Raw genomic sequence first — 56027 nt, forward strand, 5'->3', positions numbered from 1 at the left:
TCAGCGCAACGGCGTAACATCACCCACCGAAGCCAGAAGCTCCGAAGGACCATTTACACCGGATTACGGACGCCACCTGGTACGAACGGTAGCGTAGGGATACTGCTCGTAGCGGGGGGTCGGTATGGGTGACTGTCGGGCCGGTGGAACACGATCACCGTCGAGAGCGGGTTGCCCGGGGCGGGCTCGCGGATCCGGCGCCGAGATGTCATGACCGCGGCGCAGCCTGCCGCTGACGCACCCCACGCGAGTGCGATCCTGGATGCGACCCTGCATGCGGCGACCCGCGGGGGCTATAGCGCGGTACAGATGCGTGCGGTGGCTGATGTCGCCGGCATTGGTGTGGGGACGCTGTACCGGTATTTCCCGTCCAAACCGCACCTGCTGGTCGCGGTGTTGCGTCGCGAATTCGACCGACTGGCCGCCGAGTGCGCGTGGCACCACCACGACATCACGCCTGCCCGGCGGGTCGCCGCCCTGACCTCACGACTGCACGCCGAATGGCAGCTCGACCCGAAACTGACCGAAGCCACCACCCGCGCCCTGGTGGTCGCTGATGCCACCGCAGCGCCCACCGTCACCCAAGCCGCCGACATCCTGCACCAGCTTTTCGCCCGCGCCCTGGGCGGCAACACCGTCACCGAGCGCCACCACGACCTCGCCGGACTGATCACCGATGTGTGGCTGGCCAACCTCACCGCGTTCAGTGGCCACCGGCTCTCGGCCGGCCAAGCACGTGAGCGCATCGACCGGGGCACCGGACTGCTGCTGCGCCACGCCTTCGGGCCAGTCGACCGCTGAGCGGCGCGTCCAATTGCCCGCTTAGGTGGCCGAGTCCCGTCGTTCCAGTTCGCCTTGCAGGACCGCGATGATCTGGTCGCGTTCACGCAGTTGGGTGCGCAGTCGCGCGATGTGGGTGTCTTTGGCGGTCAGTCGGTTGCGCAGTGCGGCGACGATGCTGGACTCGCCCGGCTCCGGTGCGGGCGGCGGGCCCTCGCCGACCGCCCTCAGCGTGCGGTGCGCCTCGATCTGGGCCAGCAGCTCGGGACGGTTGTGGATGCTTTTGCGGGTCACTCCGGCGCGGCGGGCGACGCTGCTGATGGTGATGTCGGCCTTCTCGCGGCGCAGGCTTTGCAGTGCTTTGCGGGCTCGGGTGTCGACGGAGTCCCGTCTTTTCTGGGTGTGGGCGGCCAGAGCGTTCAGCGATGCTTGTGTGGCGGTCACGGGCGTTGCCGCGGGTCGGCTTTGTGCAGGGCCGAGTCGTGGGCGCCGCGGGTGGCGATCGGCGTCAACGGCAGCCGCTTGTGGGTGCCGGCGCCGCTGATCCAGGCCGCGGTGTCGGACTGTTCGGCGGCCAGCCGGTCCAGGATGGCTTCCAGGGAGTGTAGCTCGCGCAGCCGGGCGGCGATCCAGACGTTGTCGTCGGTCAGTTCCCGGCCGGTGCGGGTGCGGTATTGATCACGGCGCAGCTCGATCAGCGCCAAGGTTCTGGCATGCTGATCAGCCAACTCGGCCCGGTGGGTGACATCAGTTGCGAAATGCCCACAACTCAAACACGCGTTCCCCCTGTCGCACGATTTCAACGGCGGCAGGAGACACACTCCGTTGGGCAGCACCCGGTCGGTGCGGGCCGACAGTTGAGTCATATCCAGGATGTCAGCGGGGCTGATCGCGATCTCGACGCCGTGGGCGCCGATCTTCTTGTGCTTGAGAAACTCTGCTTCCGCGGTGGCGGACAGGGTCGCGGCATAGCGCATCGTCATCTCCGGGCTCTTGTGCCCCAGATAGCGCTGCACGACATGGATGGGGACCCCGTCGTTGAGCAGCTCGGTGGCCCGGGTGTGGCGCAGCCGGTGGGTTTGACTGAACCGTAACGGATTTCCCGCCGCATCGGTCAGGCCGTGCAGGTCGTCGAGTTTGACCAGCGACTGGGAATAGGTGGCGTATGGGCGGGGCCGCTGGCCGTTGAGGTTGCTTTTGGTGCCGATGAACAAGTACTTGGGTGTCAGGTGCGGAAACCTCGCCTTCAGCCAGCGGTGTTGTTCGGCAATGACGTTGACCACCGCTTGCTCGACCAGGATGGTCGGCTCCACCCCGTCGACTTTGGTCTGCTGGTAACGCAGCTTGGCGACGAATGCATCAGGGTCAGCGTTGTCGACGTCGGGCGACGTTCCCGGGATGGGTTGCAGCGGCTGGTGGTCGAGCATCAGGATTTCAGAGGCCCGCCGCCCGGTGAGGGCCTGCAGCAGCCAGATCCGGGCGGCCTGGGGATCACCGAGGCCTTTGACCAGCGAGACGCTGCCATCGGGATGGGTCAGCCCGACCAGGGCGGTGCGGTCGGCGGCCAGCACGTCGAGGTAGGCCAGCATGCGTTGCAGTTCGGCGGTGGAGTACCAGGTCAGCTCGCGGGGCCGGTGGGCGCGGCGGGTGCGGAAAGCTGGGCCCCACAACCGTGTGTGTGCCGCACTCAGTTGCGCCCAGCGCGGTTCGCCGGTGGCCGCGGCCGCCTCGGGGCCGTGGTCGACCATGAACGTGTAGAACACCTGGGTCTGAGACTGGGTAGCGTCAATGGCGGCCTGGGACAGGGGTTTGTCCGGCTTGGCCCCTGCGGCAGGTGATTTGAGGTATTCGGTGAATTCGGTGAACATCAGCCGCAGCTGGGCGGGATCCTCGGTGAGTACGGGGTCGGTGGCGCCGCGGGCGGCCAGAAACGGTCCGAGGTGTCGCGCGGTGTCGCGGCAGCGTTCCACCGCTGAAGACCACCGCAGCAGCTCGGCGTCTAGACAGGTCCGTAGCCAGAACCGGACCCCTTCGCGCAGCCAGGCCGGGGTGATCGCGGCAAGGTTCAGGGTCAGGTCGTGTCGGGGCTCGTGTTCGCGTTGCGGAATGCGGGGATCGGCCTGCAGGTCCCAGATGTCGTGCGCCCACCAGGCGGTGTCGGTGCAGCGCACCGACAGATACAGGTGCAGATGCTCCACCAAGTGAGTGATGTTGCGTCGGGCACCGGCAGAGGGCAGCCGGGCGTTGCGTTTCTCGAAGACCAGCATCGCCGCCCGCACGATCGCGGCGGACTCCAGGTCGGTGATGCTGGCCGGTGGGCGGCGGCGTTGGCCGCGGTATTCGGTGGCCGCGGCGCTCAACGCCTGGCCGGCCCAGCGCAGCAGCGACGGTTCGATCTTGCGCAGGCCTTCGTGGTGACAACACCACACCCACCAGGCGATCTCGTCGGCGAACCGTGGCGGCACCGCGGCGGGGGTGAAGTCGTGCTCGGCGCGGCCGCGGTGTTCACGCAGGTAGTACCGGTTACGCAGGAACACGGTATCGGCGGGTGCGGCGTCGATCTGATAGACCGGGCGCCGCCAGGCCTCGGGCACGGCCGACCACTGCGCCTGCCACGACGGACTGGATTGGCGGGCAACAGGTGTGGGGTCGTCACGGCTGGGCATCGGTGAGCCCTTTCCAGCCGGCCACATAGTTGCGCCAGTGCGCCAGGCTGCGCATCTCGGCGTCCTCGGTGACCCACCCGTAGGTCGACAGGGTGGTCTGGACGTCGGCGTGCCCGAGGCGGCGCATCACCACGTGCGCGGGCACCCCGGCCAGCAACAGGGCGGTGGCGTGGGTGTGTCTCATCCAGTGCGGAGTCCACTCCGGCGGCAACTGCGGGTGAGCACCTTTGATGCCGCGGACCTTCTCATAGATCGTCTCCATCCGCATCGGTGAGAACTGCTCTCCCCGAGCAAGATTGACGAACACAAAATGGGTGCTCAGATCGGGGACCGTCACGTCGGCAGCCATCGCGACGAGCTGCCACACATACTCCGAATACAGCGCTTCCAGATCATCACCGATATAGAGCCGCCGCGTCCCGGTCTTGGCCCGCACCCCGTGCGGATGGTCCTGGCGGTCGACGACATCGAGGAACGGGGTCCCGCCGGCGCCGATGTGAAAGTCGTGATGGCGCAGACATAACGCCTCACCGGGACGCATCCCCGTCTCCGCGAGCACCGCGAAATACAAGCGGTTACGCACCGCGGCCGGCCCACCCGACCACCCGCCGTCGCCGGTCTGGACCGAGCAGCCATCCAGAATCGCGTTGACCTGCTCAGGCGTGAGAACCGGGGTGGCGCTGCGGCCGGGGCTGCGCAGGCCATAGATCGGGCGATCCCCCTGACGCTGCGGTCCGACCCCGTCGAGGAACCCCACGTAGCGGCGGTAGCGCCGCGCCGAGCCGCGGGAGGTGAACAACCGCTGGTAGGGCAGATCGGCGCCGTGTGCGTCGGCGTGATATCGATACATCGACAACACCGCCGCCGCCCGCGGCTGCAGTGATGACGCCGCCAGCTTCTGGGCCGGTGGTCCGATCCTGGCTGCGCCGGGCAGATCCCCGGTGCGCAGATACCGCAGGAACTGCCCGAACAGTCTGGTGGGAAAGTCATCCCAGGCATGCCCGGTGTGCTCGAGGACGGTGAACCACTCGGCGATCCCCGCCGCATACGCCCGCACCGTGTTCGGCGAACCGCCGCCATCGCGCAGGAACCGCAGATACTGCGCGGCCGCAGGGATCGGCAGATGGTCGGCACCGACCACGGTGTGGGTGTCGGGCTCGCCGTCGCTGAAACTCACCCGCTGAACTCGCGCCACTAGTCAGTCCCCGACCCAGACAGACCTTCAGCCCCGCCGCCGCCGGCCCACCGGAAACCTCACCACATTGGAGTGCGTGCCGGTCATCGCCACCACCGATGCCGGCTCCTCGACCACCCGCGCAGTGTTGGCCGGCGGCCCGGTGCGCTGACCAACGGCGAAGTCCTCCAACATGTCCTGCGGCCAGATCAGGCCGTACGGGGCCAACATCACCGGCGACGTCGCCGAGAACGCCATCTCCAACCACTTACTGAGCAGCCGCGGACGCTCCACCTCGCGGTCTTTCCAGCCCGGCTCGACCCGGCCCCACGTGGTGTCGGTCTCGGTGTTCGTGCGGGTGTAAAGCTGGCGCCGCAATGCCTCAAACCGCTCGTCGCTCAACAGCTTCGAGGTATGCAGATGCTTGAGCAACGCCCCCAGTGAAATCCCCCAGCGGGCCTTGACCGGCAACAACTCCGCCAACGACGGTGCACGCGAGACCTCATCGGCCAGCACCGCCGCCGGCGCCAAGAACTCCGAAGCGAACGCTGAGGCCTGCTCTTCCCGCTCCTCGTTGACCGATCCCGCGGCATGCAACACCAGATGCCCCACCTCATGCGACAGCGTCCACCGAGTCCGCTCCCACGAACTCGACTGCCGCACCACAATCAACGGCCTGGTGTTGAACTCACCGACCCGCACCGAATACCCCAGATGCTTATCGAGCTTGCCGGTGGAATCCTCATCGCCGAGGATGCGCCGCGACGACGACGTCAACAGCCGGCGCATCACAATCGCCACCCCGTTGCGTTCAATCTCATGCGTCAGATAACCGATCGGCGCATCCGGGTCCAACCCCCACGCCTTGCGGACCTCCGCAGCCGCCTGATCCACCGGTGTCTCACTGTCGAGCACCGGTACCCGCACCGGCGGCAACTTCACCCGAGTGTGCAACTCGTCGAGGAACTCACCTGCCAACGCCGCGAACTGCGCCAGATACTCCCGCTCGGTCGCCGTAATCGACCGCGGCGCCCGGAACAGCAGATCCCGGGGATGCACGCGCGAGGTCGGCACCGTGGTGAAGAACTTCGCCGGGAACCTCAACACCGCCACCAAGCGCTCAAAGTCCTCGGCCGACAATGTGGTCGTCGCCGAACGTTCCACCCGGTTGAGCCGAGAATGCTTCCAGCCCAACGATTCCATCACTGCGGTCACGGTCATCGCCCGGATCACCCGGGCCTGGTTGACCCGTAACCCGTACACATCCACGGTCGTGTTCATCGCAGCCCCGATTCAATAACGACCCCGCGACAAGTTGTGCGTCGCCCCCCACTGCGACGACCCGCTAGGCCGGTTCTGGCTGGTCGGGGTCGTCGGTACCCGAGGCCGCCGATGGTGGAGCCCATTCGCCGAAGTCGTCGGTGGGCACGATCGGAGCCGGGGGTGGGCCCAACAATAGCGGCGACTCGGTGACCGGTGGCAACGGTGTGGACGCCAAAATCTGTACCCGAGAAGCGTTGTCGATATCGATCACCGCCGCCAACTCCGCTTCTGCCAGGCCATACCCGTCCTTGGTCGGCCACCACAACGCGGCGATGTCCGGCTTGCCCATCGGGGTGGATGTCGGCGCCGGGAACAACCGCGTCTGCGCACCCTCGTCGAGGGTCATCTGCTCCCCAGGAGCCGCCGCCGTCGCCGCCATGGGATGCTGACCGCCGCCGGGGGTGATGACCATGCGGACCCGCTCGCCGTGCAGCACCCGCGACGGCCAGCGCCGCAGCCGGAAATCCATCCCGCGTGAATCGGACAGCTGAACCGAGAGCCCACTGCCGCACGAGCTCAGCAGCGTGTCGCCCGGCATCGGGCCGCGCAACTCGCGCTCCCGCAACACCAACAATCGCACGTTCGCGCAGAACGCCAACCCGTGGACATCCCGCGGATCCTCGAACCACGGCTTGTACATCGCGGCGACCTTCGGGATCACCCTCTCCAAGTCGTAGCGCAACGTCGCGCAGGACGGCCGATGATCGGCAACGATCCGATCCAGCCACCTTTGTAGGTTCATGAGGCGAATTTCGCACACTAAAGCAGTCTGCGCAAGTAACACGCCCAACTGTTACTCCGCCCATTAATGTGCAACTTCCCACCACCATAGGATACATGTATCTCACGATAAATAATCAGATCAACGCGCATATATTGCTAGCCATAGACCAGGTAATTACAGATAAGGCGTGCGGGTGCTGTTGCATGTCTCGCGCGACCGGTCCGGACGACGCCGGCTGGTCGAGATCGCCACGCTACGGCAGGCCGGGGACGGGCGGGTGCACGCGGTGCCGGCGTGGCACGCCGATCACGGGATGGCCGCTCCCGCAGCGGATCTGCTCGCGTTGTTGCCGGCCGGGGCGCGGCCATGACGGGTTGGCAGCTCGCCGCTCTGCTGTTGGCGATGGCGTTGCTGGTGGCGCCCGGCTCGCCGCGGCGTCGACTCCGGGTGGAGGGTGCCGGCCACCGTCGATTCGCGGTCACTGCCCGCGGTGTCGGTTGGTTGTGCGGCTGCGTGTTCATGCTGGCTGCGGCGGTTTTGCCGGTGACGGTAGCCGCCGCGCTGGCTGTGGTCGGGGCTACGACGGGGGTGCGGTACCGGCGTCGACGCAACGCCCGCAGTGCGATGGCAGAGGGCGCGGCGCTGGAAGCCGCCCTCGAGGTCCTGGTCGGCGAACTCCGGGTGGGTGCCCACCCGGTGCGGGCCTTCGAGGCCGCCGCCGGGGAAACCGGCGGCGCAGTGTCGGTCGCGCTGCGGGGCGTCGCGGCGCGGGCCAGGATGGGTGCCGACGTGCCGGCCGGCCTACGCGCGGCCGCGCACACGTCGGCAATGCCTGCCCATTGGGAACGCATCGCGGTGTGCTGGCAGCTGGCCAGTGAACACGGCCTGGCTATCGCCGGGCTGATGCGGGCCGCGCAACGCGATATCACTGAGCGGCAACGGTTTTCGGCAAAGGTGGGTGCGGGCCTGGCCGGTGCGCGCGCCACTGCGGTCATTCTGGCCGGGCTGCCGGTGCTCGGCGTGGCGCTCGGGCAACTGATCGGGGCGCGGCCGTTGACGTTTCTGTGCTCCGCGCCCGGGGGGTGGTTCCTGCTTGTCGGTACCACGCTGATCTGCACCGGGCTGTGGTGGTCGGATCGGATCACCGATCGGGTGACTCCGTCATGACTAGCGCCGCGCTCTTGCTGGCCGCCGCCCTGTGGTGCGGGGCGGGACCTGCGGCGGCACGTCACCGGGCCGGGTTGGCTGCCCACGCGGCGCAGTCGCCGCCCCGCGCGTCGGGCGGGCCGGATCCGCTGGGGGCGGCATCCACCTTGGACGTGCTTGCGGTATGCCTGACGGCCGGCATGGCGGTGTCGACGGCAGCGTCCGCCACCGCCGGATCCGCGCCGCCTCGCCTTGCTGCGGTGCTGCGGCGGGCCGCCGACCTGCTGGCGCTGGGCGCTGACGCCGGCGTCGCCTGGTCGGCTCCGGCTGGCCGGGTACCGGATACGCAGGTGGATGGCCTGCTGCGGTTGGCGCGGCGATCGGCGGCATCAGGTGCCGCGCTTGCCGACGGTCTGGCCGAACTGGCTGCCCAGACCCGCCACGATGCCGCGCATGCGGCCGGCGCGGCCGCCGAGCGGGCCGGGGTACTGATCGCCGGTCCGCTGGGCCTGTGTTTTCTGCCGGCCTTCGTGTGCCTGGGCATCATCCCGGTGGTGGCCGGGTTGGCCGGCGGTGTTCTGCAATCAGGTCTGCTGTGAGAAGGGAAATGGTTGATGTTCAATATATTTCGTCTGTTCAGGGCGCGCATGACGCTGTTGGTTGTGGACGAGTCCGGCATGTCCACCGTCGAGTATGCGATCGGCACCATCGCGGCGGCGGCGTTCGGCGCCATCCTCTACACCGTCGTCACCGGCGACTCGGTCGTGTCGGCGCTGAACCACATCATCGGTCGCGCGCTGAGCACCAACGTCTAGTCGCCAGTGCCGGTTCGAGCACCGTCGAGGCCGCGTTGGCGATCGCGGCCCTGGTGGTGGTTCTGGTGTTGTGCCTGGCCGCGATCACCGCGGTGTCGATGCAGGTGCGCTGCGTCGATGCGGCCCGCGAGGCTGCCCGGTTGGCGGCGCGCGGCGACCCGGGCGCTGTCGAGGTGGCCCGAAGCATCGCGCCGCCGGGGGCTCGGGTCGCGGTGCGCCGGGATGGCGATCTGCTGGTTGCCACCGTGGTCGCGCATTCAAAGCTGTTGCCGCACCTTGATATTGCGGCCCGGGCGGTGTCGGCGACTGAACCGGGGTGAGGACGGCGCCGCCACGGTGCTTGCGGTTGCAATCATCGCGGCGCTGCTCTGCGTGACTGCGGCGGGTGCCTGGCTGGGCTGTGTCGTGGTGGCCCGGCATCGCGCCCAGGCCGGCGCCGACCTGGCCGCCCTGGCGGGGGCTGCACAGGTGCCGCAGGGCGCATCCGCGGCCTGTGCCCGGGCCGCGGCGGTGGCCCGGGCGATGGGCGTTGCCACCGCCGGATGCCGGGTGGACGGTCTTGACGTGATCGTCGAGGTCCAGGTGCCGGTCGCGCACGCCGGCACCGCACGGGCCTCGGCGCGGGCCGGGCCGGTCGGTTGAGCCAGCCGGCCCGGATACCTTGCCGCTCCGGCGGCTACGCCGGCGGAAAGTCTGCGTCGGCGATCTCGCCGTCGGTCGGCAACCGCAGCGAGAGGAGCCCGGCGAAGGTGTCCGGCTCGATCTCGACCCGGTTGACGGTGACATGCACCGGCACCCAGTCGGTGTCGGTGCCGGGCAGTCGCAGCACCCGACTGGTCGCACCCTCGGCGAATTCCGTTGTCATGGCGGCCACCAGACCCTCGTCGTCCGGATGGACGCGGTGCCGGTCGTCCTCGTTGCCGCGCCAGTCGTAGAACGAAGCGGGGTCGTCCAGCCATTTGAGCAGGGTCCAGGTCTTGAGGTCGACGAGGGCGCGATGGACACCGGCCTGCGCGAGGCCCTTGAGGATCCGCTGCGCCAGGTCGTCGGTGGCCACCGCTGGACCTTTGCGCTCTGCCCGCCAGTTCATCGCCCGCGCCACCAGATGATCACGGCCGTCAGGTCCGGGTTCGATCGCACTGCGCGCGGTGAACCCGATCCTGATCGGATTGCCCTGCCAATCGGTGAGATCCCAAGTGCTGCAAAGTGTTTGACCCGGCTCAGCCCGGATCGCCATGGCCAGGACCTTGGTTTCGTTGGGGTTGAGCTCGCGAGACGGCAGATCCTCGGCGAATGCCCTGCCGTAGGTGACCTCGGCCTCGGGGTTCTTGCCGCTGTTGGCCAGTGATTCGGGAGTGTCGGTAGCCACGCCGCGGGTGAGGTCCCATTTCAGCGGCCCCGGCATTGGTCGCTCGGGCGGTTCCTCGTCGATCGGGCCGCTCCACACGTGCACCCCGTGAATTCGGCCGTCCGACATCACCACCGGTTCGGTGCGGATGACGCGGTCACTCTTGGGGGTGATGCTGCTGAGGGCCTGGCCGGTCTGCACCGACTCGGCGATCGCCGTCTTGATCGACGCGAGATACGGGCTGCGCCGCAGGAACGATGTGATCGGGACGAGGTTCTTGAGTTGACGCCCCTGCGCTACGACGGCGGGCTCGTCTCCCAGCGTCTCCACGAGCAACCAGTCGTGGCCCATAGGCGCAGTTTACTGATCCGGTGATCGGCCACGGACACCGCCGGGGGGTGGCGCCGGCCGGGAGCCATCGTTGCGTTTGCTGCGTAATAGTGTTGCAGCAAAAGCGGATACAGTGTGCGCCCGCGGGGCGTGGGTCTACCCGTACCGCGCTGCGCCCGTCATGCTGACGACGACGTCAAAACCGTTGTCCCGCAGCCCCGGCGCATCCCGGTCGTCACGCAACGGTCGTTCTATGACCGGCGGTCAGTTGAGTGCGCGGGTAGGTATTTCACGCCCCTGCAACATATCTCGGTTTATTGCCAACTTGTTTGTCATACCGTCCGACGGGTTTGTCTGAATGGACTTCGTAAAATGGGTGCTTGTCGTGTTGCAATTGAGGCTTCACGCCAGGTAGGTTTCTGCTGCGCTGGAGTTTCAGCAGAGTGGACGGATTTGTGTTGGCAGACCGTCGAATAGTGGATCCGTGGAGGTCGACCGTCGAGGGGTCGGTCGCCCGTCCAACGGATTAGTCACCGGGATTGCACAGCAATCCTTTTGATGATCCTCGGCCTAGGGCCGCTTGGTTGCCCTCGATTCCGGTGTCGGAACAGGCGGGCAATAGACCCCTCCGGCTCCACCGGAACCGCGACTGGCCATGCTCGTCCGGCAACCATGGGCCATGCCGCCGCTGCCGCCGCCGCGGGAGTTGAGGATCACCACAGTGGCGCCGCCACGGGGTCTGTCGGCGACCGGTCCGGCGAGTTGTCGTGCGGACAACCCGCTGGGTGACGACAGCGGAGAGCTGTCGGACTTTCGGGCGCTGAGCGCGGGGCCGGCGATCCTGGGGCGGCCCGCCTCGGCACCGGACAGCCACCGGGTGGCACGACCGCCCGACTCGCCGGTCGGAACCCCGACTCGGCCCGCTGCGCCGACACCGATCAGACCGGTCACCGCACTTCTCGACTCACCGCCGGGGGGCGCGCCCGATCCGCGGTTGCCCTCCATCGTGCTGCCGGCGACCTCCGGACGGTGGCCGGCGGCGTGGTTGTCGGAGCGGCCGACGGATTCGCGTTGCGTGGTGACGGCAGGCTCGGCAACGGTGCTGCCGGTGGCGGCGACGTTGTCGGACTCCGCGGCCGCATACGCGCCCGCACCGGATCGGAGCAACTGCACAAAGTCATGGTGGAACGCCTCCGCCTGAGCGCCGAGCGTCTGGTATCCCTGCGCGTGCCCGTTGAAGAACGCGGCAACCGCGGCCGATACCTGATCCCGGGCCGAGGCCACCAGACCCGTCGTCGGGGCCGCCGCCACGGCGTTGGCCCTGCTGATCGTGGCACCGATGCCGGCCAGGTTGGTGGCCGTGCTGCCTATGGTGCCGGGCGCCGCGTTGACATGAGACATGCGACACCTCCGACTCGATTGTCGACAGACTCGGCCAGTGTCTGATCGCCATCACCGTGCAATGGATAAATGCACTGTAAGGTCATTTCGCCGAATCGAAAAGCAATTCTTTCCGGCTGTGTCGCAAAGCGGCCCAGCGGCCGATTCACCCCACCGCCCGGGCGGCCCCACCGTCCAACGCCGCCAGCACCATTTGCAGCACCAGCACGGCGCCGGCCTTGTCCAACGGGTCGTTGCCGTTGCCGCATTTGGGCGACTGCACACACGACGGACATCCGCTGGGGCATTCGCAGGCTTCGATGGCCGCGGCGGTGGCACCCAGCCAGGTGGCCGCCCGGTGAAAGCCGCGTTCGGCGAAGCCCGCCCCGCCCGGATGGCCGTCGTAAACGAACACCGTCGGCAGCCCGTCGGGACCGACCGCGGTGGACAGCCCGCCGATGTCACCGCGGTCGCAACTGGCTACCAGGGGTAGCAGGCCGATCGCGGCGTGCTCGGCGGCGTGCAGCGCACCGGGTGTCCTGCTGAGGTCAATCCCGTTCGCCTCCAACGCTTCCGGCTCGACGGTGTACATCACCGAGACCGTCGGCAACGAACTCTGCGGCATGCTGAGTTCGACGAAGTCGATCACTTCGCCGTCGATCCGTCGACGTAGGTATCCGACCACCTGGTGGGTCACCGTCACCGGCACCAGACCGAGGGTGACCGCACCGAACGCGGACCGCTCGCCGTATCCGGTGACCGCGATATCGGTGATCTCCCGGGCGAACGTCGCATAGCCGGGGTCCTCTGCATGCACCAACGCGATGCCGTCCTCGAGGTCCAGCGAGTCGACGACGTAGCTCTCACCCTGATGCAGGTAGACCGCTCCGGGATGGATCGACGCCGGCGCCTGTCCCACACCGGTGCTGCCCAGCAGACGTCCGGTGTCGGCTTCGACGATCACGATCTGGCCGCCGATGGAACCGCGGATGTCCACGGCCCCATGGGGTTCGACGCCCGGTGCGGGAAAGTACCTGCCGCCCCGGCGTTTCAGCAGTCCGTCGTCGACCAGTCCGTCGGCCACCCGCACCGCGTCCATCGACCGGACCTCGGCTTCTTCGAGTGGCAGTTCCGTTGCAGCACAGAGTAGTTGAGGACCCAGAATGTAGGGATTGGTGGGGTCGATCACGACCCGTTCGACGGGCTTGCCCAGCAGCGCGGCCGGATGGTGGACGAGGTAGGTGTCCAGCGGATCGTCGCGGGCCACCAGCACCACCAGTGCGCCCTGACCGCGCCGTCCCGACCGGCCGGCCTGCTGCCAGAACGACGCGACGGTGCCCGGGAACCCGGCCAGCACCACCGCGTCCAGACCGGCGATGTCGACACCGAGTTCGAGAGCGTTGGTGGTGGCCAGTCCCCGCAGTCGACCGTCGGCCAGGGCCTGTTCCAGCGCGCTGCGGTCCTCGGCCAGATACCCGGCGCGGTAGGACGCCACCAGCGACGACAGCTCCGGGGCGACCTCCTCCAACCGGGCCCGGGCTCCCAACGCCGTCAGCTCGGCACCCCGGCGGGAACGCACGAAAGTCAGCGTCTGCGCTCCCTCCACGATCAGGTCGCCCATCACCCGCGCCGCCTCGGCGCCCGCCGACCGGCGCACCGGGGCGCCGTGCTCGCCGAGCAGGTCGGTGCGCAACGCCGGCTCCCACAACGCCACCGTGCGGCCGCCCTGGGGTGATCCGTCGTCGAGCACTTCGACGACGTGCTGACCGATCAGTTCGGTGGCCGTCGTGCCGGGAGAGTCGGTGGTCGCACTGGCGAAGATCACGGTCGGATACGACGAATAGCGCGCGCAGAGGCGGAGCAACCGGCGCAGCACCATCGCCACATTCGAGCCGAAAACACCGCGGTAGTAGTGGCATTCGTCGACGATCAGGAAGCGCAGACCGCGCAGCAGCACCGCCCACCGGGGGTGGTTGCGCAGGATCGACAGGTGGATCATGTCGGGATTGGAGAACAGCCACCGCGAGCGCTCCCGGGCGAAGCGGCGCACTTCGGCGGCGGTGTCGCCGTCATAGGCGGTGGGTGCGACATCGGCCAGAGCGGGCACGGCTGCCGTCAGGGCGTGCGCTACCCGCAGCTGGTCATGACCCAGCGCCTTGGTCGGCGACAGGTACAGCACCCGCGCGCGGGGGTCGGTTGCCAGCGCGCTGAGCACCGGCAGCTGGTAGGCCAGCGACTTGCCCGACGCGGTACCAGTGCTCACCACCACGTGACGACCCTCGTGGGCCAGTTCGGCGGCCTGCACCTGATGTGACCAGGGTGCGCGGATGCCGCGGTCGGTGAATGCACGCACCACGTCGGGCGGCGCCCACTGCGGCCAGGCCCCGGGACGCCCCGGTCGCGGTGGCAATTCGGCGACGTGACGCAGCGGATGTTCGCCGGATGCGGTGCCGGCGAGGGCGGCGGCAAGCAGTTCGCTGCCGAAGCTCGCCATCGCGTGCCTTTCTGGGTCGTAGTGGTGCGCTCCCGGGGTCCGCGGGTGACGCAGACGTAAATTGGGCGACCTGCGCTGACTTCAGGCTGTCGCCGACGCGACGAACGTGGTTGACTGGGTGCGGTCGCAGCTTCTGTGTTCGTGTAAAACTTTCGCAGGATCGACGTTGCGGTCGCGGTTCCTGCGAGGTTATCTGTCGGGTGAAATTCCGGCGACTCCGAGAAGGTATGGCGGTCGCAGCGGGCCCGGGGCACCCGAACAGCGGTGCCCTGCACCCAGAAGAGAAGGAAATATCGAGAAATGCCACAGGGAACTGTGAAGTGGTTCAACGCGGAGAAGGGGTTCGGCTTCATCGCCCCCGAAGATGGATCCGCTGACGTCTTTGTCCACTACACGGAAATCCAGGGGACGGGCTTCCGCACCCTCGAAGAGAACCAGAAGGTCGAATTTGAGATCGGCCATAGCCCTAAGGGCCCCCAGGCCACCGGAGTCCGCTCCGTTTAATCCGAGCAGATTCTGACGTAGCCCCCCGGCGCAGCCCCGCACTCGCGGAAACCGCCGGGGGGTTTTCGTTTCATCGGGGCCTTGCGTCCCACGTCCCCCCGCCGTCGTAGCGCGGTGCCGCCGCGCCGCGCGCGGAGCCGCCGCCGACTCCCCGGCTGGCCTACTGTCTGTGGCGTGAGCCAGCTTTCCTTCTTCGCCGCGGAATCGGTGCCGCCCGCGGTCGAAGATTTGTGCGGGCTGCTGGCTGCCCCCGGTCAGATCGTTATGGTCGGCACGGGTGCCAGGTTGTCAGTGGTGGTCGAGCAGTCGTGGCGGGCCGCCGCCCTGGCGGACATGATCACCGAGGCCGGATTGGTCCCCGAGATCACCCGGACCGACGAAGACCACCCGCTGGTCCGGACGGCGGTGGATGCCCGGCTGTGCAGTATCGCCACCGAGTGGACGCGCGGCGCGGTCAAGACCGTGCCACCGCGCTGGGTGCCCGGCCCGCGGGAGTTGCGGGCGTGGATCCTGGCGGCCGGCGCACCGGATGCCGACCGTTACCTGCTCGGGCTGGATCCGCACGCGCCGGACACACATTCGCCGCTGGCGTCGGCGCTGATGCGGGTCGGGATCGCACCAACCCTGATCGGCACCCGGGGAGCCCGCCCGGCGCTTCGGATCAGTGGCCGTCGCAGGCTATCGCGCCTGGTAGAGAACGTCGGAGAAGCTCCTGACGACCCCGAGGCGGCCGGCCAGTGGCCGCGCGTTTGACGGGTTGCCGGGGCACGGCGGAGAGCCGGTCGGTTTGCGCGGGCGCGCCTATTGGTGCGAAATTGGCAGTTGCCCGCGGGGGCGAACGGACGGCGGCGAGCCTCAACGGACCGGATTATCGGGAATTTCAGGGCGCCGACCTGTCATTCTTCCCCGCGAAGGCGGTTCCGCCAGGGAACCGACACAGGAGATGGAGCGTAGGCGCAGGTGGCTGACCGGAGGGCTAGCAGCGGCAGGAACGGGAGCACCCGGCGATTGGTGATCGTCGAGTCGCCCACCAAAGCGCGCAAACTCGCCGGTTACCTGGGATCCAACTACATCGTCGAATCCTCGCGGGGGCATATCCGCGACCTGCCGCGCGCCGCCGCTGACGTGCCGGCGAAGTTCAAGTCCGAGCCGTGGGCCCGTCTCGGGGTCAACGTCGATGCCGACTTCGAGCCGCTGTACATCATCAGTCCGGAGAAGAAGAGCACCGTCACCGAGCTGAAGGGCCTGCTCAAAGACGTCGATGAGCTCTACCTGGCCACGGATGGCGACCGCGAGGGCGAGGCCATCGCCTGGCATCTGATGGAGACCCTGAAGCCGCGCGTCCCGGTCAAACGGATGGTTTTCCACGAGATCACCGAGCCGGCCATTCTCGAGGCCGCTGCGAACCCGCGCGACCTGGACATCGACCTGGTCGACGCTCAGGAGACCCGCCGCATCCTGGACCGGCTGTACGGCTACGAGGTCAGCCCGGTGTTGTGGAAGAAAGTGGCGCCCAAACTCTCCGCCGGCCGCGTGCAATCGGTGGCCACCCGCATCATCGTCCAGCGCGAACGCGACCGGATGGCGTTCCGCAGCGCTTCCTACTGGGACATCCTGGCCAAGCTGGACGCCAGCGTGTCGGACCCCAAGGCGCAGCCGCCGACCTTCGCGGCGCGTCTGACCAGCGTCGACGGTCTGCGCGTGGCTACCGGTCGCGACTTCGACTCGCTGGGCCAACTCCGCAAGGCCGACGAGGTCACCGTCCTGGACGAAGCGGGCGCCACCGCGATCGCCACCGGACTGCAGGGCGCCCAGCTGGCCGTGGCGTCGGTGGAGGAAAAGCCCTACACCCGGCGGCCGTATCCCCCGTTCATGACCTCGACGCTGCAGCAGGAGGCGGGCCGCAAATTGCGGTTCTCCTCGGAGCGCACCATGAGCATTGCGCAGCGGCTCTACGAGAACGGCTACATCACTTATATGCGGACCGACTCCACGACGCTGTCGGAGTCGGCTATCGGCGCCGCGCGCAACCAGGCACGCCAGCTCTACGGCGAGGAATACGTGTCGCCGTCGCCGCGCCAGTACACCCGCAAGGTGAAGAACGCCCAGGAGGCACACGAGGCAATCCGGCCGGCCGGTGAGACATTCGCCACACCCGATGCGGTGCGCCGCGAACTCGACGGCGACGAATTCCGGCTGTACGAGCTGATCTGGCAGCGCACGGTGGCATCGCAGATGGCCGACGCGCGCGGCACCACGCTGAGCCTGCGCATCGAGGGCCGGTCCGGAGAACGGGACGTGATCTTCTCGGCCTCCGGGCGCACCCTGACGTTCCCGGGCTTCCTCAAGGCATACGTGGAGACCGTCGACGAATTGGCCGGTGGCGAGGCCGACGATGCCGAACGTCGGCTGCCGCAACTCACCCCGGGCCAGCGGTTGGACGCCGTCGAGCTGACCCCGGACGGGCACTCCACCAACCCGCCCGCGCGCTACACCGAGGCCTCGCTGGTCAAGGCGCTGGAGGAGCTGGGCATCGGCCGTCCGTCCACGTACTCCTCGATCATCAAGACCATCCAGGACCGCGGTTACGTGTACAAGAAGGGCAGCGCCCTGGTGCCGTCCTGGGTGGCGTTCGCCGTAATCGGGCTGTTGGAACAACATTTCGGTCGTCTGGTGGACTATGACTTCACCGCGGCGATGGAGGACGAACTCGACGCCATCGCCTCGGGCAGCGAGCGACGCACCAACTGGCTCAACAACTTCTACTTCGGCGGCGAACACGGCGTGCCCGACTCGGTGGCCCGCGCCGGCGGCCTGAAGAAACTGGTCGGTGTCAACCTGGAAGGCATCGACGCCCGAGAAGTCAACTCCATCAAGGTATTCGACGACGCGCAGGGGCGTCCGGTGTATGTCCGGGTCGGCAAGAACGGTCCGTACCTGGAACGCACGGTGACCGGTGACGACGGCGAACCGACGCCGCAACGGGCCAACTTGAACGACTCGCTGACTCCCGACGAGCTGACTCTGGATGTGGCAGAAGAACTTTTCGCCACACCGCAGGAGGGGCGGGTGCTGGGTGTGGACCCGCAGACGGGACACGAGATCGTGGCCAAGGACGGCCGCTACGGGCCTTACGTGACCGAGATCCTGCCGAAGTCGCCGGACGATGACGGCGACGCCGCGCCGGCCAAGAAGGGCAAGAAGCCGACGGGTCCCAAGCCGCGGACGGGTTCGCTGCTGCGCAGCATGGACCTGCAGACGGTGACGCTCGAGGACGCGCTGAAGTTGTTGTCGCTGCCGCGGGTGGTCGGGGTGGACCCGGCCTCCGGCGAGGAGATCACCGCGCAGAACGGGCGGTACGGCCCATACCTCAAGCGCGGCACCGACTCTCGATCGCTGACCACCGAGGACCAGATGTTCACCATCACCCTCGACGAGGCGCTGAAGATCTACTCCGAGCCGAAACGGTCCGGGCGCCAAGCTGCTTCGGCCCCGCCGCTGCGCGAGCTGGGCGCCGACCCGGCGTCGGGCAAGCCGATGGTGATCAAGGACGGCCGATTCGGCCCCTATGTCACCGACGGGGAGACCAACGCCAGCCTGCGCAAGGGTGACGACGTCATGTCCATCACCGACGAGCGCGCCGCTGAATTGCTGGCCGACCGGCGGGCCCGCGGTCCGGTGAAGCGGACCGCGAAGAAGACGGCACGCAAGGCGACGTCGGCCGCCAAGAAGGCACCGGCCAAGCGCGCCGCCAAGCGCACTTAGTCGCCGGCCGTTACGGGGTCGCCTGCGTGGCGACCTGCTCGGTTTGCGGCGAAACCTGATCCAGCCCGGCCAGATTCAGTGGACGCGCCAACTGCGTGGGGGCGATGCGGCCGCGCAGTTCGACCACCTCGCCCACGTCCCAGCACAGTGCCTCGGCATCCAGGGCGCCGCTCACCGCGATCGCCGATGCCAGCACGTGGCCTTCTTCCAGCTTGGCCAGTTCGGTTAGACGGGCGGCCTCGTTGACCGGGTCGCCGATGACGGTGTACTCGAAGCGGGCCTGGGCGCCGATGTGGCCGGCGATGGCCCGGCCGGCGGACACCCCGATGCCGAATTCGGCAGATCCCAGCACCGGGATGAGCTCGTCGTGCAGCGCGCGCGCCGCGGCCAGCGCTGCGCCGGCGCCGTCGGGGTGTTCGATCGGCGCACCGAAGATCGCCAGCGCGGCGTCGCCCTGGAACTTGTTGACGAACCCGCCGTACCGCCCGACGGTCTCGACCACAACCCGGAAGAACTCGTTGAGCAGGTGCACCACCTCGGCCGGCGGTCGCGTCGCGGCCAGCTGGGTGGAGCCGACCAGATCCACGAACAGGACCGCGACGTCGCGTTCCTGGCCGCCCAGCTCGGTGCCGCGCTCGAGTGCCCGGCGTGCCACGTCCTCACCCACGTAGCGACCGAACAGGTCGCGCAGCCGCTGCCGCTCGGACAGGTCGCGGACCATGTCGTTGAACCCGGCCTGCAGCAGCCCCAGTTCGCTGGCATCGTAGATCTGCATGTGCGCGTTGTAGTTGCCGCGCTGCACCTCCGACAGAGCCCAGCGCAGCTGGCGCAACGGGTCGGCGATCGACATCGAGACCAGCAGCGTGCTGGCGGCCCCGATGGCCAGCGCCGCCAGCGCCAGCAGCAGGATCGGATTGAACAGGCTCTCCGCCGACGCGTGCAGCAGCGATATCTTGTCCGACACCACGGCCAGGATGATCGCCAGCAGCGGCACCGCGGTGGAGAGCACCCAGGTGAGCATCAGGCGCAGGATGACGCCGGGGGCCCGGACGTTCTCCGGCACGCCGCTGCGCAGCGCGGCGACCGCCACCGGCCGCAACACCCGCTCGGACTGCAGGTAGCCGATGATTCCGGTGGCGGTGGCGCCCAGGGCGTTGGCGACCATCACCACCGGCGCGGCGTGGCGGGCCACCGACCAGCTCGCGATGACGAACACCACGCTGCCGACGGCCCAGGAGCCCGCGCTGATCAGGGTGCGGTAGAACGGCATCCGCAGGGCGCGGGTGCGGGCCAATTCGGAAGTGGACGGGTCGGCTTCGACGAGCAGGTTGTCGCGGCGCTGCCACCGGAAGACCGGCACCAGCAACTTGAGGTTCCAGGCGAATCCCGCGAGGAACAGGAACACCACCGAGCAGATGAAGATCGTGACGTTCGCCGGCGGCAGGTCCTGCAGCTGGATGCGGTCGCGGGGCGGCAGGCCGTAGCGCAGGAAGCCGAGCACGAACAGGCCGCCGATGATGTCGGCCTGCAGCATGCTCAGCGAGAACACCGGCCACGGCGTACGTATCACCCAGCGGGCGAATGCGCTGATTCGCCTGGGGAAGCTTGCGGCCGTGGTCACGCAACTACCGTATCGGTCAGCGGGGACAGGCCGGTAACCAAAAATTGCTTCGGCAAGTCGTCCGACGTGGGCAGATGATGGCCGAAGGTCACGAAACTGTCGCGAAACGGATGCTGATCGGTATCTGTCGGGGGTGCTCACTACTGTTGTCGATCATGACGGGCGTGTTTACGCGGCTGGTAGGCCAGCAAGTAGTGGAGGACGAGCTGCTGGCTGCTGCCCGGGCTGCCCGACGTACTGTCCAGGGTGATCAGGGTCACGCAGGCCAGCGGGCCGGGACTATGACACATGCCTGGCTGATCACCGGTCCGCCGGGTTCCGGCCGCTCAGTGGCCGCGTTGTGCTTCGCGGCGGCGCTGCAGTGCACCTCGTCGGCAGATCCGGGGTGCGGCGACTGCCGAGCCTGTACGACGACGATGGCGGGCACCCACGCCGACGTGCGGCGGGTGATTCCGGAAGGCCTGTCGATCGGTGTGGACGAGATGCGCGCGATCGTGCAGATCGCGTCGCGGCGCCCGACGACCGGGCACCACCAGATCGTGGTGATCGAAGACGCCGACCGGTTGACCGAGGGTGCCGCCAACGCGCTGCTCAAGGTCGTCGAAGAGCCGCCCCCGTCCACGGTATTCCTGCTGTGCGCCCCCTCGGTGGATCCGGAGGACATCGCGATCACGCTGCGCTCCCGGTGCCGGCACGTCGCGCTGGTGACCCCGTCGACCGAGGCCATCGCCCAGGTGCTGATCGGAGGCGACGGCCTCGATGCCGCGACCGCGAACTGGGCGGCGTCGGTCAGCGGCGGCCACGTGGGGCGGGCACGGCGGCTCGCCACCGACCCCGACGCCCGCACGCGGCGCGAGCAGGCGCTGGAGTTGGTTCGCGACGCCGCCCGACGGTCGGGGGCCTACGCCGCCGCCGAGGAGTTGGTGGCCGCCGCCGAAGCAGAAGCCGTCGCCCTGACCGCCGAGCGCGCCGAAGCCGAGACCGAGGAACTGCGTACGGCGCTGGGGGCGGGCGGGACCGGCAAAGGCGCCGCCGGCGCGATCCGTGGCTCCGCCGGGGCGATCAAGGACCTGGGGCGACGGCAGAAGTCTCGGCACACCCGCGCCTCACGCGATGCTCTGGACCGGGCCTTGATGGACCTGGCCTCGTATTTCCGGGATGCGGTGCTGGTCTCGGCCGGCGCCGGGTCGGTGCGGCCCAACCATCCCGACATGGCTGAGCGAGTGGGTTCGCTGGCCGCGCACGCCAGCCCCGAGCGGTTGCTGCGCTGTGCGGAGGCCGTGCTGGAATGCCGCGAGGCGCTGGCGATCAACGTCAAGCCCAAGTTCGCCGTCGACGCCATGGTGGCCACGATTGGGCAGGAGCTACGGTAGCCACGTAGACTCGTCCCGCCCGCGACAGGGCACCGCCGCCTTAGCTCAGTCGGTAGAGCGATTCACTCGTAATGAATAGGTCAGGAGTTCGATTCTCCTAGGCGGCTCCACACTTCACCAGATCGGCGACGCGCCGCGAAGTTTCCGGGCTGGGCGCTCACAGCGGCGCCAGAAACCCCACCGGCCCGGAGGCCAGACACAGCGCGAGTGCAGCGGTGTTGGCCCGCACCGTGATCGCATCGCCGGCACCCGGCAACCGGGCATAGACGCGGTTGAGTCCGGGATGCACCGGGACCTTCACCTCTGGCCCGTCGGACAGGGCCAGCATCATCGAGCCGTCGGTATTGGCCAGGTAGTGCAACTCGACAGTCCAGTCGGCCGGCAGCAGCGGACCGTCCAGGATCAGGCGCGTCGGGCGGTCCGGCTGGGCGAAGTAGCCGCACTGCGCGACCGGCCCCGGCCTGATGGTCCGCACCCAGGTCGCCCGGGCGTTGACCAGTTGCCCCTTGCTGTTGAACATCCGCAATTGTGTGGTGGCGGAACTGAATTCAGGTCGATTGCGAAGCAAAGCGAACAGCTGGCTGGCCAGGTTCTGCGGCCATGCCACCCGCTGCAAGACCATCGGGTCCACCTCCTGGTCCAGCAACGGCACCGTCGGGTCCGCCATCGCCAGGCCGGCCCGGGCGTTCTTCAGATAGGGCTCGGCCGGATTGTCGCGCCATACCTGCGCGAACGTCGACGTCGAGTACAGGCTGCTGGCCAAGAAGAGCAGCGCCACCACGGTTGTCGCAGCGGTCCGGAGCCGGGAGGTGTCCAGCCACGCCGCCGACGGCCGGTTGGGGGCGGTGAACGCGATCGCGGCCAGTAGCGCCAGCACCACCACCAGGTCGGGGAAATACCGCAAGGTCTGCGCCAGTTCGAGGGCGGTGAAACGCGACGACCGCATCAGGTAGATCGGAACCTGGCAGGCCACGGCGTAACCGGCGGCGATCAGCCACACCGGTCCGATCCGCTGCTTGCGGATCAGCGAAACCGCCAGCGCCGCAGCAACACTGAGCCATCCGAGCGCCATCACCACGGTCCCCGGGGTGGCCCACGGGGAGGCCGGCGCCCAACGCGCCCAGTGCCAGGGGCCGCCGGCCAGACCGGGCACGATGCCGTGCGTGACGGACCGGCGCAGCAGGGCCCAGGTCATCGCGACGTCCGAACTCCATCGCCGCTGATTCACCACGACCAGATACAGCACCACCCAGCCGGCGGTCACCGCCAGCGACGGCACCCACAGCCGGATGCCGGCCCGCCAGGCGGCCCGCAGCGGCGACGCATCCGCGCGCACATGACCGGCGAGGGCCACGACCGCGAAGGCGACGAACGGGATCACCGCGGCCTTCTCGAAGAACAGCAGGCCACCGAGATACACCGACACACCCGTCAGCGCGTAACGCTGCCTGCCGGTGCGAACCAGCAACACCGCGTCACCGCACACCCACGCCAGCGCCGCCAGCATCGGCAGCGAGTTCAGCGCCGCCGCCCACCACGCGAACCCCGGCACTCCCAGCGGGGTGAACAGCGCGAAGGTCAACGGGAGCAACAACACCGGCCGCCAGCCCAGAATCACCCGCAGCGCCCGCAGCAACGCCAGCGACGCCAGCAGTTGCAGCACCACCAGACTGACCGCCGCCCCGGCCCACTCCAGCGGTGCCAGCCGGATGATCGCACCGGCCAGCAGAAACGCACCGGGCATCACGTGCCCGTCGTGGTCGTCGAACAGATACGACGGGGACACCAGACTGTGGCTGCCCGCGCGGCCGATCAGAATCAGATCGTCCCAGTAGAAATAGCCGCTGAACGCCAGCGCCGCGCGGATTGCCAGCTGCACCGCGATCAGCACACCTGCGGCGACGATGACCGCCCGCGCCACTCGGTATGGTGGGCCGGTGCGCGCACTGGTCACCGGGGCTGCCGGTTTCATCGGCTCGACGCTAGTCGACCGTCTCCTGGCCGACGGTCACACGGTGGTGGGCCTGGACAACTTCGCGACCGGCCGGGCGACTAACCTCGAGCATCTTCTCGACGAACCGGCCCACACGTTCGTCGAGGCCGACATCGTGACCTCGGACCTGCAGCCCATCTTCGACGAACACCGCCCCGAGGTGGTGTTCCACCTGGCGGCCCAGATCGACGTGCGGCACTCGGTGGCCAACCCGCAGTTCGACGCCTCGGTCAACGTGATCGGCACCATCCGGCTGGCCGAGGCGGCGCGTCGCGCACAGGTACGCAAGGTCGTGCACACCTCCTCGGGGGGGTCGATTTACGGCATCCCGCCGCAGTACCCGACGCCCGAGACGGTGCCGACCGATCCTTTTTCGCCCTATGCCGCGGGCAAGGTGGCCGGGGAGATCTACCTGAACACCTTCCGGCACCTGTACGACCTGGACTGTTCGCACATCGCGCCGGCCAACGTGTACGGTCCGCGCCAGGACCCGCACGGCGAGGCCGGCGTGGTCGCGATCTTCGCCCAGGCGTTGCTCGAGGGCAGCAGCACCAAGGTGTTCGGTGACGGCTCCAACACCCGCGACTACGTCTTCGTCGATGACGTCGTCGACGCCTTCGTCAAGGCGTCCGGCGAGCAGGGCGGCGGGCAGCGGTTCAACGTGGGCACCGGAGTCGAAACCTCCGATCGCCAACTGCACACCGCGGTCGCCGCCGCCGTGGGCGGGCCCGACGACCCGGAGTTCCATCCGCCGCGGCTAGGTGACCTGAAGCGCTCCTGCCTCGACATCGGTTTGGCGGCAGAGATTTTGGGTTGGCGACCGCAGGTCGGGTTAGCCGACGGGGTGCGGCGCACGGTGGAATATTTCCGGCACAAGCACGGGAGTTGAGCCCGCCGGGGCGGGCGGCTGAATTCACTCTCGCGGCGGCGAACCCACGCTGGCATCGGGCGGTTGCGCGCCTTCCAGCGCGATCGCCCGCGCCAGGCGCGCGTAGCGCAGTTCCAGATCCTTGAACCGCATGTAGGTGCTCAGCGTGGTGAAACTGAACGCCATGATCAGCGCGTAGAGCATCAGGTCGGTGCCGCGGTTCACCCCGAACCAGTGCGCGACCACCGTCGTATCGTCCGGACGGAGCACCGCGTAGACACCGAGCAGCACGAACAGGACGTAGCCCACCTTCACCCACGCGCGCGCCCGGGCGCTGCGCCGCGACCGCAGCAGGAACACCAAAAGCGCGATGATGGCGCCGATCAGCAGCGGCTGAATCCAGTTCACCGTCGTATCCTCCCGCGCAGGAACCCGTCGAAAATGATGTTCACGCCGTTGAGCAGCGGCTGCCCCTTCGACTTGGAGTAGTCGGTGTAGAGCACCTCGACCGGTTCTTCGGCCACGCGCCAGCGGTTTTCGGCGATCAGCATGACGATCTCGGTGGCGTGGCTCATGCCGCTCATGGTGATGTTCATCCCGTCGGCGACGGTCTTGTTGAAGACCCGCAGGCCGTTATTGGTGTCGGTGAGCCCGAGCCGGCGGCCGCGCCGGCTCAGCCGCGCCGCGGTCTGCAACACGATCCGCTTCAGCAACGGCGGCCGGGTGGCCACCGCCTGGCCGAAACGGGTCCCGATCACGACGTCGACGTCGCCCCGCTTGATCCGCGCGACCATCGTGGCCACGTCTTTGACGCGGTGCTGACCGTCGGCGTCGAACGTCGCGAACACCGCGGCGCCGGGCTGCGCGCGGGCGTACTCGATGCCGGTCTGGATGGCCGCGCCCTGACCCAGGTTGATCGGATGACGCACCAGGTGAGCGCCGGCCCGCCGGGCGATTTCACCGCTGCCGTCGGAGCTGCCGTCGTCCACGCAGACGACGTTGTCGAAAACCGATCGCAGTTCGCTGATCACCGCACCGATGACAGCGCCTTCGTTGAAGTTGGGGACGACGATCCACACGTCATGCGTTTCAGAACCCATGTCAAGCCACAAAGTACACGCCGGGCAGGCCGCGATCAGGTGCCGACGCGTGCGCCGCGCCCGAGCGCAAGCAGGTGAACGGCGATCCCCACCAGGGGGCCACACAGCAGCGCGACCACGGTGCGGGTCTGCAATGCGGTCGGCAGCAGCAGCAACAGCCCCGAGGTCACCGTCGCGCCGACCCACCCCAGCGAATACGCCCTATGCAGGGCGGCCGCGACGGTGGCCGATCCGGTGAGCGTCAACAACCCGATCGCGACGGCGGCGGCGGTCAGCCAGGCCAGCAGTGCACTGCTGGTTGCGTATTGCGACCCGAACGCGAAACGCAGCAGCCACGGGCCCACCACGGCGGCGAGCAGCACCCCGATCCCGCCGATCCCGGCGACCAGCAGCGCCGGGGATACCAGCGCCCGCAGCCGGTGGCCGCGCTCGTCGACGAAGTGTGCGATCAGGTTGCCTTGCATGGCCATCAGCGGCACCAGCAACGGCGCCCGGGTCAACGTGACCGCCAGGATCACCACACCGCCTTCGGTGCCCAGTTCGGCGGAGGTCACTTTCAACAGCACCGGGAAGCCCATCACCAGGATCGCGCTGGCTCCGGCGGCGGTGATCGAGTGTGCGGCGCCGCGCAGGAAGGCGGCGGGGCTGCCCGGGGTCAGCAGCCGTGCCGTGCTGCGTGCCGCGGGCGAGGCGGCCAGAATGATCAACCACGCCACCGAACCAGCGACGGTCGCCCACAGGAACCCGGCCAGGCCCCAGCCGATCACGAAGGTGGCCGCGGCGACCGCCACCCGGATGACGGCGTCGGTCACCATCAGCGCCCCGTAGTGCCCCCATCGGTTGGTGCCGGCCAGCATGCCCTGCAGGGCCGAGTGCAGGCAGAATCCGGCCAGCCCGACGCTGAGCAGCGCCACCGACAACCAGCGGTCCGCGACGAACACCCGCCCGCTCCACAACGGTGAGCTGCCGGCGATCAGGACGGCCGAGACCAGCCCGACCAGGCCGGCCACCTGCAACGGGCGGGTGCGGGGCCGCTCGGGCAGCACGTCGAGGTACTGCATTGCGCGCACCTCGCGCGTCGTTTCCTGCAGCAGGCCGGAGGCGGCGCCGGTGACCAGGCCGAACGCTCCCCAGAAGACGGCGAAGACGGAGAAGCCGCTGGGCGCAAGATGGCGTGCGGCCAGGTAGACCACCGCGTAGCCGCAGCAGGCGGTGACCGCGGTGGCCGTGCCGACCCGGGCGACGCTGCCGCGGGTGACCGGTCCCGCCGACACTGCGGGGGTACCCGCGCCGTCCGTCACCGTCGCGACACTAGCGGTCGAGGATGTCGGTCAGTGCCCGCTGGTCATGAACCGCTCCACCGAACGCTGCACCTCGGCCTCGGCCTCGGCGCGGCCGACCCAGTCCGCGGCCTTGACGAACTTGCCGGGCTCCAGGTCCTTGTAGTGCACAAAAAAGTGCTTGATGGACTCGAGTTCCCACTCCGGAACGTCGCCGATGTCCTGGATGTGGTCCCAGCGCTTGTCGCCGGCCGGCACGCAGAGCACCTTGTCGTCGCCACCGGCTTCGTCGACCATCTGGAACATGCCCACCGGCCGCGCCTCCACCAGCACCCCGGGAAACAGCGGTTGCGGCAGCAACACCATGGCGTCGAGCGGGTCACCGTCTTCACCCAGGGTGTCCTCGATGAAGCCGTAGTCGGCCGGGTAGCCCATCGGGGTGTAGAGGTAGCGGTCCAGGCGCACGCGACCGGTCTCGTGGTCGACTTCGTATTTGTTGCGCTGGCCCTTGGGGATTTCGATGGTCACGTCGAATTGCACGGCTACACAGTAGTCGAGCAGGTGCGGCGGCACTGCTGTGTGGGCGGTTCGGCAGAATGGGACACGACAAGACAGGAGATCGCGCGATCTATGGCTCCCAGACGCTGGCGCAAGACCACCCGGGTGTTCGTCGGGTTGGCGGTGCTGGCGTGCGTGGCTGCGGTGGTGGCGGCGGCCGTGCTGTTCACCACCGGCGGGCACGGCAGCGGCGGGGCGCGTTCAACGGTGCCGCCGCCGCGACCCCCGACGGTCAAGGCAGGCGTGAGCGCGGTGGCCGACAACGCAGAGGCACCCAGCCCGACGGGGGTGGCCGCGGCGCTGGCGGCGGTGGCGGCGGATCCCAATCTGGGCAGACTGGGCGGCCGGATCACCGATGCCATGAGCAATAAGCAGCTCTGGCAACAGCTCGACGACGTACCGCTGGTGCCGGCGTCCACCAACAAGGTGCTGACTGCCGCCGCGGCGCTGCTCACGCTGGACCGCCAAGCCCGGATCAGCACCCGGGTGGTGGCCGCCCCGAATAGCGCGCAGGGTCCCGTCGTGCTGGTCGGTGCCGGGGACCCGACCCTGTCCGCGGCCCCGCCCGGCGTGGACACCTGGTATCGCGGTGCGGCACGGATCAACGACCTGGTCGAGCAGGTGCACCGCAGCGGTATGACGCCCACCTCGGTGCAGGTGGACATCTCGGCGTTCAGCGGTCCCACCCTGGCGCCGGGCTGGGACCCCGCCGACGTCGACAACGGTGACGTCGCCCCGATTGAGGCGGCGATGATCGACGCCGGCCGGATCCAGCCCACCACCGTCAACTCCCGCCGCAGCCGGACGCCGGCCCTGGATGCCGGCCGGGAGCTGGCCATCGCGCTGGGGCTGGATCCGGCGGCGGTGTCTATCGCTTCGGCGCCGTCCGGTGCGCGCCAGCTGGCGGTGGTGCAGTCGGCGCCGCTGGTGCAGCGGCTGTCCCAGATGATGAACGCCTCGGACAACGTGATGGCCGAATGCATCGGCCGCGAAGTGGCAACGGCCATCAACCGGCCGCGCAGTTTCACCGGGGCCGTCGACGCGGTGACCAGCCGGCTGAACACCGCGCACGTCGACACCGGCGGCGCCGCCCTGGCCGACTCCAGCGGACTGTCGGTGAACAACCGTCTGACGGCCCGCACCCTGGACGGCGTGATGCAGGCCGCCGCAGGTCCGGATCAACCATCGCTGCGGGCATTGCTGGATCTGCTGCCGATCGCCGGCGGCAGCGGCACGCTGGGCGAGCGGTTTCTGGACCGGTCCACCGACCAGGGCCCGGCCGGCTGGCTGCGGGCCAAAACCGGCTCGCTGACCGCGGTGAACTCCCTGGTGGGGGTGCTGACCGACGCCAGCGGACGGGTGCTCACGTTCGCATTCATCTCCAACGACGCCGGCCCGAACGGTCGCAACGCGATCGACGCGCTCGCCACCCGGTTGTGGTTCTGCGGGTGTGCGGCATGACCGACAGCGCCGAATTGACGATGGGCAACGCCGTTGACTGGCGTTTCGCGGCCACCGTCGGGGAAAAGCTGACCCGTGGCGGTCCGGTCACCTCTGACTACACCCGACGGCAGGTCGTGGATCAGCTGCTGCGGTCCGCCGAGCAGGCCGAACCGCCGGTCCGCGACGTGACCGGGCTGATCACCGACGGCGCGGTGCCGCCGGCGCGGGTGGTGGACCGGCCGGCGTGGATCCGGGCTGCCACCGAATCGATGAAGGCGATGACCAACGGCAGCGACCAGCCCCGCGGCCGGCTCACCGGCCGGCTCACCGGCGCGCAGACCGGTGCGGTGCTGGCGTTCGTGTCGTCGGGCATCCTCGGTCAGTACGACCCGTTCGGGTCCGAGGGCGGAACGCTGCTGCTGGTGTATCCGAACGTCATCGCCATCGAGCGCCAGCTCAATGTCGATCCGTCGGACTTCAGATTGTGGGTGTGCCTGCACGAGGTCACCCACCGGGTGCAGTTCACCGCCAACCCGTGGATCGCCGGCTATATGTCGAGTTCGCTGGGTCTGCTGACCCGGGAACCCGCTGACGATATCCGTGAGGTGGCCGGCCGACTCGCCGAGTTCATCCGGTCACGCGGTGCCGGGACGGACGATCCCAATGCCACCGGGATCCTGGGCCTGATGCGCGCCGTGCAGTCCGAACCGCAACGCCAGGCGCTGGATCAGCTGTTGGTGCTCGGCACCCTGCTGGAAGGGCACGCCGAGCATGTGATGGACGCGGTCGGGCCGATGGTGGTTCCGTCGGTCGCCACCATCCGGCAACGGTTCGACGAACGCCGCCGCCGCAAACAACCGCCGCTGCAGCGGCTGCTGCGCGCGCTGCTCGGTGTCGATGCCAAGCTCAGCCAGTACACCCGCGGCAAGGTGTTCGTCGACTCGGTGGTGGAGCGGGTCGGGATGAAGCGTTTCAATACGATCTGGACGGGACCCGAGACGCTGCCGCTACCCGCCGAGATCGAGCACCCACAGCGATGGATCGACCGGGTGCTTTAGCCCAGTTACATAGGGCTGCAGCAGATTTCGCGCAGACCTATCTGGGTCCTGACGAGCGGTGGTGCATCGGACTCTCCGGTGGCCCGGATTCGCTGGCGCTCACCGCCGTCGCAGCTCGGTTGCGCCCCACTACCGCGCTGATCGTGGATCACGGGTTGCAGTCCGATTCGGCCGAGGTAGCCGAAACCGCACGGGCACAAGCTCTTTCGATGGGATGCGCGGATGCCCGGGTATTGCGCGTGCAGGTCGGCACCGACGGCGGCCCGGAGTCCGCGGCCCGGACCGCCCGCTATGGCGCGCTGGCCGCCCATCGGGACGGGCCGGTGTTGCTGGCGCACACGCTCGACGACCAGGCCGAGACGGTGCTGCTGGGCCTGGGCCGCGGCTCGGGAGCCCGCTCGCTCGCCGGTATGCGTCCGTTTGATCCGCCGTGGTGCCGCCCGTTGCTGGGGCTGCGGCGGGAGGTCACCCACGCTGCCTGCCGCGAGCTGGGCGTCACCGCCTGGCAGGATCCGCACAACGGCGACCGCCGTTTCGCCCGGGTGCGGCTGCGCACCGAGGTGCTGCCGCTGTTGGAAGACGTGCTCGGCGGCGGGGTCGCGGCGGCGCTGGCCCGCACCGCGACCGCCCTGCGCGAGGACACCGAGCTGATCGATGCGCTCGCCGCGGAGGCGCTGAGCGGGGCCACGACCGGTACGGGGCTGGATACCCGGGCGCTCGGCGAGCTGCCCGACCCGGTGCGTCGACGGGTGATTCGCCGTTGGCTGCTGGCCGGCGGTGCGACCGGACTTACCGACCAGCAGATTCGCGGGGTCGACAAACTGGTCACGGGCTGGCGCGGCCAGGGTGGTGTGGCGGTTGGGTCGCAGCTGCGCGGTCGCCGGCTGGTCGCGGGCCGGCGCGACGGCCTACTCGAGTTGCGCCCCGAGACGATTTGACGGTTGCGTTGGTTGTTGACCGGTCGGCGTGGCACGCTGTGCACGTGACGGCGGAGCTGTATCCGGGGGATATCAAGTCGGTGTTGCTGACCCGGGAGCAGATCCAGGCCCGCATCGCCGAGCTCGGGCAACAGATCGGTGACGACTACCGTGACCCGGCGGCCACCACCGGTCAGGATCTGCTGCTGATCACCGTGCTCAAGGGTGCCGTCCTGTTTGTCACCGACCTGGCCCGCGCCATTCCGCTGCCGACCCAGTTCGAGTTCATGGCGGTCAGTTCTTACGGGTCCTCGACATCGTCGTCGGGGGTGGTGCGCATCCTTAAAGATCTCGACCGGGACATCCACGACCGCGACGTGTTGATCGTGGAGGACGTGGTCGACTCGGGGCTGACGCTGTCGTGGTTGCTGCGGAACCTCAGCAGCCGGCATCCGCGCTCGCTGCGGGTGTGCACGCTGCTGCGGAAACCCGATGCGGTGGGGGCCAACGTCGACATCACCTACGTGGGTTTCGACATCCCCAACGACTTCGTCGTCGGCTACGGCCTGGATTACGACGAGCGCTATCGTGATCTGTCCTATATCGGCACTCTGGACCCCCGCGTTTATCAATAACCGCTGGTAGATTACTTTCCGTTCACCTGCTGTTCAGCTGTCGCCGAGGTGAACACCGTCCTAATTGAGTGACCTGGATAACACCCAGCAAACGCCGTTCTGGTTCGAAAGTCGACTGCTGGCCGCTTATGGGGGCAGGTCCGGTTCAACGATTTCACGTTTAAGCAGCGGCGATCCGGTGGGAATCTCGCGTCGTTCGCAAATCTGCGGGTCCGACGCCGGGACCGTCGCCGAGCCTGGACTCCGCCGCCATCGGAGGCGGTGAGCAGCCGCTCGGCGGCGACGAGCCGTCGCTCCGGTCCAGTCTGTTCTCGTGCGCAGGGAAGTCGCAGGCAGTCGCGTCCGGGCTGGAACTGCAGGTCAACGGCATTCTCTGGGATATCAGGCGGCAGCTTGTGCCTCGATTGGTGGCGGTGTTCGCGGCGGATAGCCGGGGCCGCAGACGCACAGGGTAGCTGCGATCGCACGTGCTTTTTAGAACTTCATATAAAACTCATTTCATATATGAAACATATATGATTCATACCTAGTCTCCACTCCACCTGCGGATTCAATGCAGCAAATGAATAGTTATTGTCCCGCCAGTGAACAAGCCGCTGATGGCCTGTTTTGCGCCCTTTGTCGGACTTAACGTGGTCGAGGAACCAGCTCAGCGACGAGTGACGTGCCACGTCATTGGTCGCTGATTGCTGTTGTGCAACGTAAACGTTGAGGGAGGACTCAAATGTCGACTGTCTTTGCTGAGCCAGAAGTTCTGACCGGTGCGTCGGGGGAGCTCATGTCCATTTTTTCGGCCCACCGTGCCGGCAATTCCGCCGCCGCGGGCCCGACGAGTGCGGTCGTTCCGGCCGCATCCGACGTGGTGTCGCTGATCATGGCCAACCATTTCGTCAACCACGCCACGCTGTTTCAGGCGATCAGTGAGCAGGCCGTGGCGGTCCAGGAGCAGTTGGCGACCACGCTGGGTCTCAGCGGTAGTTCCTACGGCACCACCGAAGCCGCCAACGCTGCCACGATCGGTTAGGACGACAGGTCAATGTTGGATTTCGCAGCTCTTCCGCCGGAGGTCAACTCCGCGCTGATGTATGCAGGTGCGGGGTCGGGGCCGATGCTGGCCGCAGCCGCTGCCTGGGAAGGTTTGGCGGGCGAATTGCAATCCGTTGCAGCCTCCTACGGCGGGGTCGTCACCGGCCTGACCGACGGGCCGTGGGCCGGCCCCTCGGCGGCAGCCATGGCCGCCGCGGCCACGCCGCAAATTGCCTGGTTGACCGCTACGGCCGAACAGGCCGCACAGACCGGCGCGCAGGCTGTCGCCGCGGCGGCAGCCTACGAGGCCGCATTTCTGGCGACGGTGCCGCCACCGGTGATCGAGGCCAACCGGGCACTGCTGGCCGGTCTGCTGGCGACGAACTTTCTGGGCCAGAACACCGCGGCAATTGCCGCCACCGAGGCGCAATATCTCGAGTTCTGGGCGCAGGACGCCGCCGCCATGTACGGCTACTCGGGTGCCTCCGCGGCGGCCGCGGACCTGCCGACTCTGACACCGCAGTCCGTCGCGACCAGCATCGCCGGGCTCAGCAATCAAATCAACGCGCAGATCAACGCGGTCAACTCCGCCCTGGCATCGGCGGGTTACCACGATGTGGTGCGGGCGCTCAACCAGCTGGGCGGCCTGACGAACGTCCCACCGTGGCTGGCCAATCCGCAAGCAGCGCTCGGATTGACCGGAGCGGCCTGGAATGCCAACGGCGACGGGATCGTGTTGAACGGAATCCTGGGCGATGTGGTGGAAGGGCTGACCGGTTCCCAGACGGTGGACTTCAGTTCCGGGTTCGACACCTACATCAGAATGGTCTCTCCATTCCGACTGAGCACCACCGCGATGAAGGATATCGACGGCCTGTTCCACAGCGCGTTCCCCGCGGCCGCAAAAGCGGCAGAGGGCGCGGCAAAGGCGGCGGAGGGGGCTGCGGCGGCTGCTGCACCGACCTTCGGCAGCGGTTTCGGCAACGCTCTCGGCGGGATCACCGGCGCAGTCGGTAACGCGGCCAAGGTCGGGGCGGTCTCGGTCCCGGCCAGTTGGACGGCCACGCCGGGGGCGACGCCGATCAACGTGGCGCTCAACGGCGCTGCAGGTGCGGCCGCCGCCCAACCCGCCACCTCAGCGTTCGGCGGGCTCCCGATGGCGCCCGGGGCCGGCACCGGGCGCAGTGTGGCGAACTTCGCCGCTCCCCGCTACGGCTTCAAGCCCACCGTGATCGCGCAGCCGCCGTCCGGCGGCTAGCGCAGCAGCCGCCTACCTGGCCCCCGCCAATTCGGCGTTGACCCGCCGCTCGACGAGCAACGGGATGAAGTCCCGGATCCTGCTGTGGGCCAGGCTGGCGCGTGCATTCTCGATGGCGCCGGCCACCTGATCGGGCGGCAGATGGCGGTATTGCGTTGCCAGTCGGCGCTCCAGACGGGCGATCATCGCGTCCTCGTTGATCCCGGCCATCGAGTAAGCGTGCGACAGGATGCACCGTCCGTCAACTTGGCATTCAGGCCCGGGGAACGTCGTGGTTGCTAGGGCGTAACCAGGATCTTGCAGTGCCGTTCCGGGTCGGCCAGGTCGTCGAACGCCGCCCCGACGTCGTCCAGTCCGACTTCGCCGGTGATCAGGGGGCTGACGTCGATGTCACCCTCGGCGATCGCTCGCAGCGACTCGCTGAACTCCTCGAAGTCGTAGGCCAACGAGAACTGGATGCTGATCTCGCTGGCGGTGCCGAAGAACGGGTGGATGGTGTCGGGTTCCATGCAGACACCGGCCACCACCAGGCGCGTGCCGCGCCGTGCTCGGAGCAGCACGTCGTCGATGACCCCGGGTCTCCCGACGGCCTCGAACACCACCACTGCCTTCGTGACGTCGAACGGCGAGCCCTGTGCCGGATCCACCGTCCGATGTGCTCCCATCAGGGTCGCCAGCTCGCGACGTTTGGGCGAAAAGTCAGCCGCCACAATGCTTTGCACGCCCCGGACGCGCAACGCGGCGATGATCGCGATGCCGATCGGCCCGCAGCCCAGCACCAGGGCCGCTTCGTCGACCTTGATGTCGGACTTGTTCACCGCATGCAACCCCACCGCCATCGGCTCGGTGAGGGCCGCGTGCTTGAGGTCCAGACCGTTGGGGATCGGCACCAACAGCGGCGCCGACAGCAGCATCCGCTCGGCATACCCACCGAGCGTGCTGTTGCTGTACACGATCGGCTCGACGCCCTTGTCGGACAACAACACCGGCAGTGAGGTGACCAGTGTTCCCGGCGGATGGGTGTCGGTGTCGGGACCGGCCTCGAGCACCTCGGCGCTGAACTCGTGGCCCATGAAGATGTCCCGGCTCAGGTCGACGTCCATGCCACCCGTATTGCCGGCCACCCGGCGGCTCATTTCCAGCACCTTGCCGCCGTGGGTCGCGAAATGCAGGTCAGAGCCGCAGATTCCGCACGCACGGACCGCGACCAGCACCTGTCCCGGCCCCGGTGTCGGCTCGGGCAGGTCGTCGCGGTAGACCATGCGCCCGTCGCGCAGCACCGATGCCCGCATCAGTTGCCCGTCTCGTCGTGTTCGGCGACGTGCTGAGTGATGGCCTGCACGACGGCCTGACCGGCGCGTCCGATCAACTCCTCGCGCTTGTCCTTGGCCCATTCGTGCGAAGCCCGCGGGGCTTCGAGTTGTCCCTTGAAATGCGGAATAACCTTGCGCGCGAACAGTTCATAGGAATGGAAAGTCGCCGCCGGCGACGCCCAGTCGTGGCCGAGCAGCAGCAATGTACCGAACCCGCCGGAGCGTTCCAGCAGATCCTCGATGTGCGCGATTGCGTCGTCCGGCGTGCCGATGCAGCAATTTCCCTGCGCCGCATAGTCTGCCACGTACTCGCGGGGTGACTGGGTGCCGTCGACCGAGTTGGACAGCGGGACGAATCCGGCGGCGCCGAAATATTCGGCGAAATCCAGCAACCCGTACGTACAGTCCTCGATCGCCTGGTCCCGGGTGTCGGCGATGTGCATGATGCTCAACACCCGCCAGTCGCGCCGCCGGGGTGCTTCGCGGCCGGCTTTGGCGGCCTGGTCGACCACCACCTGCCAGGTTGTCTCCAAAGCTGCATACCCGCCCGGTACCGACATCGACAGGGACAGCAGCGAGGTGCCCAGTGCGCCGGCCAACCTCGGTCCCGACGGCGAAATCATTGCGGCCGTGGATATCTCCGGATAAGGCCAGGTATACGGGCGGATGTGCAATTGGGCGTCGCGCAGGGTGAACCACTCGGTGTGCCGGTCGATGCGCTCGTCGGGAGCGGCGCGGAACAAGGCCAGGATCGCCTCCAGCGATTCCTGCATCATCCGCCGCTGGTCGACCGGATCGATTCCCATCATGTAGGCATCCGACGGCAGCGCGCCCGGACCGGTGCCGAACATCACCCGGCCACGGGTCAGGTGATCCAACAGCACCCAGCGGTCGGCCACCATCAGCGGATGGTGATAGGGCAGTGAGACCACACCGGTACCCAACCGGATGTGCTTGGTCCGCTCTGCGGCGGCCGCAATGAACACCTCCGGGCAGGAGATCAATTCGTAACCGCCGGAATGGTGTTCGCCGAACCACGCCTCGTCGAAGCCCAGGCGGTCCAGCGCGACGACCCGCTCCATGTCGTATTCCAGTGCCACCGTGGGGGATTGACCGGTGGGATGAAACGGTGTGATGAAAACACCGAATCGCATTGGCGCACTCACCATTGCACTCCTTTGAGGAAGTCGAGAAGGGTCTCGTTCACCGCTTCGGGTCGCTCCTGCTGTATCCAGTGCCCGGCTCCCTCGAGCATCACCTCGCGGTAGGGGCCGGTGATCACCTCTGCGGCTCGATCGGCGCGGGTGAAGCTGAGGACCGGATCGGCCGTCCCCCCGATGAACAGGCACGGCACCGAGATGGTGGCACCGGCGAGTTCGGGTGTGGTCTCCCAGTTACGGTCGAAATTGCGGTACCAGTTCAGGCCGCCGGTGAAGCCGGTACGGGCGAATTCGCTGATGTAGTGGTCCAGTTCGGCCTGGCTGATCCAGTCGGGCAGCGCGTCGGGCTCCGGCAGCCGGTCGATGAAACCTTCGGATCCGGGCGCCACCATGCGCAGCCCCGCACTGTGGTCGTCAGAAAGCCGCAGGCCGCCCATCATCCGGCGGACGGCGCGGGCCGGATCGGCGTCGAACTCCGCATCGGCGACGCCGGGCTGCTGAAAATAGAGGATGTAGAAGAAGTGGTCGCCGAACATGCGCCGCCAGGCCTGGGTGGGCGCGACCTTGGGGCGCGGCGTGACGGGGACACTCAGGGCTGCAACCGCCGCGACACGTTCGGGATGCAACAGCGGTGCGTTCCACACCACGGCGGCACCCCAGTCGTGGCCGACCCACACGGCCTGCTCGGCGCCGACATCGTCGAGCAGCCCGGCCAGGTCGGCGGTCAACTGGTGGATGTCGTAGGCCTCGATCGGCGCCGGGCGCGACGACCCGCCGTAACCCCGCTGATCGGGCGCCAACACGTGGTAGCCGGCATCGGCCAGCGGTTGAATCTGGTGTCGCCACGAGTAGGCCAGTTCCGGAAAGCCGTGACACAGCAGCACCACGGGCGCCCCGCGCTCCCCGGCCTCGACCACTCGCAGCTGCACACCGTTGGTGTCGACTAACCGTTCGGTTGATGAGCCCACCGTCTCACCAAAGCACAGCAGCCCGGGGCTGAGAAGGCCCGCGGGTAGTTTGGACACCGCAGAGGCGACGACATGAAGGTGGGCGCGATGCGGCTGGACCACGTGGTGTTGTGGACGAAGGACCCGCGGGCGGCAATGGACTTCTATACCCGGGTGGTGGGTTTGGAACCGGTCCGGTTCGAAGAGTTCAATGCCGGCCGGGCGCCGTTCCCGAGTGTGCGGGTCTGCGCGGATTCGATCCTCGACCTGATACCGGCCGAGGGCGCCTCCGGCACCGAGGCGATGACCAACGTCGAAGGCAGCGCCGGCCACCGGATCAACCACGTGTGCCTGGCGATGTCGAAGGACGAATACGACGCCCTGGATCGGCGACTGCGCGACGAAGGCATCGACACCAGCTCGCGGCTGGACAATTCGTTCGGCGCGCAGGGATGGGCGCCGCAGGGTTACTACTTTCCCGATCCGGACGGCAATGTGGTGGAAGCGCGTTATTACCGGTAGCCGGGCGCGCTTTTCGGGAACTTCCGCTCGTTGTTCATGCTGCGCCCCGGCTCTGCCGGAGCTTGCTGTCGCCAGGGGCGGTAACCTGGACATTTCCAGCTGCGTGTATCGGGAAGGACCTGGCCGAGCCGGCCGATGATAGATGAACCGTAGAAACGTGATCCGCACAATTACGGTGATCGCCGTATTGGTGCTGTTCGGCTGGTTGTTCTTCTATTTCAGCGACGACACCCGCGGCTACAAACCCGTCGACACCTCGGTGGCGATGGCACAGATCAACAGCGACAACGTCGCGAGCGCGCAGATCGACGATCGCGAGCAGCAGCTGCGACTGACCCTGAAGAAGAGCAACAACGACACCGAGAACTCCGACAAGGTCATCACCAAGTTCCCGGCCGGGTACGGGGTCGAGCTGCTCAAGGCGCTGACCGCCAAGAACGCCAAGGTCAGCACCGTGGTCAACGAAGGCAGTCTGCTCGGCGAGCTGCTGGTCTACGTGCTACCGCTGCTGCTGCTGGTGGGTCTGTTCGTGATGTTCTCCCGCATGCAGGGCGGGGCCCGGATGGGCTTCGGCTTCGGCAAGTCACGAGCCAAACAACTGTCCAAGGACATGCCCAAGACCACGTTCGCCGACGTCGCCGGTGTCGACGAAGCGGTCGAGGAACTCTACGAGATCAAGGACTTCCTGCAGAACCCGTCCCGGTATCAGGCGCTGGGCGCCAAGATTCCCAAAGGCGTGCTGCTTTACGGCCCGCCGGGGACCGGCAAGACGCTGCTGGCCCGCGCCGTGGCGGGCGAAGCCGGTGTGCCGTTCTTCACCATCTCCGGCTCGGACTTCGTCGAGATGTTCGTCGGCGTCGGTGCGTCCCGGGTGCGGGATCTCTTCGAGCAGGCCAAGCAGAACAGCCCGTGCATCATTTTCGTCGACGAGATCGACGCGGTGGGCCGCCAGCGCGGCGCCGGGCTCGGCGGTGGGCACGACGAGCGCGAGCAGACCCTCAACCAGTTGCTGGTGGAGATGGATGGCTTCGGTGACCGTGCCGGCGTCATCCTCATCGCGGCCACCAACCGTCCCGACATCCTGGACCCGGCGCTGCTGCGGCCCGGTCGCTTCGACCGGCAGATCCCGGTGTCCAACCCGGACTTGGCCGGTCGCCGCGCGGTGCTGCGGGTGCACTCCAAGGGCAAGCCCATCGCTGACGACGCCGACCTGGACGGGCTGGCCAAGCGGACCGTCGGGATGACCGGCGCCGACCTGGCCAACGTCGTCAACGAGGCGGCGCTGTTGACCGCCCGCGAGAACGGCACCGTCATCACCGGCCCGGCCCTGGAAGAGGCCGTCGACCGGGTCATCGGCGGCCCGCGCCGCAAGGGCCGCATCATCAGCGAGCACGAAAAGAAGATCACCGCCTACCACGAGGGCGGGCACACGCTGGCCGCATGGGCGATGCCGGACATCGACCCGGTCTACAAGGTGACGATCCTGGCCCGTGGGCGCACCGGCGGGCACGCGGTCGCGGTACCCGAGGAAGACAAGGGTCTGCGCACCCGCTCGGAGATGATCGCCCAGCTGGTGTTCGCGATGGGTGGTCGCGCGGCCGAGGAACTGGTGTTCCGGGAGCCCACCACCGGTGCGGTGTCCGACATCGAGCAGGCGACCAAGGTGGCCCGCGCGATGGTCACCGAGTACGGCATGAGTGCCCGCTTGGGAGCGGTGAAATACGGCACCGAACACGGCGACCCGTTCCTGGGACGCACCATGGGCAACCAGCCGGACTACTCCCACGAGGTTGCCGGCGCCATCGACGAGGAGGTGCGCAAGCTGATCGAGGCGGCGCACACCGAGGCCTGGGAGATCCTCACCGAATACCGTGATGTGTTGGACACGCTGGCCGGCGAGTTGCTGGAAAAGGAGACCCTGCACCGCCCCGAATTGGAGGCGATCTTCGGCGACGTCGAGAAGCGGCCCCGGCTGACCATGTTCGACGACTTCGGGGGCCGGATCCCGTCGGACAAACCGCCGATCAAGACGCCGGGGGAACTGGCGATCGAACGCGGCGAGCCGTGGCCCCAGCCGGTGCCGGAGCCGGCGTTCAAGGCCGCGATCGCACGGGCCAGCAAGGCTGCCGAACAAGCTCAATCCGAGACGCAGGGCAACGGCGACAGCGGTTCTCAGGGTGCCAACGGTTCGCACGGCAGCACCCAGCCGGACTACGGCGCCCCCGCCGGCTGGCACGCCCCCGGGTGGCCGCCCAAGTCGTCCAATCGTCCACAATCAGCTCCCAGTTATCCCAGCCCGGATACCGAGACGGACCCCGCCGAGTCCGACCAGCGCGAGAAGGACGTGACTCGGTCCAACCCGCCGGCCCACGGCTGAATAACGGAGGCTTCAATGACGCAGCTGGATTCCAGGAGTACCCGGGTGCGGGAATTCGACCAGGCCCGCGCCGAGGCCGCGGTTCGCGAACTGCTCGTTGCGATCGGCGAGGACCCAGACCGAAATGGCTTGCGGGACACCCCTGCTCGTGTTGTCCGGGCCTATCGGGAGATATTCGCCGGCCTCTACACCGATCCGGCCTCGGTGCTGACCGCGATGTTCGACGAGGACCACGACGAACTGGTCATCGTCAAAGAGATCCCGATGTACTCCACCTGCGAACACCACCTGGTGTCCTTTCACGGGGTGGCCCACGTCGGCTACATCCCCGGGGTGGACGGCAGAGTCACCGGCTTGTCCAAGATCGCCCGCCTGGTCGACCTCTACGCCAAGCGCCCGCAGGTCCAGGAACGGCTCACCAGTCAGATCGCCGACGCGCTGGTGCACAAGCTGAATCCACGCGGGGTGATCGTGGTGATCGAGGCCGAGCATCTGTGCATGGCAATGCGCGGGGTGCGCAAGCCCGGATCGACCACCACGACGTCGGCGGTGCGGGGTCAGTTCAAGACCGACGCCGCTTCTCGGGCCGAAGCGCTCGATCTCATCCTGCGCAAGTGAGTCCGGCGCCCGTGCAGGTGATGGGAGTGCTCAACGTCACCGACGACTCGTTCTCCGACGGCGGGCGTTACCTGGACGCCGGTGGTGCCGTCGAGCATGGCCTGGCGCTGGCCGCCGACGGTGCGCAGATCGTCGACGTCGGGGGCGAGTCGACCCGGCCCGGCGCGGCGCGGGTGGACCCTGAGGTCGAGTCGAATCGCGTGGTACCAGTAGTCAAAAAGCTTGCTGCACAAGGTATTACAGTCAGTATCGACACTATGCACGCGTGCGTGGCGCGGGCCGCGCTGGAGAACGGCGCACAGCTCGTCAACGACGTATCGGGAGGGCGGGCCGACCCGGCGATGGCCCCGCTGCTGGCCGAAGCGCAGGTGCCGTGGGTCTTGATGCACTGGCGGCCGGTGTCGGCGGACCACCCGCACCGGGTCCCCGACTACGCCGATGTGGTCGCCGACGTGCGCGCGGATCTACTGGCCAGTGTCGACGACGCCGTGGCCGCCGGCGTCGATCCGGCCAATTTGGTGATCGATCCCGGTCTGGGATTCGCCAAGACCGGTCAACACAATTGGGCGTTGTTGCACGGCTTGTCCGAGTTGGTCGCCACCGGGCTGCCGGTGCTGGTGGGCGCCTCGCGCAAGCGCTTTCTCGGGACGTTGCTGGCCGGGCCGGACGGAACGCCCCGTCCGCCGGACGGGCGTGAGACGGCGACCGCGGTGATCTCGGCGCTGGCCGCCCTGCACGGGGCATGGGGTGTTCGGGTGCACGATGTGCGCGCCTCGGTCGACGCCCTGCGGGTGGTCCGTGCCTGGCAGGGCGGGAACGGGACCGGGCCCGATGGCTGATCGAATCGAGTTGCGCGGCTTGCGGATTCGCGGCCGGCACGGTGTGTTCGAACACGAGCGGCGCGATGGGCAGGAATTCGTCGTCGACATCACCGTGTGGATCGACCTGGCGCAGGCCGCCGCTGGCGACGACCTGGCCGACACCTACGACTACAGCGTGCTGGCCCAGTTGGCTGCCGACGTGATCGGGGGCACGCCGCGGAACCTGATCGAAACGGTCGGAGCCGAGATCGCCGACGAGGTCATCAAGGACGAGCGGGTGCACGCCGTCGAGGTGACGGTGCACAAACCGCAGGCTCCCATTGCGCAGCAGTTCGACGACGTCGCGGTGGTGACCCGACGGTCGCGTCGCGGCGGTCGGGGTTCGGTGATCCCGGCGGACCGAGCGGTATGACGCGCCGATGAGTCGCGTCGTGCTGTCCATCGGCTCCAACGTCGGTGACCGGGTGGCCGCGTTGCAATCGGTGGTCGACGGACTCGGCGACGCGGTCACCGCGGTATCCGGTGTCTACGAGACCGACCCGTGGGGTGGTGTGCCGCAGGACCCGTTCCTCAACGCCGTGCTGGTCGCCGACGATCCGGCCCGCACCGCGACCGACTGGCTGAGCTGCGCCCACGAACTCGAGCAGGCGGCGCAGCGTATCCGCGAACAACGGTGGGGTCCGCGAACGCTCGACGTGGACCTGGTGGCCTGTCACGATGCCGGCGGCGAAGTCGTCTGCCGCAGCAGCGAGTTGACGCTGCCCCATCCGCGGGCCCACCTGCGGGCCTTCGTCCTGGTTCCGTGGCTGGAGGTCGATCCCGGCGCCGAGTTGGGGCTCGACGGGAGTTCGCGGCCCGTCGCGGAGTTGATCGGCGCACTACGGCCCGCCGACCGGGCCGGCGTGCGGCCGACGTCGCTGAAGCTGGAGCGTTGATGGGCCCGACCCGCAAGCGCGACCTCACCGTGGTGGTGATCGGGGCGGCGGTGGTCGGCTACCTGCTGATCACGGTGCTTTACCGGTGGTTTCCGCCGATCACGATCTGGACGGGGATCTCGCTGCTGGTGGTCGCGTTCGCCGAGTGGCGGTGGGGGCGCTACGTGCGCACCAAGATCGACGACGGGGAGATCGGCGACGCGCCAGGCTGGCTGCACCCGCTGGCGGTGGCGCGCAGCCTGGTGGTGGCCAAGGCCTCAGCGTGGATGGGCGCGCTGGTGCTGGGGTGGTGGTTGGGCGTGCTGGTGTATTTCCTGCCGCGGCGGTCGTGGCTGCGGGCGGCCGCAGCCGACACCTCCGGCGCGGTGGTAGCCGCCGTGAGCGCGTTGGCCCTGATCGTCGCGGCGCTCTGGCTACAGCATTGCTGCAAGTCCCCGCCGGATCCGACCGAGCACGGCGAGGGCGTCGAAACCTGACGAAAGTCGGCTCGGCCGGAGAATCGCCGGACCGGCACGACACGCTGACTGACCTCGCCCGGGTACAGTTTCTGGCCATGACCGTTCTGTCCCGCGGCGCCCGAGTCCGGCGCGGCGGCCGCAGGCCGGGTTGGGTGCTCTTGACGGCGTTGCTGGTCCTGGCTATCGGGGCCAGTTCCGCGCTGGTTTTCACCGATCGCGTGGAACTGCTCAAGCTCGCTGTGATCCTGGCGCTGTGGGCCGCCGTCGCCGGTGCGTTCGTGTCGGTGCTGTATCGCCGGCAGGCCGAGGCCGACCAGGCACGCGCCCGCGACATGAAGCTGGTTTACGACCTGCAGTTGGATCGCGAGATCTCCGCTCGTCGTGAGTACGAACTGACGGTGGAATCCCAGTTGCGCCGGGAGCTGGCCGCGGAGATACATGCGCAGGCCGCCGACGAGATTGCGGCGCTGCGGGCCGAACTGGCTTCGTTGCGCACCAACCTGGAGATTCTGTTCGACACCGATCTCGAACAGCGGCCGGCGCTGGAGACCCTGGGCAGGGACGGCACCCGTGCGTTGACGGACCGGGCCCCCGCCCAGAACGGCGAAATCCCCCCCGCGGACTGGGTGACCAGTGATCGGGTGACGGCGGTGCGGCGGGACGACCGGATCGTGCGCAGCGACGACACCGCCATCATCGATGTACCGGAGGAACCGCTGCTGCCGCCCCGCCCGCCCGCGCCGGTGCGCGAGCAACCCGCGCCGGTGCCGCAGTTCGCAGCCCCGGCACCCCCGGAAACGCCCGCCGAACCACGCCACCGCCCGCCGCCACAGGCTCCGCAACAGCCGGCGTGGCCGCAGCCGCCGGCGGCGTGGCCGCAGCCGCAGACGCCGCCAACTGCACCTTTGTTGCCGGAGCCGCGGCCGGAGCGTCCGGCCGAATGGCAGCCCGTCGCCGCCGCAGGGCAGTGGCTGCCGCCCGGGACACCCGGCAGTCGGTGGGCACCCTCCGACCCGGCCCCGCCCGGACAATCGGGCCGCAGGAGGCGCTACCGGGATGCCGAGGACGAGCCCGCCGGCGCTCACGGCGAGGCACCGTCCCAGTACGGCGGTCGTCGGTCCCGGTCGCGGCACTCCGCGGAGTACCGGGACCACGGGGTCGGCAGCTTCGCCCGGACCGAGGATTCCGGACCGGACGAGTCCGTCGCGCCGGCCGAGCCTGCGTCCCCGCGGTTGGCGCCCGCCCCCCCGGCATCCAGGCATCGAAGCGCCGACGCCGACGCGTCCGATGTCCCGGAGGAGCCGGCGGGTGGGCAGACGGTCGCAGACCTGATGGCGCGGCTCCAGGTCCAGCCGGGCGGTGGGCGCCGGCGGCGGCGTGACGGCTGACACGCTGTGCTGCGTCCGGCGGATCGACTAGAGTCTTGGTGACCGTCCGGTACCCGAATTGCGGGACTGGAACGAACAAAGACATCTGTGAGGTCGTCTGCGATGGTGCAGTTCGACGGTTTGCGCCCGGCCAGGCTCAAGGTGGGGATCATCTCCGCCGGCCGGGTGGGCACCGCACTGGGAGTCGCGCTGGAGCGCGCCGATCACGTCGTGGTCGCGTGCAGCGCCATCTCCCGCGCATCGTTGCTCCGGGCACAGCGTCGGCTGCCCGACACCCCGGTCCTGCCGCCGCCGGACGTCGCAGCCGCCGCTGAGCTGCTGGTGCTGGCGGTCACCGACAGCGAACTGCCCGGCCTGGTGTCCGGCCTGGCGGCCACCTCGGCGGTGCGGCCCGGGACCATCGTGGCGCACACCTCCGGCGCCAACGGCGTCGCGGTCCTGTCCCCGCTGAGCGAGCAGGGCTGCATTCCGCTGGCGATTCATCCGGCGATGACCTTCACCGGCGCCGATGAGGACATTGCCCGGTTGGCCGACACCTGCTTCGGCATCACCGCGGCCGACGACGTCGGCTACGCCATCGGGCAGTCGCTGGTGCTGGAAATGGGTGGCGAGCCGTTCAGTGTGCGCGAGGACGCACGTGTTCTCTATCACGCCGCGCTGGCCCACGCCTCCAACCACCTGGTCACGGTGCTGGCCGACGCGCTGGAGGCGCTGCGGACCGCGATCCGCGGCGGCGAACTGCTGGGGCAGCAGCCCGTGGAGAACCAGCCGGGTGGCATCGCCGAGCGCATCGTCGGACCGTTGGCCCGCGCGGCCCTGGAAAACACCCTGCAACGCGGACAGGCCGCACTCACCGGGCCGGTCGCCCGCGGGGACGCCGCCGCCGTCGCCGGGCATCTGCGCGCGCTGGAAGGCGCGGATCCGCACCTCGCACAGGCGTACCGGGTGAATGCGCTGCGCACCGCGCAGCGTGCCCATGCCCCCACCGACGTCGTCGAGGTGCTGGCGCGATGACCGCCGGCAAGGCGCCGACGTTCGACCGCGGCCGGCTGAACGTGTACGCCGTCCCGCGCGAGGTCTCCGAGGTCACCCGGGCGCTGCGGCACACCGGCCGTCGAGTCATGTTGGTGCCCACCATGGGAGCCCTGCATGACGGCCACCTGACGCTGGTACGCGCCGCCAAGCGGGTGCCGGGCTCGGTGGTGGTGGTGTCGATCTTCGTCAACCCGTTGCAGTTCGGTGCCAACGAAGACCTCGACGCCTACCCGCGCACCCTCGACCAGGACATCGCGATGTTGCGGGAGGAAGGCGTCGAGATCGTGTTCGCACCGACCGCCGCGGCCATGTACCCCGACGGCATGCGCACCACCGTGCAGCCCGGTCCGCTCGCCGCCGAGCTCGAGGGCGCCTCGCGCCCAACGCACTTCGCTGGGATGCTGACCGTCGTGGTGAAACTGCTGCAGATCGTGCGTCCCGATCGGATTTTCTTCGGCGAGAAGGACTATCAACAGCTGGTCCTGGTCCGGCAGATGGTCGCCGACCTGAATCTCGATGTGCGGGTGGTCGGAGTGCCCACGGTGCGCGAATCCGACGGGCTGGCGATGTCGTCGCGCAACCGCTACCTCGACCCGGCGCAACGTGAACTCGCGGTGGCACTTTCGTCGGCCCTGACGGCCGGGGCACACGCCGCGACGTTCGGTGCGCAGGCCGCGCTGGACGCGGCACAGGCGGTGCTGGACGCGACATCCGGCCTGCAGGTCGACTACCTGCAACTGCGCGACACCGAGCTGGGCCCGGTACCCACCGGCGGATCCGGCCGGCTGCTGATCGCGGCGCGGCTGGGCGCCACCCGCCTGCTGGACAACGTTGCAATTCAAATCGGAAATGTCGCCGACACCGCTGGGTCGGACGAATCACACTGGAGGAACTGATGTTACGGACGATGCTGAAGTCGAAGATCCACCGCGCCACCGTTACCCAGGCCGACTTGCACTACGTCGGATCGGTGACCATCGACGCAGATCTGATGGATGCCGCCGACCTGCTCGAAGGTGAACAGGTCACCATCGTCGACATCGACAACGGCGCCCGGCTGGTGACCTACGCGATCACCGGTGAACGCGGTAGTGGGATAATCGGAATCAACGGTGCCGCAGCACATCTCGTCCACCCGGGCGATCTGGTGATCCTGATCGCCTACGGAGCCATGGAGGATGCCGAGGCGCGCGCCTACCAGCCGCGGATCGTATTCGTCGACGCGGCGAACAAGCAGATCGACCTGGGCCACGACCCGGCCTTCGTGCCCGACGGCGTGGATGAGCTACTCGATCCGCGGATCGGCGTGCGATAACCGTGCTGCTGGCGATCGACGTCCGCAACACCCACACCGTCGTCGGCTTGCTGGCCGGGGTCAAAGATCACGCAAAAGTGGTGCAGCAGTGGCGGATTCGTACCGAGTCCGAGGTCACGGCCGACGAGCTGGCGCTCACCATCGACGGCCTGATCGGTGAGGATGCCGAGCGGCTGACCGGTGCCGCCGCGCTGTCCACCGTTCCGTCCGTGCTGCACGAGGTGCGCATCATGCTCGAGCAGTACTGGCCGTCGGTGCCGCATGTGTTGATCGAGCCCGGCGTCCGCACCGGCATCCCGCTGTTGGTCGACAACCCCAAAGAGGTCGGCGCCGACCGGATCGTCAACTGCCTGGCGGCATTCAGCAAGTTCGGCAAGGCCTCGATCGTCGTCGACTTCGGCTCGTCGATCTGCGTGGACGTGGTGTCGGCCAAAGGGGAGTTTCTCGGGGGCGCGATCGCGCCCGGCGTGCAGGTGTCCTCGGACGCCGCGGCGGCCCGCTCGGCGGCGCTGCGCCGGGTCGAACTGACCCGGCCGCGGTCCGTGGTGGGCAAGAACACCGTCGAGTGCATGCAGGCCGGCGCGGTGTTCGGTTTCGCCGGCCTGGTCGACGGACTGGTCGGCCGCATCCGCGACGATGTGCAGGGTTTCGCGGCCGGTGAGGACGTCGCGGTGGTGGCCACCGGACACACCGCACCCCTGCTGTTGCCGGAACTGCACACCGTCGAGCACTACGACAAACACCTGACCCTGGATGGCCTGCGGATGGTCTTCGAGCGCAATCAGGACGCCCAGCGCGGCCGGCTCAAGACCGCGCGCTGACAGTCGCAATTGGGGCGCACGCCGCGGGTTCATTTAAGCTGGCACGTCGTGAGTGCCCCCGATCGAGAATCCGCCGCGGACCTTCCCGAACAGTTTCGGATTCGCCGGGACAAGCGCGCTCGCCTGTTGGCTGAAGGCCACGATCCCTACCCGGTGGCTATCGAGCGCACGCACACGTTGGCCGAAATCCGGGCCGCCTACCCCGATCTGCCGACCGATACCGCCACCGAGGACGTCGTCGGCGTCGCCGGCCGGGTGGTCTTCGCGCGCAACACCGGCAAGCTGTGTTTCGCGACTTTGCAGGACGGCGACGGCGCGCAGTTGCAGGCGATGATCAGCCTGGACAAAGTCGGCCGGGAGTCCCTGGACGCGTGGAAGGCCGACGTCGACCTCGGCGACATCGTGTATGTGCACGGCACCGTGATCAGTTCACGTCGCGGCGAATTGTCCGTTCTCGCCGATTCCTGGCAGATGGCCGCCAAGTCGCTGCGGCCGCTGCCCGTTGCACATAAAGAGATGAGCGAGGAGGCGCGGGTACGGCAACGCTACGTCGACCTGATCGTGCGCCCGCAGGCGCGCAGCGTGGCCAGGCAGCGGATCGCCGTCATCCGGGCGCTGCGCAACGCGCTGGACCGGCGCGGATTCCTCGAGGTCGAAACGCCCATCCTGCAGACGCTGGCCGGTGGTGCGGCGGCGCGACCGTTTGTCACCCATTCCAATGCCCTCGACATCGACCTGTACCTGCGGATCGCGCCGGAACTGTTCCTCAAGCGCTGCATCGTCGGTGGTTTCGACAAGGTCTTCGAACTAAATCGAGTGTTCCGAAACGAGGGAACCGATTCCACGCATTCCCCGGAATTCTCTATGCTGGAGACCTACCAGACCTACGGCACCTATGACGATTCGGCACTGGTCACCAGAGAGCTTATTCAAGAGGTTGCCGACGAGGCGATCGGAACCAGAGAACTTCCGATGCCGGATGGCAGTGTGTACAACATCGACGGAGAATGGGCAACTCTGGAGATGTATTTATCGTTGTCCGATGCGCTCGCTGAAGAGATCACACCGCAGACTTCGGTGCAGACCTTACGTGCGATCGCGGCCCGACTAGATGTCGAGATTCCGGACGATCGTGGCTTTGGTCACGGCAAACTCGTCGAAGAACTCTGGGAGCACGCAGTGGGCAAGAGCTTGACCGCGCCCACATTTGTCCGGGATTTCCCGGTGGAGACCACGCCTTTGACGCGCCAGCACCGCAGTATTGCCGGAGTCACCGAGAAGTGGGACCTCTACCTGCACGGAGTCGAGCTGGCAACCGGCTACTCGGAATTGAATGACCCGGTAGTGCAACGCGAGAGATTTGCCGATCAAGCACGCGCGGCAGCCGCCGGTGACGACGAGGCTATGGTTCTCGATGAGGATTTCCTGGCCGCTCTGGAGTTTGGTATGCCGCCGTGCACTGGTACCGGAATGGGTATCGATCGGTTGTTGATGTGTTTGACCGGTCTGTCAATTAGGGAGACTGTTTTGTTCCCGATTGTTCGGCCGCACTCCAACTGAACTGCTCTTGTGTCGGATTGAGTATTTCCACTTCCTATGGCAGATTAGAGAACCGGGGAGTCTATCCGAACTGCATCTCTAACTGCACAGGAAGAACATGAGGGTAAGCCAATGGCGAAAAAAGTGACCGTCACCTTGGTCGATGATTTCGACGGTGCCGGCGCCGCCGACGAAACCGTCGAATTCGGGCTTGACGGGGTGACCTATGAGATCGACCTTTCCAGTAAAAATGCGGCGAAACTGCGTAACGACCTGAAGGGTTGGGTCGCGGCCGGACGTCGGGTCGGCGGCCGGCGGCGCGGGCGTTCGGGTTCCGGGCGCGGTCGCGGCGCCATCGACCGCGAACAGAGCGCCGCGATCCGGGAATGGGCGCGTCGCAATGGTCACAACGTCTCGACCCGGGGGCGCATCCCGGCCGACGTCATCGACGCCTTCCACGCGGCCACGTAGTCGCGACCGATCGGCACTGCTAGTACGCGCGATCCGGCGTCCAGGTATTAAACCTGGGCGCCGGTTTTTTGCATTTCGCTTGTGGCGTAGCGATCACCGCCGGAGATGGGAAACGCATTGTCGCTTTTCCCCGTTATTCTCTTGTGCTCCGGCGTCGCTGCGCACCGTGAGGTTAGTGCCCTGACGGGCCGAGCATTAGAGTGGATGGCAGGTACGCGGTAGTCGGCCCCTGTGCCGGCAGATGTCTTTGCACGACGGAGCTACCGATGGTGAGGGAGAGCAGGTAATAACCGATGTTTGAACGTTTTACCGACCGTGCCCGCAGGGTGGTCGTTCTGGCTCAAGAAGAAGCCAGGATGCTCAACCACAACTACATCGGCACCGAGCACATCCTGCTGGGTCTCATTCACGAGGGCGAAGGCGTCGCGGCCAAGTCGCTGGAATCGCTGGGAATCTCCCTGGAGGGTGTCCGCAGCCAGGTCGAGGAGATCATCGGACAGGGTCAGCAGGCACCGTCCGGGCACATCCCGTTCACCCCGCGCGCCAAGAAGGTCCTCGAGCTGAGCCTGCGGGAGGCCCTGCAGCTCGGCCACAACTACATCGGCACCGAGCACATTCTGTTGGGCTTGATCCGCGAGGGTGAGGGCGTGGCGGCGCAGGTCCTGGTCAAGCTGGGTGCCGAGCTGACCCGGGTGCGTCAGCAGGTCATTCAGCTGCTCAGCGGCTATCAGGGCAAAGAGGCCGCGGAGGCCGGTACCGGTGGTCGCGGCGGCGAATCCGGCAGCCCGTCGACGTCGCTGGTGCTCGACCAGTTCGGTCGCAACCTGACCGCGGCCGCCATGGAAGGCAAGCTGGACCCGGTCATCGGCCGCGAAAAGGAAATCGAGCGGGTCATGCAGGTGCTGAGCCGCCGCACCAAGAACAACCCGGTGCTGATCGGCGAGCCCGGCGTCGGCAAGACCGCCGTCGTGGAGGGCCTGGCGCAGGCCATCGTGCACGGCGAGGTTCCCGAGACGCTGAAGGACAAGCAGCTCTACACCCTGGACCTGGGATCGTTGGTGGCCGGCAGTCGCTACCGCGGTGACTTCGAGGAACGCCTGAAGAAGGTGCTCAAGGAGATCAACACCCGCGGCGACATCATCCTGTTCATCGACGAGCTGCACACGCTGGTGGGTGCCGGTGCTGCCGAGGGTGCGATCGACGCGGCCAGCATCCTGAAGCCGAAGCTGGCCCGCGGTGAGCTGCAGACCATCGGCGCCACCACGCTCGACGAGTACCGCAAGTACATCGAGAAGGACGCCGCCCTGGAGCGCCGCTTCCAGCCGGTGCAGGTGGGCGAGCCGACGGTGGCCCACACCATCGAGATCCTCAAGGGGCTTCGGGACCGGTACGAGGCCCACCACCGGGTCTCCATCAGCGACTCTGCGATCGTGGCCGCGGCCACCCTGGCCGACCGCTACATCAACGACCGGTTCCTGCCGGACAAGGCAATCGACCTGATCGACGAGGCCGGCGCCCGGATGCGTATCCGGCGCATGACCGCTCCGCCAGACCTGCGCGAGTTCGACGAGAAGATCGCCGACGCGCGCCGGGAGAAGGAGTCGGCGATCGACGCCCAGGACTTCGAGAAGGCCGCCAGCCTGCGGGACCGGGAGAAGCAACTGGTCGCCCAGCGCGCCGAGCGGGAAAAGCAGTGGCGCTCCGGGGACATGGACGTGGTCGCCGAGGTCGACGACAACGAGATCGCCGAGGTGCTGGGCAACTGGACCGGTATCCCGGTGTTCAAGCTCACCGAGGCCGAGACCACCCGGTTGCTGCGCATGGAGGACGAGATCCACAAGCGAATCATCGGCCAAGTGGATGCCGTCAAGGCCGTCTCCAAGGCCATCCGCCGTACCCGCGCCGGGCTGAAAGACCCCAAGCGCCCGTCGGGTTCGTTCATCTTCGCCGGCCCGTCCGGGGTCGGGAAGACCGAGCTGTCCAAGGCGCTGGCCAATTTCCTGTTCGGCGACGACGACGCGCTCATCCAGATCGACATGGGCGAGTTCCACGACCGCTTCACCGCGTCGCGGCTGTTCGGTGCCCCTCCGGGCTACGTCGGCTATGAAGAGGGTGGCCAGCTCACCGAGAAGGTGCGGCGCAAGCCGTTCTCGGTGGTGCTGTTCGACGAGATCGAGAAGGCGCACCAGGAGATCTACAACAGCCTGTTGCAGGTCCTCGAAGACGGACGACTCACCGACGGTCAGGGCCGCACGGTGGACTTCAAGAACACCGTGCTGATCTTCACGTCGAACCTGGGCACCTCCGACATCTCCAAGCCGGTCGGCCTCGGGTTCAGCCAGAGTGGCGGGGACAACAACTACGAGCGGATGAAGCAGAAGGTCAACGACGAGCTGAAGAAGCACTTCCGCCCGGAGTTCCTGAACCGCATCGACGACATCATCGTCTTCCACCAGTTGACTCGCGAAGAGATCATCCAGATGGTCGACCTGATGATCGAGCGGGTCGGCAAGCAGCTCAAGACCAAGGACATGTCGATGGAGCTCACCGACAAGGCCAAGGCACTGCTGGCCAAGCGCGGCTTCGACCCGGTGCTGGGTGCCCGTCCGCTGCGGCGCACCATCCAGCGCGAGATCGAGGACCAGCTCTCGGAGAAGATCCTGTTCGAAGAGGTCGGTCCGGGGCAGGTCGTCACCGTCGACGTCGAGAACTGGGACGGCGAAGGCTCGGGCGAGGAAGCGAAGTTCACCTTCACCGGTGCGCGTAAGCCGACCGAGCCGGACTTGGCCAAGGCCGGGGCGCACGAGGCCCAGTAGCAGGAGTCGTCTGACGACGGCTGCTCCGCTGGCCCGGCGCCGCTCGTAAAACTATCGGCCGGCGACCAGGTCCTCGGGGTCAGCGCGGTTCGATCAGCGCGAAGGCCTGCTTGGCGACCTTGAGCATCCAGCTGGTCACCGTCGGCCCGTGATCGCGCGGCCAGTTCAGCTGGAAGCTGACCACCCAGGGTTGGCCGGTCTTGTCGACGGCGTACCAGCTGAACGTCAGATCTCCGGGCAGGCCGCCGGCTTTCGCGCCGATGTACGGCCACACATTGCGGTCCAGCTGGATGCCGGCAACGGCGGACAGGATCTTCCGCACAGGTGCGGCGGGACCGACCGCGTCGGCCTGCAGCGCCAGATGCACCCGGCAGATGTCCTCAGCGGTGCCGTACCATTCGGCGCCGAACGCCGAGGCCGGAGTGTGCGCACGAGTCGGATCAGGTTGATAGACAGTGGAATTCGCCTGCGCGAGCAGCGCGGCGCGCTCCTGCTGGGAGGCGTGCTGCCACCGCTCCCGCAGATCGGGCTGTCCCCAGCCAACCGAGAACAGCTCGTACATGGTGGGGAAGGGCGTCATGCTGGCCGGATCGTGGTGGCCGGCGGTGGCCAGGGCTTCCTCGACAGCGTGGGTGCCCAACCTGTCGATCAGCAGATCGGTCGCCATGTTGTCGCTGTTGGCGATCATCTTCTCCGCCGCCGTGCGCACCGAAACGTGATCGCCGGGGGCCAGTTCCAGCCCGGAGGACCCGACGGCTTTGCTCTTGGTGGTCACGGTCAGCTGGTCCTCCCAGGACACCGTGCCGCGCGTGACCGCGGTGGCGAGAGCATGCAGCACGTACAGCTTGAAGATCGACGCCAGCGGCAGCGCTGTCTCGGTGTTGGCGCCGGCCACCCGGGCACATTGGCCGTTGTCGATCTTGGCCACCTGGTAGGAGTAGCGGGCGCCGGTCTTGCTCAGCACAGCGTCGACATCACGCCACGCGGTGATCGGCGGGGGTGGTTGGGTGTCGAGATCGAACCGGTCGACCTGGCCGGTGTCGTCGGTGTGTATCCGGATGTCCTGTCGCGCACCGTAGGACGAGATCAGGTGCAGGGTGGCCACGTTGGCGCCGATGTCCACGCTGTTGAGGTCGAACGGCCGGTCCCACCAGAGGCTTTCCATGGTGGCTTGCACCGAGTCGACCTTGTCCGGGGTGGCCAGGGTGCCGACGCCCACCGGTCCGATCGGCCAGTCGGAGTTGAGCATGTCCAGCGTCTGCTGGGCCCGCAGACCTGGGGGAGTGGTGGTTTCGATCCGGCGCCCCGGGTTCGCCGCGTTCGCCGAGGGCGTCGGGGACGACGCGCACCCGGGGGTCAGCGTCACCACCAGCGCGGCGGTCGCGGCCAGCGCCGCGACGCGGCGCCGGTTACTCAGCGGGCGCGTTGCCTGCAACGTCGAGCACGACCTCGAATTCCAGCAGCGAAGCGCCGGTGGCCACCGGGTTCTTGTTCATCCCGGCGTGGGCCTGGATGGCCGGCCCACTGGCCCACGCCTGGAACGCTTCATCGGATTCCCAGTGCGTCACGACGAAGTAGCGGTCTTCACCCTTGACCGGACGCAGCAGCTGAAAGCCGAGGAAACCCGGCGAGTTCTCCACCGCGTGGGCGCGATGAGCAAACCGCTTCTCCAGCTCCGGACCAGCGTCGGCAGGCACCTCGATTGCGTTGATCTTCACCACTGGCATTCCGTTAGGTTACCGTGCCCGGCATGGCCCCCGATCTGTTGACCCACCGCGGCGGACAGGGCAGGCCACTGGTCCTGGTGCACGGCCTGATGGGCCGCGGGACCACCTGGTCCCGCCAGTTGCCGTGGCTCACCCGGCTGGGCGCGGTCTACACCTACGATGCGCCCTGGCACCGCGGTCGTGACGTCGACGATCCCCAGCCGATCAGCACCGAACGTTTCGTGGCCGACCTCGGCGACGCGGTGCACGGTTTAGGTGTACCGGTCACGCTCGTCGGGCATTCGATGGGCGCCCTGCATTCGTGGTGTCTGGCGGCCGAGCGCCCCGAGTTGGTCGCGGCGCTGGTGGTGGAAGACATGGCACCGGACTTCGTCGGGCGTACCACCGGTCCCTGGGAGCCGTGGTTGCACGCCCTACCGGTCGAATTCGACTCTGCGGAGCGGGTATTCGCCGAATTCGGTCCTGTTGCCGGACAGTACTTCCTGGAAGCGTTCGACCGCACCGAGACGGGTTGGCGGTTGCACGGTCACACGGCACGGTGGATCGAGATCGCCGCGCAGTGGGGACTGCGCGACTACTGGGCGCAGTGGCGGGCGGTGCGCGCGCCGAGCGTGCTGATCGAGGCCGGCAACTCCGTGACCCCGCCGGGACAGATGCGGAAAATGCACGAAAGTGACGTGCCGACAACGTATGTGAATGTCCCCGCAGCCGGCCACCTGGTGCACGACGAGGCGCCGGAAGTGTACCGGCGTGCGGTCGAAACATTCGTGACCGGTGTGGCCTGAAAACTCACTCCTCGCCGGCCAACGCGAAGCGGCCGTCGGCGGTCTGGGTCACCAGGCCGTCGTCCAATAACGAATACAGTGCCCGGTCTCGTTGCGCGGGGTCGCTCTGCCAAGCGAGATCCAACTGCGCGCGGGTGACTGGAGAGTCGTTGTCGCGCAACACATCCATCAGCCGACCCCGGACCTGACGATCGGTCCCGGCGTAGCTCTGCACGCGCCGCGCCGGCCCGGTCGCAGCCGGGAAGCCGGCCCGTCGCCAACTGCAGTCGTCGAGCGGGCACACCCCGCATTTCGGGGCGCGGGCCGTGCACACCAGGGCGCCCAGTTCCATCAGTGCCACCGAAAACCTGGGCGCGCGTTCGTCATCGGGCAGCAATGCACTCACGTCGGCGTGGTCACGGACGGCCGACGGCGTCCCCGCATCGGCGCGCCCGTGCACGGCACGGGCCACTACCCGGCGCACGTTGGTGTCCACCACCGGCACCCGCCGGCGATAAGCGAAGCACGCCACCGCCCGCGCGGTGTAGCTGCCGACACCCGGCAGCGTCAACAGGACCTCGACGTCGTCGGGGACCACATCCCCGTGGTCGCGTGCGATGACAATCGCACACTCGTGCAGGCGCTTGGCCCGCCTCGGGTAACCCAACTTGCCCCACGCCCGCAGCACGTCCGCAGCGGTGGCGGCGGCCGTCGCCGACGGCGTGGGCCAGCGCTGCACCCATTCGGTCCAGATCGGCAGCACCCGGGCCACCGGTGTCTGCTGCAGCATGAATTCGCTGACCAGGATCTGCCAGGCGCTGACGTCGGGCTGCCGCCACGGCAGGTCACGCTGGGTTTTCTCATACCAGCTCAAAAGATTGGCGACTGATATGTACGCGGAGTCAATCACCGGGCGGTGCGGCACAATGTCAGACATGCCCAACAGCAACCCGATCTCCGCATGGAAAGCACTCTGTGAGGGTAACGAGCGATTCGTCGCCGGTAAGCCTCTGCACCCCAGCCAAAGCGTCGATCACCGCGCCAGCCTGGCGACCGGCCAGAAGCCGACCGCGGTCATCTTCGGTTGCTCGGATAGTCGGGTGGCCGCCGAGCTGATCTTCGACCAGGGCTTGGGCGACGTGTTCGTGGTCCGTACGGCTGGGCAGGCGATCGACGCGGCAGTGCTGGGATCGATCGAGTACGCGGTGGCAGTTCTGGAAGTGCCGTTGGTCGTCATCCTCGGCCATGACAGTTGTGGCGCGATCAAGGCCGCATTGAGCGCCCTCGACGACGGTGACATACCGGTCGGTTTCGTGCGGGATCTGGTGGAGCGGGTCGTGACGACGATTCTGATGGGCCGTCGTGACGGGCTGTCCCGGGTCGACGAGTTCGAGGCGCGCCATGTACGTGAAACGGCTGCG

At 67.9% G+C, this 56027-nt stretch carries 56 protein-coding genes and 1 tRNA gene (1 of these 57 running past the window's edge); 36 read left to right on the forward strand and 21 right to left on the reverse strand.

All coding sequences use genetic code 11. The annotated features are described in order from the left end of the window. The first annotated feature begins 210 nt into the window (after positions 1-210). Positions 211-801 carry a TetR family transcriptional regulator gene (locus ACZYZ9_RS22615; RefSeq protein ID WP_065035914.1) on the forward strand — a complete coding sequence of 197 codons (591 nt, stop codon included), beginning with the start codon at positions 211-213 and terminating at the stop codon, positions 799-801. A gap of 21 nt (positions 802-822) precedes the next feature. Here the strand turns inward: ACZYZ9_RS22615 and ACZYZ9_RS22620 are convergent, their stop codons facing one another. The 5 genes from ACZYZ9_RS22620 to ACZYZ9_RS22640 all read right to left on the reverse strand — a co-directional run bounded on the left by ACZYZ9_RS22620 (position 823) and on the right by ACZYZ9_RS22640 (position 6685). After that, a complete protein-coding gene (locus tag ACZYZ9_RS22620; protein WP_065035915.1) occupies positions 823-1224 on the reverse strand; it encodes a hypothetical protein in 402 nt (133 codons plus the stop codon). Next, a complete protein-coding gene (locus ACZYZ9_RS22625) occupies positions 1221-3446 on the reverse strand; it encodes a tyrosine-type recombinase/integrase (RefSeq protein ID WP_065035916.1) in 2226 nt (741 codons plus the stop codon). The genes ACZYZ9_RS22620 and ACZYZ9_RS22625 overlap by 4 nt, the downstream gene beginning before the upstream one ends. After that, positions 3433-4641 (reverse strand): tyrosine-type recombinase/integrase, encoded by a 1209-nt coding sequence (locus tag ACZYZ9_RS22630; protein WP_065035917.1) that lies wholly within the window; start codon positions 4639-4641, stop codon positions 3433-3435. Before ACZYZ9_RS22630 ends, ACZYZ9_RS22625 begins: the two co-directional genes overlap by 14 nt. A gap of 27 nt (positions 4642-4668) precedes the next feature. Then, positions 4669-5901 carry an ImmA/IrrE family metallo-endopeptidase gene (locus ACZYZ9_RS22635; protein ID WP_065035918.1) on the reverse strand — a complete coding sequence of 411 codons (1233 nt, stop codon included), beginning with the start codon at positions 5899-5901 and terminating at the stop codon, positions 4669-4671. A 64-nt stretch (positions 5902-5965) separates the two neighbouring features. Further along, on the reverse strand, positions 5966-6685 hold the full coding sequence (locus ACZYZ9_RS22640; RefSeq protein WP_065035919.1) for a hypothetical protein: 720 nt from the start codon (positions 6683-6685) through the stop codon (positions 5966-5968). A 169-nt stretch (positions 6686-6854) separates the two neighbouring features. Here ACZYZ9_RS22640 and ACZYZ9_RS22645 point away from each other — a divergent pair, with 169 nt between their 5' ends. From ACZYZ9_RS22645 to ACZYZ9_RS22670, 6 genes are read left to right on the forward strand one after another with little or no spacing between them, the layout of a single operon-like run. Continuing rightward, entirely contained in the window at positions 6855-7037 is a 183-nt protein-coding gene (locus ACZYZ9_RS22645; RefSeq protein ID WP_463828515.1) for a hypothetical protein, read from the forward strand. After that, complete coding sequence (locus ACZYZ9_RS22650) at positions 7034-7834, forward strand: type II secretion system F family protein (RefSeq protein WP_463828516.1); 801 nt, start codon at positions 7034-7036, stop codon at positions 7832-7834. Before ACZYZ9_RS22645 ends, ACZYZ9_RS22650 begins: the two co-directional genes overlap by 4 nt. Continuing rightward, the gene (locus ACZYZ9_RS22655) at positions 7831-8412 is read left to right on the forward strand and encodes a type II secretion system F family protein (protein WP_463828517.1); all 582 of its coding nucleotides are present in this window, start codon (positions 7831-7833) and stop codon (positions 8410-8412) included. Before ACZYZ9_RS22650 ends, ACZYZ9_RS22655 begins: the two co-directional genes overlap by 4 nt. Before the next feature lie 15 nt (positions 8413-8427). Then, positions 8428-8628: a DUF4244 domain-containing protein gene (locus ACZYZ9_RS22660; RefSeq protein ID WP_463828518.1), complete on the forward strand. Its 201-nt coding sequence runs from the start codon at positions 8428-8430 to the stop codon at positions 8626-8628. Positions 8629-8663: 35 nt separating this feature from the next. Continuing rightward, positions 8664-8948 carry a TadE family type IV pilus minor pilin gene (locus ACZYZ9_RS22665; protein ID WP_463828519.1) on the forward strand — a complete coding sequence of 95 codons (285 nt, stop codon included), beginning with the start codon at positions 8664-8666 and terminating at the stop codon, positions 8946-8948. Positions 8949-8964: 16 nt separating this feature from the next. Beyond that, positions 8965-9270, forward strand: a complete 306-nt coding sequence (locus tag ACZYZ9_RS22670) for an Rv3654c family TadE-like protein (RefSeq protein ID WP_463828520.1) — start codon at positions 8965-8967, stop codon at positions 9268-9270. A gap of 34 nt (positions 9271-9304) precedes the next feature. Here ACZYZ9_RS22670 and ACZYZ9_RS22675 read toward each other — a convergent pair whose 3' ends face one another. The 3 genes from ACZYZ9_RS22675 to ACZYZ9_RS22685 form a co-directional block, all read right to left on the reverse strand. Then, a complete protein-coding gene (locus tag ACZYZ9_RS22675; protein ID WP_463828521.1) occupies positions 9305-10327 on the reverse strand; it encodes a PAS domain-containing protein in 1023 nt (340 codons plus the stop codon). Between the two features lie 549 nt (positions 10328-10876). Continuing rightward, entirely contained in the window at positions 10877-11707 is an 831-nt protein-coding gene (locus ACZYZ9_RS22680) for a PE family protein (RefSeq protein WP_463828522.1), read from the reverse strand. Positions 11708-11852: 145 nt separating this feature from the next. Continuing rightward, entirely contained in the window at positions 11853-14180 is a 2328-nt protein-coding gene (locus ACZYZ9_RS22685; RefSeq protein ID WP_463828523.1) for a DEAD/DEAH box helicase, read from the reverse strand. Positions 14181-14480: 300 nt separating this feature from the next. Here ACZYZ9_RS22685 and cspA point away from each other — a divergent pair, with 300 nt between their 5' ends. The 3 genes from cspA (at position 14481) to topA (ending at position 18449) form a co-directional block, all read left to right on the forward strand. Then, positions 14481-14684 carry a cold shock protein CspA gene (gene cspA, locus ACZYZ9_RS22690; RefSeq protein WP_036363014.1) on the forward strand — a complete coding sequence of 68 codons (204 nt, stop codon included), beginning with the start codon at positions 14481-14483 and terminating at the stop codon, positions 14682-14684. Between the two features lie 174 nt (positions 14685-14858). Next, entirely contained in the window at positions 14859-15437 is a 579-nt protein-coding gene (locus tag ACZYZ9_RS22695; protein ID WP_463828524.1) for a hypothetical protein, read from the forward strand. Positions 15438-15644: 207 nt separating this feature from the next. Beyond that, positions 15645-18449, forward strand: a complete 2805-nt coding sequence (topA, locus tag ACZYZ9_RS22700; protein WP_463828525.1) for a type I DNA topoisomerase — start codon at positions 15645-15647, stop codon at positions 18447-18449. A gap of 10 nt (positions 18450-18459) precedes the next feature. Here topA and ACZYZ9_RS22705 read toward each other — a convergent pair whose 3' ends face one another. After that, on the reverse strand, positions 18460-20115 hold the full coding sequence (locus tag ACZYZ9_RS22705; RefSeq protein ID WP_463828646.1) for an adenylate/guanylate cyclase domain-containing protein: 1656 nt from the start codon (positions 20113-20115) through the stop codon (positions 18460-18462). Between the two features lie 110 nt (positions 20116-20225). Between ACZYZ9_RS22705 and ACZYZ9_RS22710 the strand changes: the two genes are divergently transcribed. Together ACZYZ9_RS22710 and ACZYZ9_RS22715 are read left to right on the forward strand one after the other, a co-directional pair. Beyond that, positions 20226-21443 (forward strand): DNA polymerase III subunit delta', encoded by a 1218-nt coding sequence (locus ACZYZ9_RS22710; protein WP_463828526.1) that lies wholly within the window; start codon positions 20226-20228, stop codon positions 21441-21443. A 34-nt stretch (positions 21444-21477) separates the two neighbouring features. After that, positions 21478-21553 (forward strand) — tRNA-Thr (locus ACZYZ9_RS22715). Between the two features lie 47 nt (positions 21554-21600). On the opposite strand, the gene ACZYZ9_RS22720 is transcribed toward ACZYZ9_RS22715, so the two are convergent. Continuing rightward, entirely contained in the window at positions 21601-23415 is a 1815-nt protein-coding gene (locus tag ACZYZ9_RS22720; protein ID WP_463828527.1) for a hypothetical protein, read from the reverse strand. On the opposite strand from ACZYZ9_RS22720, the gene ACZYZ9_RS22725 reads away from it, so the two are divergent. Next, a complete protein-coding gene (locus tag ACZYZ9_RS22725) occupies positions 23381-24325 on the forward strand; it encodes an NAD-dependent epimerase/dehydratase family protein (RefSeq protein ID WP_463828528.1) in 945 nt (314 codons plus the stop codon). The genes ACZYZ9_RS22720 and ACZYZ9_RS22725 overlap by 35 nt on opposite strands. 24 nt (positions 24326-24349) lie before the next feature. Here the strand turns inward: ACZYZ9_RS22725 and ACZYZ9_RS22730 are convergent, their stop codons facing one another. From ACZYZ9_RS22730 to ACZYZ9_RS22745, 4 genes are read right to left on the reverse strand one after another with little or no spacing between them, the layout of a single operon-like run. Beyond that, positions 24350-24712, reverse strand: a complete 363-nt coding sequence (locus ACZYZ9_RS22730) for a DUF2304 family protein (protein ID WP_463828529.1) — start codon at positions 24710-24712, stop codon at positions 24350-24352. After that, positions 24709-25404, reverse strand: a complete 696-nt coding sequence (locus tag ACZYZ9_RS22735) for a glycosyltransferase family 2 protein (protein ID WP_463828530.1) — start codon at positions 25402-25404, stop codon at positions 24709-24711. Before ACZYZ9_RS22735 ends, ACZYZ9_RS22730 begins: the two co-directional genes overlap by 4 nt. Before the next feature lie 35 nt (positions 25405-25439). Then, the gene (locus ACZYZ9_RS22740) at positions 25440-26705 is read right to left on the reverse strand and encodes a hypothetical protein (RefSeq protein WP_463828531.1); all 1266 of its coding nucleotides are present in this window, start codon (positions 26703-26705) and stop codon (positions 25440-25442) included. Positions 26706-26735: 30 nt separating this feature from the next. Further along, positions 26736-27224: an inorganic diphosphatase gene (locus ACZYZ9_RS22745; protein ID WP_463828532.1), complete on the reverse strand. Its 489-nt coding sequence runs from the start codon at positions 27222-27224 to the stop codon at positions 26736-26738. A 90-nt stretch (positions 27225-27314) separates the two neighbouring features. On the opposite strand from ACZYZ9_RS22745, the gene dacB reads away from it, so the two are divergent. The 6 genes from dacB to ACZYZ9_RS22775 all read left to right on the forward strand — a co-directional run bounded on the left by dacB (position 27315) and on the right by ACZYZ9_RS22775 (position 33579). Further along, the gene (gene dacB / locus ACZYZ9_RS22750; RefSeq protein WP_463828533.1) at positions 27315-28703 is read left to right on the forward strand and encodes a D-alanyl-D-alanine carboxypeptidase/D-alanyl-D-alanine endopeptidase; all 1389 of its coding nucleotides are present in this window, start codon (positions 27315-27317) and stop codon (positions 28701-28703) included. Continuing rightward, entirely contained in the window at positions 28700-29743 is a 1044-nt protein-coding gene (locus ACZYZ9_RS22755) for a zinc-dependent metalloprotease (protein ID WP_463828534.1), read from the forward strand. The genes dacB and ACZYZ9_RS22755 overlap by 4 nt, the downstream gene beginning before the upstream one ends. After that, the gene (gene tilS, locus ACZYZ9_RS22760) at positions 29722-30681 is read left to right on the forward strand and encodes a tRNA lysidine(34) synthetase TilS (RefSeq protein WP_463828535.1); all 960 of its coding nucleotides are present in this window, start codon (positions 29722-29724) and stop codon (positions 30679-30681) included. The genes ACZYZ9_RS22755 and tilS overlap by 22 nt, the downstream gene beginning before the upstream one ends. Continuing rightward, positions 30678-31295, forward strand: a complete 618-nt coding sequence (gene hpt / locus ACZYZ9_RS22765; RefSeq protein ID WP_463828536.1) for a hypoxanthine phosphoribosyltransferase — start codon at positions 30678-30680, stop codon at positions 31293-31295. Before tilS ends, hpt begins: the two co-directional genes overlap by 4 nt. 724 nt (positions 31296-32019) lie before the next feature. Continuing rightward, positions 32020-32319, forward strand: coding sequence for a PE family protein (locus tag ACZYZ9_RS22770; RefSeq protein WP_463828537.1), 300 nt, complete (start codon positions 32020-32022; stop codon positions 32317-32319). A 12-nt stretch (positions 32320-32331) separates the two neighbouring features. Next, positions 32332-33579: a PPE family protein gene (locus ACZYZ9_RS22775; protein WP_463828538.1), complete on the forward strand. Its 1248-nt coding sequence runs from the start codon at positions 32332-32334 to the stop codon at positions 33577-33579. 12 nt (positions 33580-33591) lie between these two features. Here the strand turns inward: ACZYZ9_RS22775 and ACZYZ9_RS22780 are convergent, their stop codons facing one another. From ACZYZ9_RS22780 to ACZYZ9_RS22795, 4 genes are all read right to left on the reverse strand, one after another. Beyond that, a complete protein-coding gene (locus tag ACZYZ9_RS22780) occupies positions 33592-33789 on the reverse strand; it encodes a three-helix bundle dimerization domain-containing protein (RefSeq protein WP_463828539.1) in 198 nt (65 codons plus the stop codon). A 68-nt stretch (positions 33790-33857) separates the two neighbouring features. Continuing rightward, complete coding sequence (locus tag ACZYZ9_RS22785) at positions 33858-34871, reverse strand: zinc-binding dehydrogenase (RefSeq protein WP_463828540.1); 1014 nt, start codon at positions 34869-34871, stop codon at positions 33858-33860. Continuing rightward, complete coding sequence (locus ACZYZ9_RS22790) at positions 34871-36058, reverse strand: LLM class flavin-dependent oxidoreductase (protein WP_463828541.1); 1188 nt, start codon at positions 36056-36058, stop codon at positions 34871-34873. The genes ACZYZ9_RS22785 and ACZYZ9_RS22790 overlap by 1 nt, the downstream gene beginning before the upstream one ends. Further along, positions 36055-37020: an alpha/beta fold hydrolase gene (locus tag ACZYZ9_RS22795; RefSeq protein WP_463828542.1), complete on the reverse strand. Its 966-nt coding sequence runs from the start codon at positions 37018-37020 to the stop codon at positions 36055-36057. The genes ACZYZ9_RS22790 and ACZYZ9_RS22795 overlap by 4 nt, the downstream gene beginning before the upstream one ends. Positions 37021-37107: 87 nt before the next feature. Here ACZYZ9_RS22795 and ACZYZ9_RS22800 point away from each other — a divergent pair, with 87 nt between their 5' ends. The 15 genes from ACZYZ9_RS22800 (at position 37108) to clpC1 (ending at position 52115) form a co-directional block, all read left to right on the forward strand. After that, positions 37108-37521: a VOC family protein gene (locus ACZYZ9_RS22800; RefSeq protein ID WP_463828647.1), complete on the forward strand. Its 414-nt coding sequence runs from the start codon at positions 37108-37110 to the stop codon at positions 37519-37521. A gap of 142 nt (positions 37522-37663) precedes the next feature. Then, positions 37664-39898: an ATP-dependent zinc metalloprotease FtsH gene (gene ftsH, locus ACZYZ9_RS22805; protein ID WP_463828543.1), complete on the forward strand. Its 2235-nt coding sequence runs from the start codon at positions 37664-37666 to the stop codon at positions 39896-39898. A gap of 15 nt (positions 39899-39913) precedes the next feature. Next, complete coding sequence (folE, locus tag ACZYZ9_RS22810; protein WP_463828544.1) at positions 39914-40516, forward strand: GTP cyclohydrolase I FolE; 603 nt, start codon at positions 39914-39916, stop codon at positions 40514-40516. Continuing rightward, positions 40513-41355 (forward strand): dihydropteroate synthase, encoded by an 843-nt coding sequence (folP, locus tag ACZYZ9_RS22815; protein ID WP_463828545.1) that lies wholly within the window; start codon positions 40513-40515, stop codon positions 41353-41355. Before folE ends, folP begins: the two co-directional genes overlap by 4 nt. Then, entirely contained in the window at positions 41348-41749 is a 402-nt protein-coding gene (gene folB / locus ACZYZ9_RS22820; RefSeq protein WP_463828546.1) for a dihydroneopterin aldolase, read from the forward strand. Before folP ends, folB begins: the two co-directional genes overlap by 8 nt. Before the next feature lie 7 nt (positions 41750-41756). Next, on the forward strand, positions 41757-42272 hold the full coding sequence (folK, locus tag ACZYZ9_RS22825; protein ID WP_463828547.1) for a 2-amino-4-hydroxy-6-hydroxymethyldihydropteridine diphosphokinase: 516 nt from the start codon (positions 41757-41759) through the stop codon (positions 42270-42272). Beyond that, entirely contained in the window at positions 42272-42748 is a 477-nt protein-coding gene (locus ACZYZ9_RS22830) for a DUF3180 domain-containing protein (RefSeq protein WP_463828548.1), read from the forward strand. Before folK ends, ACZYZ9_RS22830 begins: the two co-directional genes overlap by 1 nt. A 77-nt stretch (positions 42749-42825) precedes the next feature. After that, on the forward strand, positions 42826-44118 hold the full coding sequence (locus ACZYZ9_RS22835; protein WP_463828549.1) for a DUF6779 domain-containing protein: 1293 nt from the start codon (positions 42826-42828) through the stop codon (positions 44116-44118). Positions 44119-44220: 102 nt separating this feature from the next. After that, positions 44221-45132, forward strand: a complete 912-nt coding sequence (locus tag ACZYZ9_RS22840; protein ID WP_463828550.1) for a Rossmann-like and DUF2520 domain-containing protein — start codon at positions 44221-44223, stop codon at positions 45130-45132. Further along, positions 45129-46049 carry a pantoate--beta-alanine ligase gene (gene panC / locus ACZYZ9_RS22845; protein WP_463828551.1) on the forward strand — a complete coding sequence of 307 codons (921 nt, stop codon included), beginning with the start codon at positions 45129-45131 and terminating at the stop codon, positions 46047-46049. Before ACZYZ9_RS22840 ends, panC begins: the two co-directional genes overlap by 4 nt. Then, positions 46049-46468, forward strand: coding sequence for an aspartate 1-decarboxylase (gene panD, locus ACZYZ9_RS22850; protein WP_463828552.1), 420 nt, complete (start codon positions 46049-46051; stop codon positions 46466-46468). The genes panC and panD overlap by 1 nt, the downstream gene beginning before the upstream one ends. A 2-nt stretch (positions 46469-46470) precedes the next feature. Further along, positions 46471-47289, forward strand: a complete 819-nt coding sequence (locus tag ACZYZ9_RS22855; protein ID WP_463828553.1) for a type III pantothenate kinase — start codon at positions 46471-46473, stop codon at positions 47287-47289. A gap of 48 nt (positions 47290-47337) precedes the next feature. Continuing rightward, positions 47338-48849, forward strand: coding sequence for a lysine--tRNA ligase (gene lysS / locus ACZYZ9_RS22860; protein ID WP_463828554.1), 1512 nt, complete (start codon positions 47338-47340; stop codon positions 48847-48849). Between the two features lie 111 nt (positions 48850-48960). Then, a complete protein-coding gene (lsr2, locus tag ACZYZ9_RS22865) occupies positions 48961-49299 on the forward strand; it encodes a histone-like nucleoid-structuring protein Lsr2 (protein ID WP_236978550.1) in 339 nt (112 codons plus the stop codon). 293 nt (positions 49300-49592) lie between these two features. Further along, positions 49593-52115 carry an ATP-dependent protease ATP-binding subunit ClpC gene (gene clpC1, locus ACZYZ9_RS22870; protein WP_463828555.1) on the forward strand — a complete coding sequence of 841 codons (2523 nt, stop codon included), beginning with the start codon at positions 49593-49595 and terminating at the stop codon, positions 52113-52115. Positions 52116-52194: 79 nt separating this feature from the next. Here the strand turns inward: clpC1 and ACZYZ9_RS22875 are convergent, their stop codons facing one another. Together ACZYZ9_RS22875 and mhuD are read right to left on the reverse strand one after the other, a co-directional pair. After that, a complete protein-coding gene (locus ACZYZ9_RS22875) occupies positions 52195-53550 on the reverse strand; it encodes a serine hydrolase (protein ID WP_463828556.1) in 1356 nt (451 codons plus the stop codon). Beyond that, positions 53525-53842, reverse strand: coding sequence for a mycobilin-forming heme oxygenase MhuD (gene mhuD / locus ACZYZ9_RS22880; RefSeq protein WP_463828557.1), 318 nt, complete (start codon positions 53840-53842; stop codon positions 53525-53527). The genes ACZYZ9_RS22875 and mhuD overlap by 26 nt, the downstream gene beginning before the upstream one ends. A gap of 23 nt (positions 53843-53865) precedes the next feature. On the opposite strand from mhuD, the gene ACZYZ9_RS22885 reads away from it, so the two are divergent. Further along, a complete protein-coding gene (locus tag ACZYZ9_RS22885) occupies positions 53866-54627 on the forward strand; it encodes an alpha/beta fold hydrolase (protein ID WP_463828558.1) in 762 nt (253 codons plus the stop codon). A gap of 4 nt (positions 54628-54631) precedes the next feature. Here the strand turns inward: ACZYZ9_RS22885 and ACZYZ9_RS22890 are convergent, their stop codons facing one another. Beyond that, complete coding sequence (locus ACZYZ9_RS22890) at positions 54632-55543, reverse strand: HhH-GPD family protein (protein ID WP_463828559.1); 912 nt, start codon at positions 55541-55543, stop codon at positions 54632-54634. Here ACZYZ9_RS22890 and ACZYZ9_RS22895 point away from each other — a divergent pair. Next, on the forward strand, positions 55542-56027 hold the 5' portion of the coding sequence (locus ACZYZ9_RS22895; RefSeq protein ID WP_463828560.1) for a carbonic anhydrase. 144 nt of this gene lie beyond the right edge of the window; only the first 486 of its 630 coding nucleotides appear in the window; the start codon lies at positions 55542-55544; the stop codon falls past the right edge of the window. The genes ACZYZ9_RS22890 and ACZYZ9_RS22895 overlap by 2 nt on opposite strands.

It is taken from the genome of Mycobacterium sp. IDUB_28 (assembly GCF_055419285.1).

Coding starts and splice junctions, on each gene's coding strand:
- ACZYZ9_RS22615 (WP_065035914.1), top strand. CDS start 211: ATGACCGCGGCGCAGCCTGCCGCTGACGCACCCCACGCGAGTGCGATC.
- ACZYZ9_RS22625 (WP_065035916.1), bottom strand. CDS start 3,446: ATGCCCAGCCGTGACGACCCCACACCTGTTGCCCGCCAATCCAGTCCG.
- ACZYZ9_RS22635 (WP_065035918.1), bottom strand. CDS start 5,901: ATGAACACGACCGTGGATGTGTACGGGTTACGGGTCAACCAGGCCCGG.
- ACZYZ9_RS22640 (WP_065035919.1), bottom strand. CDS start 6,685: ATGAACCTACAAAGGTGGCTGGATCGGATCGTTGCCGATCATCGGCCG.
- ACZYZ9_RS22650 (WP_463828516.1), top strand. CDS start 7,034: ATGACGGGTTGGCAGCTCGCCGCTCTGCTGTTGGCGATGGCGTTGCTG.
- ACZYZ9_RS22655 (WP_463828517.1), top strand. CDS start 7,831: ATGACTAGCGCCGCGCTCTTGCTGGCCGCCGCCCTGTGGTGCGGGGCG.
- ACZYZ9_RS22660 (WP_463828518.1), top strand. CDS start 8,428: ATGTTCAATATATTTCGTCTGTTCAGGGCGCGCATGACGCTGTTGGTT.
- ACZYZ9_RS22675 (WP_463828521.1), bottom strand. CDS start 10,327: ATGGGCCACGACTGGTTGCTCGTGGAGACGCTGGGAGACGAGCCCGCC.
- ACZYZ9_RS22680 (WP_463828522.1), bottom strand. CDS start 11,707: ATGTCTCATGTCAACGCGGCGCCCGGCACCATAGGCAGCACGGCCACC.
- ACZYZ9_RS22685 (WP_463828523.1), bottom strand. CDS start 14,180: ATGGCGAGCTTCGGCAGCGAACTGCTTGCCGCCGCCCTCGCCGGCACC.
- cspA (WP_036363014.1), top strand. CDS start 14,481: ATGCCACAGGGAACTGTGAAGTGGTTCAACGCGGAGAAGGGGTTCGGC.
- ACZYZ9_RS22710 (WP_463828526.1), top strand. CDS start 20,226: ATGACGGGCGTGTTTACGCGGCTGGTAGGCCAGCAAGTAGTGGAGGAC.
- ACZYZ9_RS22720 (WP_463828527.1), bottom strand. CDS start 23,415: ATGAAACCGGCAGCCCCGGTGACCAGTGCGCGCACCGGCCCACCATAC.
- ACZYZ9_RS22735 (WP_463828530.1), bottom strand. CDS start 25,404: ATGGGTTCTGAAACGCATGACGTGTGGATCGTCGTCCCCAACTTCAAC.
- dacB (WP_463828533.1), top strand. CDS start 27,315: ATGGCTCCCAGACGCTGGCGCAAGACCACCCGGGTGTTCGTCGGGTTG.
- ACZYZ9_RS22755 (WP_463828534.1), top strand. CDS start 28,700: ATGACCGACAGCGCCGAATTGACGATGGGCAACGCCGTTGACTGGCGT.
- tilS (WP_463828535.1), top strand. CDS start 29,722: ATGGATCGACCGGGTGCTTTAGCCCAGTTACATAGGGCTGCAGCAGAT.
- ACZYZ9_RS22770 (WP_463828537.1), top strand. CDS start 32,020: ATGTCGACTGTCTTTGCTGAGCCAGAAGTTCTGACCGGTGCGTCGGGG.
- ACZYZ9_RS22775 (WP_463828538.1), top strand. CDS start 32,332: ATGTTGGATTTCGCAGCTCTTCCGCCGGAGGTCAACTCCGCGCTGATG.
- ACZYZ9_RS22780 (WP_463828539.1), bottom strand. CDS start 33,789: ATGGCCGGGATCAACGAGGACGCGATGATCGCCCGTCTGGAGCGCCGA.
- ACZYZ9_RS22785 (WP_463828540.1), bottom strand. CDS start 34,871: ATGCGGGCATCGGTGCTGCGCGACGGGCGCATGGTCTACCGCGACGAC.
- ACZYZ9_RS22800 (WP_463828647.1), top strand. CDS start 37,108: ATGCGGCTGGACCACGTGGTGTTGTGGACGAAGGACCCGCGGGCGGCA.
- ftsH (WP_463828543.1), top strand. CDS start 37,664: ATGAACCGTAGAAACGTGATCCGCACAATTACGGTGATCGCCGTATTG.
- folE (WP_463828544.1), top strand. CDS start 39,914: ATGACGCAGCTGGATTCCAGGAGTACCCGGGTGCGGGAATTCGACCAG.
- folB (WP_463828546.1), top strand. CDS start 41,348: ATGGCTGATCGAATCGAGTTGCGCGGCTTGCGGATTCGCGGCCGGCAC.
- folK (WP_463828547.1), top strand. CDS start 41,757: ATGAGTCGCGTCGTGCTGTCCATCGGCTCCAACGTCGGTGACCGGGTG.
- ACZYZ9_RS22830 (WP_463828548.1), top strand. CDS start 42,272: ATGGGCCCGACCCGCAAGCGCGACCTCACCGTGGTGGTGATCGGGGCG.
- ACZYZ9_RS22835 (WP_463828549.1), top strand. CDS start 42,826: ATGACCGTTCTGTCCCGCGGCGCCCGAGTCCGGCGCGGCGGCCGCAGG.
- ACZYZ9_RS22840 (WP_463828550.1), top strand. CDS start 44,221: ATGGTGCAGTTCGACGGTTTGCGCCCGGCCAGGCTCAAGGTGGGGATC.
- panC (WP_463828551.1), top strand. CDS start 45,129: ATGACCGCCGGCAAGGCGCCGACGTTCGACCGCGGCCGGCTGAACGTG.
- panD (WP_463828552.1), top strand. CDS start 46,049: ATGTTACGGACGATGCTGAAGTCGAAGATCCACCGCGCCACCGTTACC.
- lsr2 (WP_236978550.1), top strand. CDS start 48,961: ATGGCGAAAAAAGTGACCGTCACCTTGGTCGATGATTTCGACGGTGCC.
- clpC1 (WP_463828555.1), top strand. CDS start 49,593: ATGTTTGAACGTTTTACCGACCGTGCCCGCAGGGTGGTCGTTCTGGCT.
- mhuD (WP_463828557.1), bottom strand. CDS start 53,842: ATGCCAGTGGTGAAGATCAACGCAATCGAGGTGCCTGCCGACGCTGGT.
- ACZYZ9_RS22885 (WP_463828558.1), top strand. CDS start 53,866: ATGGCCCCCGATCTGTTGACCCACCGCGGCGGACAGGGCAGGCCACTG.
- ACZYZ9_RS22890 (WP_463828559.1), bottom strand. CDS start 55,543: ATGTCTGACATTGTGCCGCACCGCCCGGTGATTGACTCCGCGTACATA.